60 protein-coding genes and 2 pseudogenes (2 of these 62 cut by a window edge) are annotated in these 57,671 nt (G+C 36.4%); 48 read left to right on the top strand and 14 right to left on the bottom strand.

Going from position 1 to position 57,671, the window contains the following annotated elements; translation table 11 throughout:
* From thiI to B5P40_RS14395, 5 genes are all read left to right on the top strand, one after another.
* Positions 1 to 792, top strand: the 3' portion of a protein-coding gene (thiI, locus tag B5P40_RS14415; RefSeq protein ID WP_002067574.1) for a tRNA uracil 4-sulfurtransferase ThiI. Its footprint begins 423 nt before the window's first position; the window shows 792 of its 1,215 coding nt (coding positions 424-1,215); its start codon lies beyond the left edge, outside the window; its stop codon occupies positions 790 to 792.
* A gap of 79 nt (positions 793 to 871) precedes the next feature.
* On the top strand, positions 872 to 1,066 hold the full coding sequence (locus B5P40_RS14410) for an alpha/beta-type small acid-soluble spore protein (protein WP_000168891.1): 195 nt from the start codon (positions 872 to 874) through the stop codon (positions 1,064 to 1,066).
* A gap of 212 nt (positions 1,067 to 1,278) precedes the next feature.
* A complete protein-coding gene (gene mbcS / locus B5P40_RS14405) occupies positions 1,279 to 2,865 on the top strand; it encodes an acyl-CoA synthetase MbcS (protein ID WP_002167572.1) in 1,587 nt (528 codons plus the stop codon).
* A gap of 102 nt (positions 2,866 to 2,967) precedes the next feature.
* The gene (locus tag B5P40_RS14400) at positions 2,968 to 3,399 is read left to right on the top strand and encodes a VOC family protein (RefSeq protein ID WP_002190882.1); all 432 of its coding nucleotides are present in this window, start codon (positions 2,968 to 2,970) and stop codon (positions 3,397 to 3,399) included.
* Between the two features lie 88 nt (positions 3,400 to 3,487).
* The gene (locus tag B5P40_RS14395; RefSeq protein ID WP_002190881.1) at positions 3,488 to 5,056 is read left to right on the top strand and encodes an amidohydrolase; all 1,569 of its coding nucleotides are present in this window, start codon (positions 3,488 to 3,490) and stop codon (positions 5,054 to 5,056) included.
* A 261-nt stretch (positions 5,057 to 5,317) separates the two neighbouring features.
* On the opposite strand, the gene B5P40_RS14390 is transcribed toward B5P40_RS14395, so the two are convergent.
* Positions 5,318 to 6,121 (bottom strand): NAD kinase, encoded by an 804-nt coding sequence (locus B5P40_RS14390; protein WP_002015552.1) that lies wholly within the window; start codon positions 6,119 to 6,121, stop codon positions 5,318 to 5,320.
* A 205-nt stretch (positions 6,122 to 6,326) separates the two neighbouring features.
* Between B5P40_RS14390 and B5P40_RS14385 the strand changes: the two genes are divergently transcribed.
* The 5 genes from B5P40_RS14385 to ackA all read left to right on the top strand — a co-directional run bounded on the left by B5P40_RS14385 (position 6,327) and on the right by ackA (position 10,700).
* Positions 6,327 to 6,965 carry a DUF2953 domain-containing protein gene (locus B5P40_RS14385; RefSeq protein ID WP_113709347.1) on the top strand — a complete coding sequence of 213 codons (639 nt, stop codon included), beginning with the start codon at positions 6,327 to 6,329 and terminating at the stop codon, positions 6,963 to 6,965.
* A 12-nt stretch (positions 6,966 to 6,977) separates the two neighbouring features.
* Positions 6,978 to 7,373 (top strand): GerW family sporulation protein, encoded by a 396-nt coding sequence (gene ytfJ / locus B5P40_RS14380; RefSeq protein WP_000350005.1) that lies wholly within the window; start codon positions 6,978 to 6,980, stop codon positions 7,371 to 7,373.
* A gap of 135 nt (positions 7,374 to 7,508) precedes the next feature.
* Positions 7,509 to 8,009, top strand: a complete 501-nt coding sequence (tpx, locus tag B5P40_RS14375) for a thiol peroxidase (RefSeq protein ID WP_002015549.1) — start codon at positions 7,509 to 7,511, stop codon at positions 8,007 to 8,009.
* 211 nt (positions 8,010 to 8,220) lie between these two features.
* On the top strand, positions 8,221 to 9,207 hold the full coding sequence (locus tag B5P40_RS14370) for a class I SAM-dependent methyltransferase (RefSeq protein ID WP_002088985.1): 987 nt from the start codon (positions 8,221 to 8,223) through the stop codon (positions 9,205 to 9,207).
* Positions 9,208 to 9,506: 299 nt separating this feature from the next.
* Positions 9,507 to 10,700 (top strand): acetate kinase, encoded by a 1,194-nt coding sequence (ackA, locus tag B5P40_RS14365; protein WP_002129402.1) that lies wholly within the window; start codon positions 9,507 to 9,509, stop codon positions 10,698 to 10,700.
* Positions 10,701 to 10,728: 28 nt separating this feature from the next.
* Here ackA and B5P40_RS14360 read toward each other — a convergent pair whose 3' ends face one another.
* Both B5P40_RS14360 and B5P40_RS14355 read right to left on the bottom strand, forming a co-directional pair.
* Positions 10,729 to 11,163 carry an NUDIX hydrolase gene (locus B5P40_RS14360; RefSeq protein ID WP_002190878.1) on the bottom strand — a complete coding sequence of 145 codons (435 nt, stop codon included), beginning with the start codon at positions 11,161 to 11,163 and terminating at the stop codon, positions 10,729 to 10,731.
* Between the two features lie 71 nt (positions 11,164 to 11,234).
* The gene (locus tag B5P40_RS14355; protein WP_002129398.1) at positions 11,235 to 11,870 is read right to left on the bottom strand and encodes a DUF1796 family putative cysteine peptidase; all 636 of its coding nucleotides are present in this window, start codon (positions 11,868 to 11,870) and stop codon (positions 11,235 to 11,237) included.
* Positions 11,871 to 12,007: 137 nt separating this feature from the next.
* Here B5P40_RS14355 and B5P40_RS14350 point away from each other — a divergent pair, with 137 nt between their 5' ends.
* Positions 12,008 to 12,841, top strand: coding sequence for an EcsC family protein (locus B5P40_RS14350; RefSeq protein ID WP_002129397.1), 834 nt, complete (start codon positions 12,008 to 12,010; stop codon positions 12,839 to 12,841).
* 31 nt (positions 12,842 to 12,872) lie between these two features.
* On the opposite strand, the gene B5P40_RS14345 is transcribed toward B5P40_RS14350, so the two are convergent.
* Positions 12,873 to 13,535, bottom strand: coding sequence for a YitT family protein (locus B5P40_RS14345; protein ID WP_002015542.1), 663 nt, complete (start codon positions 13,533 to 13,535; stop codon positions 12,873 to 12,875).
* Positions 13,536 to 14,391: 856 nt separating this feature from the next.
* Here B5P40_RS14345 and B5P40_RS14340 point away from each other — a divergent pair.
* Positions 14,392 to 14,586, top strand: a complete 195-nt coding sequence (locus tag B5P40_RS14340; RefSeq protein WP_002034321.1) for a hypothetical protein — start codon at positions 14,392 to 14,394, stop codon at positions 14,584 to 14,586.
* Positions 14,587 to 14,614: 28 nt separating this feature from the next.
* Here the strand turns inward: B5P40_RS14340 and B5P40_RS14335 are convergent, their stop codons facing one another.
* Positions 14,615 to 14,932, bottom strand: a complete 318-nt coding sequence (locus B5P40_RS14335; RefSeq protein ID WP_002129395.1) for a hypothetical protein — start codon at positions 14,930 to 14,932, stop codon at positions 14,615 to 14,617.
* A gap of 167 nt (positions 14,933 to 15,099) precedes the next feature.
* Between B5P40_RS14335 and B5P40_RS14330 the strand changes: the two genes are divergently transcribed.
* From B5P40_RS14330 to B5P40_RS14320, 3 genes are all read left to right on the top strand, one after another.
* Positions 15,100 to 16,305 (top strand): argininosuccinate synthase, encoded by a 1,206-nt coding sequence (locus B5P40_RS14330; protein WP_002088976.1) that lies wholly within the window; start codon positions 15,100 to 15,102, stop codon positions 16,303 to 16,305.
* A complete protein-coding gene (gene argH / locus B5P40_RS14325; protein ID WP_002190877.1) occupies positions 16,302 to 17,690 on the top strand; it encodes an argininosuccinate lyase in 1,389 nt (462 codons plus the stop codon). Before B5P40_RS14330 ends, argH begins: the two co-directional genes overlap by 4 nt.
* Positions 17,691 to 17,788: 98 nt before the next feature.
* Positions 17,789 to 18,142 carry a DUF3139 domain-containing protein gene (locus B5P40_RS14320; RefSeq protein WP_113709346.1) on the top strand — a complete coding sequence of 118 codons (354 nt, stop codon included), beginning with the start codon at positions 17,789 to 17,791 and terminating at the stop codon, positions 18,140 to 18,142.
* A gap of 37 nt (positions 18,143 to 18,179) precedes the next feature.
* Here B5P40_RS14320 and B5P40_RS14315 read toward each other — a convergent pair whose 3' ends face one another.
* Together B5P40_RS14315 and B5P40_RS14310 are read right to left on the bottom strand one after the other, a co-directional pair.
* Positions 18,180 to 18,746 (bottom strand): DinB family protein, encoded by a 567-nt coding sequence (locus B5P40_RS14315; protein ID WP_002138616.1) that lies wholly within the window; start codon positions 18,744 to 18,746, stop codon positions 18,180 to 18,182.
* 97 nt (positions 18,747 to 18,843) lie between these two features.
* Positions 18,844 to 19,023 carry a hypothetical protein gene (locus B5P40_RS14310; protein ID WP_002129390.1) on the bottom strand — a complete coding sequence of 60 codons (180 nt, stop codon included), beginning with the start codon at positions 19,021 to 19,023 and terminating at the stop codon, positions 18,844 to 18,846.
* Between the two features lie 225 nt (positions 19,024 to 19,248).
* Here B5P40_RS14310 and B5P40_RS14305 point away from each other — a divergent pair.
* Positions 19,249 to 19,940: pseudogene (locus B5P40_RS14305) on the top strand (hypothetical protein).
* A 43-nt stretch (positions 19,941 to 19,983) separates the two neighbouring features.
* Here B5P40_RS14305 and B5P40_RS14300 read toward each other — a convergent pair.
* Positions 19,984 to 20,442: a universal stress protein gene (locus B5P40_RS14300; RefSeq protein ID WP_001066676.1), complete on the bottom strand. Its 459-nt coding sequence runs from the start codon at positions 20,440 to 20,442 to the stop codon at positions 19,984 to 19,986.
* A 147-nt stretch (positions 20,443 to 20,589) separates the two neighbouring features.
* Here B5P40_RS14300 and B5P40_RS14295 point away from each other — a divergent pair, with 147 nt between their 5' ends.
* The 9 genes and pseudogenes from B5P40_RS14295 (at position 20,590) to B5P40_RS14255 (ending at position 26,002) form a co-directional block, all read left to right on the top strand.
* Entirely contained in the window at positions 20,590 to 21,381 is a 792-nt protein-coding gene (locus tag B5P40_RS14295; protein WP_002034312.1) for an SDR family oxidoreductase, read from the top strand.
* Positions 21,382 to 21,595: 214 nt separating this feature from the next.
* Positions 21,596 to 22,729, top strand: a complete 1,134-nt coding sequence (gene ald, locus B5P40_RS14290) for an alanine dehydrogenase (protein WP_002015529.1) — start codon at positions 21,596 to 21,598, stop codon at positions 22,727 to 22,729.
* A gap of 142 nt (positions 22,730 to 22,871) precedes the next feature.
* A complete protein-coding gene (locus B5P40_RS14285; protein WP_002190867.1) occupies positions 22,872 to 23,297 on the top strand; it encodes a hypothetical protein in 426 nt (141 codons plus the stop codon).
* Positions 23,298 to 23,341: 44 nt separating this feature from the next.
* On the top strand, positions 23,342 to 23,674 hold the full coding sequence (locus tag B5P40_RS14280) for a cupin domain-containing protein (protein WP_002190866.1): 333 nt from the start codon (positions 23,342 to 23,344) through the stop codon (positions 23,672 to 23,674).
* Entirely contained in the window at positions 23,671 to 24,471 is an 801-nt protein-coding gene (locus B5P40_RS14275) for a GNAT family N-acetyltransferase (protein WP_002190865.1), read from the top strand. Before B5P40_RS14280 ends, B5P40_RS14275 begins: the two co-directional genes overlap by 4 nt.
* Positions 24,468 to 24,812 carry a DUF6176 family protein gene (locus B5P40_RS14270; protein ID WP_002190864.1) on the top strand — a complete coding sequence of 115 codons (345 nt, stop codon included), beginning with the start codon at positions 24,468 to 24,470 and terminating at the stop codon, positions 24,810 to 24,812. Before B5P40_RS14275 ends, B5P40_RS14270 begins: the two co-directional genes overlap by 4 nt.
* Before the next feature lie 71 nt (positions 24,813 to 24,883).
* A complete protein-coding gene (locus B5P40_RS14265) occupies positions 24,884 to 25,339 on the top strand; it encodes a GNAT family N-acetyltransferase (RefSeq protein ID WP_002190862.1) in 456 nt (151 codons plus the stop codon).
* Between the two features lie 102 nt (positions 25,340 to 25,441).
* Positions 25,442 to 25,732: pseudogene (locus tag B5P40_RS14260) on the top strand (anti sigma factor C-terminal domain-containing protein); the annotation flags it as partial.
* A 63-nt stretch (positions 25,733 to 25,795) separates the two neighbouring features.
* Positions 25,796 to 26,002: a hypothetical protein gene (locus tag B5P40_RS14255; RefSeq protein WP_002088956.1), complete on the top strand. Its 207-nt coding sequence runs from the start codon at positions 25,796 to 25,798 to the stop codon at positions 26,000 to 26,002.
* Positions 26,003 to 26,047: 45 nt separating this feature from the next.
* Here B5P40_RS14255 and pepQ read toward each other — a convergent pair whose 3' ends face one another.
* Positions 26,048 to 27,145 (bottom strand): Xaa-Pro dipeptidase, encoded by a 1,098-nt coding sequence (gene pepQ / locus B5P40_RS14250; RefSeq protein WP_113709345.1) that lies wholly within the window; start codon positions 27,143 to 27,145, stop codon positions 26,048 to 26,050.
* 149 nt (positions 27,146 to 27,294) lie between these two features.
* Here pepQ and B5P40_RS14245 point away from each other — a divergent pair, with 149 nt between their 5' ends.
* Positions 27,295 to 27,978, top strand: a complete 684-nt coding sequence (locus B5P40_RS14245) for a metal-dependent hydrolase (RefSeq protein WP_002088954.1) — start codon at positions 27,295 to 27,297, stop codon at positions 27,976 to 27,978.
* A gap of 40 nt (positions 27,979 to 28,018) precedes the next feature.
* On the opposite strand, the gene B5P40_RS32780 is transcribed toward B5P40_RS14245, so the two are convergent.
* Positions 28,019 to 28,177, bottom strand: coding sequence for a hypothetical protein (locus B5P40_RS32780; protein ID WP_002190858.1), 159 nt, complete (start codon positions 28,175 to 28,177; stop codon positions 28,019 to 28,021).
* 247 nt (positions 28,178 to 28,424) lie between these two features.
* Here B5P40_RS32780 and B5P40_RS14240 point away from each other — a divergent pair, with 247 nt between their 5' ends.
* A complete protein-coding gene (locus tag B5P40_RS14240; RefSeq protein ID WP_002034295.1) occupies positions 28,425 to 29,738 on the top strand; it encodes a DRTGG domain-containing protein in 1,314 nt (437 codons plus the stop codon).
* A 213-nt stretch (positions 29,739 to 29,951) separates the two neighbouring features.
* Positions 29,952 to 30,215, top strand: a complete 264-nt coding sequence (locus B5P40_RS14235) for a DUF3949 domain-containing protein (protein WP_002190856.1) — start codon at positions 29,952 to 29,954, stop codon at positions 30,213 to 30,215.
* An 8-nt stretch (positions 30,216 to 30,223) separates the two neighbouring features.
* Here B5P40_RS14235 and B5P40_RS14230 read toward each other — a convergent pair whose 3' ends face one another.
* Entirely contained in the window at positions 30,224 to 30,529 is a 306-nt protein-coding gene (locus B5P40_RS14230) for a YtpI family protein (RefSeq protein WP_002129367.1), read from the bottom strand.
* 315 nt (positions 30,530 to 30,844) lie between these two features.
* Between B5P40_RS14230 and B5P40_RS14220 the strand changes: the two genes are divergently transcribed.
* Complete coding sequence (locus tag B5P40_RS14220) at positions 30,845 to 31,777, top strand: DHH family phosphoesterase (RefSeq protein ID WP_002167586.1); 933 nt, start codon at positions 30,845 to 30,847, stop codon at positions 31,775 to 31,777.
* Between the two features lie 51 nt (positions 31,778 to 31,828).
* Here the strand turns inward: B5P40_RS14220 and ytrI are convergent, their stop codons facing one another.
* Positions 31,829 to 32,332 (bottom strand): sporulation membrane protein YtrI, encoded by a 504-nt coding sequence (gene ytrI, locus B5P40_RS14215; RefSeq protein ID WP_002190855.1) that lies wholly within the window; start codon positions 32,330 to 32,332, stop codon positions 31,829 to 31,831.
* The gene (locus tag B5P40_RS14210) at positions 32,329 to 32,742 is read right to left on the bottom strand and encodes a YtrH family sporulation protein (RefSeq protein WP_002015507.1); all 414 of its coding nucleotides are present in this window, start codon (positions 32,740 to 32,742) and stop codon (positions 32,329 to 32,331) included. Before B5P40_RS14210 ends, ytrI begins: the two co-directional genes overlap by 4 nt.
* Positions 32,743 to 32,784: 42 nt before the next feature.
* On the opposite strand from B5P40_RS14210, the gene dnaE reads away from it, so the two are divergent.
* The 8 genes from dnaE to B5P40_RS14170 all read left to right on the top strand — a co-directional run bounded on the left by dnaE (position 32,785) and on the right by B5P40_RS14170 (position 43,666).
* Complete coding sequence (gene dnaE, locus B5P40_RS14205) at positions 32,785 to 36,117, top strand: DNA polymerase III subunit alpha (RefSeq protein WP_113709344.1); 3,333 nt, start codon at positions 32,785 to 32,787, stop codon at positions 36,115 to 36,117.
* Positions 36,118 to 36,250: 133 nt separating this feature from the next.
* Positions 36,251 to 37,459 (top strand): NADP-dependent malic enzyme, encoded by a 1,209-nt coding sequence (gene ystJ / locus B5P40_RS14200; protein WP_161793975.1) that lies wholly within the window; start codon positions 36,251 to 36,253, stop codon positions 37,457 to 37,459.
* Positions 37,460 to 37,473: 14 nt separating this feature from the next.
* Positions 37,474 to 38,118, top strand: a complete 645-nt coding sequence (locus B5P40_RS14195; RefSeq protein WP_002015502.1) for a FadR/GntR family transcriptional regulator — start codon at positions 37,474 to 37,476, stop codon at positions 38,116 to 38,118.
* Between the two features lie 185 nt (positions 38,119 to 38,303).
* Positions 38,304 to 39,173 (top strand): acetyl-CoA carboxylase, carboxyltransferase subunit beta, encoded by an 870-nt coding sequence (gene accD, locus B5P40_RS14190; protein WP_002015500.1) that lies wholly within the window; start codon positions 38,304 to 38,306, stop codon positions 39,171 to 39,173.
* Positions 39,161 to 40,135: an acetyl-CoA carboxylase carboxyl transferase subunit alpha gene (gene accA, locus B5P40_RS14185; RefSeq protein WP_000818787.1), complete on the top strand. Its 975-nt coding sequence runs from the start codon at positions 39,161 to 39,163 to the stop codon at positions 40,133 to 40,135. Before accD ends, accA begins: the two co-directional genes overlap by 13 nt.
* A 128-nt stretch (positions 40,136 to 40,263) precedes the next feature.
* Positions 40,264 to 41,223: a 6-phosphofructokinase gene (gene pfkA, locus B5P40_RS14180; RefSeq protein ID WP_002034288.1), complete on the top strand. Its 960-nt coding sequence runs from the start codon at positions 40,264 to 40,266 to the stop codon at positions 41,221 to 41,223.
* A 53-nt stretch (positions 41,224 to 41,276) separates the two neighbouring features.
* Positions 41,277 to 43,034: a pyruvate kinase gene (gene pyk / locus B5P40_RS14175; protein WP_002015497.1), complete on the top strand. Its 1,758-nt coding sequence runs from the start codon at positions 41,277 to 41,279 to the stop codon at positions 43,032 to 43,034.
* Positions 43,035 to 43,276: 242 nt separating this feature from the next.
* Positions 43,277 to 43,666 carry an FxsA family protein gene (locus B5P40_RS14170; RefSeq protein WP_113709343.1) on the top strand — a complete coding sequence of 130 codons (390 nt, stop codon included), beginning with the start codon at positions 43,277 to 43,279 and terminating at the stop codon, positions 43,664 to 43,666.
* Between the two features lie 474 nt (positions 43,667 to 44,140).
* On the opposite strand, the gene ytvI is transcribed toward B5P40_RS14170, so the two are convergent.
* Complete coding sequence (gene ytvI / locus B5P40_RS14165) at positions 44,141 to 45,259, bottom strand: sporulation integral membrane protein YtvI (RefSeq protein ID WP_002129361.1); 1,119 nt, start codon at positions 45,257 to 45,259, stop codon at positions 44,141 to 44,143.
* A 420-nt stretch (positions 45,260 to 45,679) separates the two neighbouring features.
* Between ytvI and B5P40_RS14160 the strand changes: the two genes are divergently transcribed.
* The 11 genes from B5P40_RS14160 to ytaF form a co-directional block, all read left to right on the top strand.
* Positions 45,680 to 46,141: a DUF441 domain-containing protein gene (locus B5P40_RS14160; RefSeq protein ID WP_000625507.1), complete on the top strand. Its 462-nt coding sequence runs from the start codon at positions 45,680 to 45,682 to the stop codon at positions 46,139 to 46,141.
* Positions 46,142 to 46,560: 419 nt separating this feature from the next.
* Entirely contained in the window at positions 46,561 to 47,676 is a 1,116-nt protein-coding gene (gene citZ / locus B5P40_RS14150; protein ID WP_431184000.1) for a citrate synthase, read from the top strand.
* Positions 47,677 to 47,836: 160 nt separating this feature from the next.
* A complete protein-coding gene (gene icd / locus B5P40_RS14145; RefSeq protein WP_002088934.1) occupies positions 47,837 to 49,129 on the top strand; it encodes an NADP-dependent isocitrate dehydrogenase in 1,293 nt (430 codons plus the stop codon).
* A gap of 19 nt (positions 49,130 to 49,148) precedes the next feature.
* Positions 49,149 to 50,087, top strand: coding sequence for a malate dehydrogenase (gene mdh / locus B5P40_RS14140; RefSeq protein WP_002034284.1), 939 nt, complete (start codon positions 49,149 to 49,151; stop codon positions 50,085 to 50,087).
* 216 nt (positions 50,088 to 50,303) lie between these two features.
* Positions 50,304 to 50,777: a MaoC/PaaZ C-terminal domain-containing protein gene (locus B5P40_RS14135; protein WP_002015489.1), complete on the top strand. Its 474-nt coding sequence runs from the start codon at positions 50,304 to 50,306 to the stop codon at positions 50,775 to 50,777.
* 95 nt (positions 50,778 to 50,872) lie between these two features.
* Entirely contained in the window at positions 50,873 to 51,109 is a 237-nt protein-coding gene (locus tag B5P40_RS14130; protein WP_002190853.1) for a hypothetical protein, read from the top strand.
* Between the two features lie 164 nt (positions 51,110 to 51,273).
* The gene (phoP, locus tag B5P40_RS14125; protein ID WP_002015484.1) at positions 51,274 to 51,993 is read left to right on the top strand and encodes a two-component system response regulator PhoP; all 720 of its coding nucleotides are present in this window, start codon (positions 51,274 to 51,276) and stop codon (positions 51,991 to 51,993) included.
* Positions 51,986 to 53,749 (top strand): sensory box histidine kinase PhoR, encoded by a 1,764-nt coding sequence (gene phoR / locus B5P40_RS14120; protein WP_002167588.1) that lies wholly within the window; start codon positions 51,986 to 51,988, stop codon positions 53,747 to 53,749. Before phoP ends, phoR begins: the two co-directional genes overlap by 8 nt.
* A 285-nt stretch (positions 53,750 to 54,034) precedes the next feature.
* Positions 54,035 to 56,668 (top strand): DNA polymerase I, encoded by a 2,634-nt coding sequence (gene polA / locus B5P40_RS14115; RefSeq protein WP_002190850.1) that lies wholly within the window; start codon positions 54,035 to 54,037, stop codon positions 56,666 to 56,668.
* Positions 56,669 to 56,680: 12 nt separating this feature from the next.
* Positions 56,681 to 57,511, top strand: a complete 831-nt coding sequence (gene mutM, locus B5P40_RS14110; protein WP_113709341.1) for a DNA-formamidopyrimidine glycosylase — start codon at positions 56,681 to 56,683, stop codon at positions 57,509 to 57,511.
* A gap of 72 nt (positions 57,512 to 57,583) precedes the next feature.
* A protein-coding gene (gene ytaF / locus B5P40_RS14105; protein ID WP_002190849.1) for a sporulation membrane protein YtaF crosses the window boundary here: on the top strand, positions 57,584 to 57,671 show its 5' end (the start). Its footprint extends 545 nt past the window's final position; the window shows 88 of its 633 coding nt (coding positions 1-88); it begins with the start codon at positions 57,584 to 57,586; its stop codon lies beyond the right edge, outside the window.

Genomic DNA, 57,671 nt, shown 5'->3' with positions numbered 1-57,671 from the left:
GTAGATGTTCATAATCCAGATGTGAATGTACGTATAGAAATTCGCAGTGGTTACAGCTATATTATGTGTGGTGAGCACATGGGAGCTGGCGGTTTACCAGTTGGTGTTGGCGGAAAAGTAATGGTACTTCTTTCTGGTGGTATCGATAGCCCGGTAGCAACTTACTTAACGATGAAACGCGGCGTATCTGTGGAAGCAGTTCACTTCCATAGTCCACCTTTCACAAGCGAGCGCGCGAAACAAAAAGTAATCGATTTAGCACAAGAGTTAACGAAATACTGTAAACGTGTAACACTTCACCTTGTTCCATTTACTGAAGTGCAAAAAACGATTAATAAAGAAATTCCATCTAGCTATTCTATGACAGTTATGCGTCGTATGATGATGCGTATTACAGAGCGTATTGCAGAGGAGCGTAATGCACTTGCAATTACGACTGGTGAAAGTCTTGGACAAGTAGCGAGCCAAACGTTAGATAGTATGCATACGATTAACGAAGTGACAAACTATCCTGTTATTCGTCCGCTTATTACGATGGATAAATTAGAAATTATTAAAATTGCAAAAGAAATTGGAACGTATGATATTTCAATTCGTCCATATGAAGACTGCTGTACAGTATTTACACCAGCAAGTCCATCGACGAAACCGAAGCGTGAGAAAGCAAATCGTTTTGAAGCGAAGTACGATTTCGCGCCGTTAATTGAAGAGGCTGTAGCGAACAAAGAAACAATGGTATTACAAACAGTAGAAGTAGTGGCTGAAGAAGAAAAATTCGAAGAACTTTTCTAAACCCATAAATTACCACATTCAAATGTGCATGAAGTCATGTTGTTTATCACACTCTATACTCACAAGGAGGTGATACAACATGGCAAGCACAAATAAATTAGCAGTATCTGGTGCTCAAGCAGCATTAGATCAAATGAAATACGAAATCGCTCAAGAGTTTGGTGTTCAACTTGGAGCTGATGCAACATCTCGCGCTAACGGATCTGTTGGTGGCGAAATTACTAAACGTCTAGTTTCACTAGCTGAGCAACAATTAGGCGGTTACCAAAAATAATCCCATATACGATGGCTTAGAAAGAGCGGGTTCTCCCGCTCTTTCTTTTTGTCGTTATTTGCCGGTGAATCGTTATGTTAAAAACATCGTCGCTATACATTCATACATCATTTCGACATAAATATAAAAAAATTGTCAAAAGAAGAGGGTTCAAAATTTACTGAAAATTCTTTATTATATAAGGGAGGCATAGAAATAAAGGAGGATGTTATATGAAGAGAGAAGAATTGTTAGCGCCGCCGTCTTATAATTTAGTTTCGGAAATAGAGAAATATACGAGTGATAAAGAGAAGCTTGCTTTAATTTGGCAAGATGATAAAGGGAATAGACGAGAGATTACATATTTTGAATTAATGCAAGGTGCGAATAAAATTGGAAATGCTTTTATAAAAAGTGGCTTACAAAAAGGGGACAAGCTCCTTATTATGATGCCGCGCTTAATTGAAGCTTACATGACGTATATTGCTGCGATTAAAGCAGGATTTGTCGTTATTCCAAGCTCAGAAATGTTGCGTAAAAAAGATATTGAGTACCGTATTGGGCACGGAGAAGTGAAAGCAATTGTAAGTTACGAACCGTATATTGGACAATTCGACGGCGTAGAAGCGGTGGAATCTCTTCAAAAATTCGTTTTGAGCGAGCGTTCAGTAGATGGATGGACGAATTTAAAAACAGCATTAGAAACGGAAAGTGATACGTTAGAAATGGCGAAGACGGATAAAGAAGATATGGTCTTTTTATCTTATACGTCAGGGACGACAGGAAATCCAAAAGGAGTTGTTCATACGCATGCATGGGCATACGCTCATTTACGTACAAGCGCCCCGAACTGGCTCGGAATCGAAGAAGAAGATGTTGTATGGGCAACGGCTAGTCCAGGTTGGCAAAAATGGATTTGGAGCCCGTTTGTAGCGACTCTCGGTTCAGGTGCAACAGGATTTGTATACAATGGTAAGTTTGAACCAAAAACGTATTTAAATTTATTAGGCGATAATAAGGTGAATGTGCTTTGTTGTACGCCGACTGAGTATAGATTAATGGCAAAGGTAGAAAATTTAAGTGAGTACAATTTAGAAGCGTTACATAGCGCTGTATCAGCTGGTGAGCCGTTAAACAGGGAAGTTATTGAAACGTTCCAAAGGCATTTTGATATTACGGTAAGAGACGGTTATGGGCAAACGGAAAACACATTACTCGTTGGAATAATGAAAGGGATGGACATTAGACCAGGATCAATGGGAAAACCGACGCCAGGAAATCATGTTGATATCGTAAATGAAGAAGGAACTCCTGTACAGGTAGGAGAAGTTGGTGATATTGCAGTTCACATTGAAACACCAGCACTCTTTAAACAATATTATAAAGACGATGAGCGCACAGCGATGCAATTCCGCGGTGATTATTATATTACCGGTGATAAAGCGAAAAAAGATGAAGAAGGCTATTTTTGGTTTGAAGGTCGCGGTGATGATATTATTATTAGCTCTGGTTATACAATCGGACCGTTTGAAGTCGAAGATGCACTTGTAAAACATCCATATGTAAGAGAATGTGCGGTTGTTGCAAGCCCTGATGAAATTCGCGGAAGTGTCGTGAAGGCATTTATCGTATTAAGAGAGAATATAGACAAGAACGAAGAAACATTAATTCCAGTGCTCCAACAACACGTCAAAGAATTGACTGCACCATATAAATACCCTCGCAAAATTGAATTTGTAGATGAACTACCAAAAACGATTTCCGGAAAAATTCGCCGTATTGAACTTAGAAAACAAGAAATGGAGCTTCCTTCAAAATAATTTTGAAAATAGGGAAGTAAATAGTTGAATGAAATGTAAAACGATGATATTATAAAAACGAACATAAGTTCGATTTTATAAACTAAAAAAAGAGGTGTCCGTATGATTTTAGGTATTAATCCGTACTTAGTTTTAGATGGTAGTGGGCAAGAAGCTGTACAGTTTTACAAAGAGGCGTTAGACGCAAAAGTAGAAGTAATGCAAACTTTTGGTGACATGCCTGAAAATCCAGAATACCCAATTCCAGCTGAAGCGAAAGAGCGCGTTTTACATGCTACTTTAAAAGTTGGTAATACGGACCTTATGATTTCTGATACATTCCCAGGTCAAGGGCACGCAATCGGATCTCAAGTAACAATCGCAATTCAAATTAATAATGCAGAAAAAGCGAAAGAAGTATTTGATAAGTTACAAGAAGGTGGAGAAGTTATTATGCCACTTCAAGAAACTTTCTGGAGCCCAGCTTACGGACAAGTAAAAGATAAATTTAGCATTGAATGGCAAATTACAACGAATCCTACTGAACAAAATTAATTTTTGGAAAAGTACCATTTTTAATCGAAATGGTGCTTTTTTTATACGAATGAATTTCGTAGACTAAAGGGAAAAGGGGGATGAGTATATGGGAGAAATTTGGTATGGCGGCACCATTTACACTATGCGAGAAGAGAATGAAAAAGTAGAAGCTATTTACGTTGAAAATGGCGTCATTGTTGATATAGGGAATAAAGAAGAGTTAGAAAACCGATATTCAGAAGTGAAGTTATATGACTTAAAAGGGAAAACGATGATTCCAGGGCTGGTTGATAGCCATATGCATCTTATTGGGCATGGGGAGAGGTTGCTTCGTCTAGATCTATCAAATTGCAAATCTTATAGCGAAGTACTTACTCTTGTTCAGAAGCGCGTAGAAGAAGCGCCAAAAGGATCTTGGATTATCGGAGAAGGATGGAATGAAAATAATTTTACAGATACAAAACAAGTTCATGTACGTGATTTAGATGAAATCTCTAAAGAACATCCGATTTTATTAAAGCGTGTTTGTCGTCACGTGACATGGGTGAATTCATACATATTGCAAGAAGCGAACATAACAGAAGCGACGCAAGATCCAAAGGGCGGGAAAATTGGCCGTGATGCGTCAAATAATTTAACAGGACTTTTATATGAGCAAGGACAAGAGTTAATTAAACATGTTCAGCCCGAAATAGATGGAGTGTATTTGCAAAGTGCTCTGCAAACAGCGATTTCAGACTGCTGGCAATACGGACTCGTTGGCGGACATACGGAAGACTTAAATTATTATGGCGGCTTTCAAAAAACGTACAATGCGTTTTCACACGTTATAAAAGAAATGCGGTTTAAAGCGCATTTACTCGTTCACCATGAAGTAGCGAATGAACGAAAAGAATATGAAAATGAGCACTATATTGAATTTGGTGCGATGAAAATTTTTTCTGACGGCTCTTTTGGCGGAAGAACAGCTTTATTAAGTGAACCGTATGAAGATGCGAAGGAAACAAATGGAGTTGCCATTTTCTCACGTGAAGAGCTTGCAGGTTTAGTGAAAAAAGCACGAGATTTACATATGCCAGTTGCGATTCATACAATTGGTGATTTATCGCTTGAATATGTCATTGATGCGCTTGAATTACATCCACCAGCAGAAGGATTACGTGACCGTATTATTCATTGTCAGCTAGCTCGTGAAGAGTTGATTGAAAGAATGAAACAATTGCCAGCTATTATTGATATTCAGCCAGTCTTTGTTTCATCGGATTTTCCATCAGTGATTGAAAAACTAGGAGACCATCGTCTTCGTTATGCGTATGCTTGGAAGACGTTACTGGATGCAGGATTACACTGTAATGGAGGCTCTGATGCTCCAATTGAACAAGTGAATCCGTTTTTAGGTATATATAGTGCTGTTACACGTAGAAGTTTTATTGATGGTGTATGTTATATGCCAGAAGAAAGATTAACGGTATATGAGGCTGTTTCTTTATTTACAACAGGAAGTGCGTATGCAATTGGAAAAGAAGGAAAGCGAGGACAAATTACAAAAGGATATGAAGCAGACTTTACGATATTAGACCGCAATATTTTTGAAATTGAGGCGGAAGAAATAAAAGAAGTACAGGCAGAAATGACCGTCATTGATGGGAAGATTGTTTATAGAAAAGACGTCTAAAAATTTGAGGGAGCGGCTCCGAAAATACATGTTGGTGATGCTTCCTCTTTTTAGATAGGCTGATGATGTCGTAAATTGATATTTTGGGTAAAATCGTTGATATATTTTGACTTGTGATAGATACATTCGAAAAATCGTTGATATAATTTCATATACTGTTGTCCTGTTCCAAAATGTTTTGTGAAACAGCATCAAGTTGCATTTGATAAATAAAAAACCCTCGAATTATGGAAATCCCATAATTCGAGGGTTTTTTGATTACTATAAAAATGTTCTCTGTACTTTTTCCCAGAAAGAGTTGTTTTTTAATTTAACAGTTTTAATTTGTTTATCGCTTAAACGAACAACGGCTTTTTCCACTTGTTTAATGCTAAGTGCTTCGTTATCCATTCCGATAACAGGATAATCATTTCCATCTGGTTTAAGTGTTAAAGTTAACGTACGCTCGTGATTTAAAAGGAACGGTGACCCGAGTGTACGGTATGTGTTGTTATTTAAAGATGCTAGTTCGCTTACTTGGAAACATGGGATAAGTGGATCGACAACTGCACCATGTAATGATTTATTGTAAGCGGTACTTCCTGTTGGTGTGGAGATAACTAATCCATCACCTCTAAAGGTTTCGAAATGTAAATTGTCGACGTGTACATCTACGACAAATGTTTTAATGATACTAGAGCGTAATGTGAATTCATTTAAACAATGGAAAGATGTACCGTGATCTACATCTACTTTAATTGTTGGATATTTTCGCACTTCAATTTCGTTTTTTGTAATTTCTTGAAGGGCTGTATCAACGTGATCGATGTGGAAATCGCAGTAGAAAGAAATTTCATCTTTCGTAGAAATACCTGCGTATAAGCAATCTTCTCTAAAGCCGGTTTTACGAACGGCTTGTAAGAAAGTCCCATCATCTCCAACGCTGACGATAGCGTTTGCATTTTTTGGATGATCTAATATGGTAAATCCATTCTCCTCTAAAATACGATATACTGGTTTCATTTTTTCAACGAGCGTTACTTTGTCATCACCATAAAAGAAAAATAAATTGCGACGATTTGCCATTATGTATCCCTCCACTGCAGTTAAATTTTCTAGTCTTAGTGCTACATATCGTCAGAGTATGTTTCTGGATGATATGTTCAAATAGTATATTTCGATATAAATTGTCAAAATTCCTTTTTATTTTTAGAAAAATTTTTATATTCAATTTTATCAAAGTCTGTTTAATGATGAATAAACTTGTCGATAATGGGTATGGAGTGAAAGGATGGTACGAATGAAGTGGCTCGTAATTGGAATGATAATTCTTCTACTTTTTATTTTGCTTATACTATTATCGAAAATATCGCTTAAGGTGACGTTTTTATATTCAGAAATGGAAAAACATTGTTTGTTTCAAGTGAAAATATGGATGATTCGATATACGTTTGATGTATTGGAAAGAATTGAAAAACAGCAGAAGAAGACAGGACAAAAAATTAAAAAAGCTGAAGAGGACGGCGGAATAGATAATAAAATTATGGCACAACTCGATAGTATAGGGGAACTGATAAAAAAGCTTCAAGACGTTCATACTATTGTTAAAGATTTTCTCAAAAGAGTGAAAATCAATGGTTGGAAATGGCATACGCAAATTGGAGCAGGCGACGCGGCTAGTACTGGAATTGTCACTGGATATGCATGGGGGACAAAAGGAATGGCTGCTGGAGTTGTAGGACAATATATGCATATTGTCGACGTACCAGAATTTGAAATTACTCCTGTTTTTCAAGGAAAGGGATTTGCATCAAGATGCGAGTTAACAGCATCTTTTCGTATATTCCGTACTGTAAAAACAGCGATAAAATTACTCATGTTTATGAGAAAGCAAAAATCTGGTATGACAGAAAAATCTGTTCAAGCATAGGGGGGATATAGAATGGACCATCCAATTCAAGGTTTAATGACAACCGCAATGCAGCATTTAAAACAAATGACTGATGTAAATACAATTGTTGGTGACCCAATTAAAGCGGCAGATGGAAGTGTAATTCTTACAGTTTCGAAAGTCAGTTTTGGATTTGCTGCTGGTGGAAGTGAATTTGGTAAAGTAGAACATTCAGGCCGTCATCCATTTGGCGGGGGAAGTGGTGGAGGAGTTTCTATTAATCCTGTTGCCTTTCTTGTTATAAATGGAGAAGGTGTGAAAGTATTACACTTAGATAAGCAAACACACGTCATCGATAAAATAATTGAATTAGCGCCACAAGCTGTTGATAAAGTGAAAGAAATGATGGATAAACGAAAAGAAGATGATCCTGAATTTCAAATTTAACGAATAAAGAAGCTGATCAGTGGATTAGCTTCTTTAATTTTTTTGTAAATAAAGCGATTTTATTTGCATTATCGATAGGGACAAACTATCATTTACATTGTACATATTTTGTTTAAAATAAGGGAGGATTTTTAAGTGGCAAATGTAACTTTTAAAGGTAACCCAATGACTTTAGTTGGAACAGAAGTTAAAGTTGGCGATCAAGCGCCTAACTTCCAAGTATTAGCAAATGACTTATCTCCAGTAAGTTTAGAAACATACAAAGGTGAAGTGAAATTAATTAGTGTTGTACCTTCAATCGACACAGGTGTATGTGATGCACAAACTCGTCGTTTTAATGAAGATGCAGCAGGTATTGAAAACGCGAAAGTATTAACAATTAGCGCTGATTTACCATTCGCTCAAAAACGCTGGTGTGCAGCAAACGGTTTAGAAAATGTTGTAACACTTTCTGATCACCGTGACCTTTCATTCGGTGAAGCTTACGGCTTAGTAATGAAAGAACTTCGTTTACTTGCTCGTGCAGTATTCGTAGTAGATAGCAATGACAAAGTAGTTTACGCAGAATACGTAGGCGAAGGTACAAGCCATCCAAACTATGAAGCAGCATTAGAAGCAGCTAAATCTGCGAAGTAATGTAAATGAAGACGACCTCTCATTAAAGTTTTACTTTAGAAGAGGTCGTCTTTTCTCATGTATTGTTAACTGAACCAATACATGAGAAAAGACGTTACATCATAAACAACTTGAAGGGGAGCTCTTTGCAAGAGGTCGCTTTTTCTTTTGGGAAAAATTTAGATTATGGTATGATATAAGTTATGTGTAAAAGAGAGAAGGAGGAATGTACGTGAGTCAGGCAGTAGAAACATTATTTTCTATTTTTGATTCTTCTACGGTAGTTTTACGTAAAGAATTAGATGTAACATATTTAGAGGCGCTTGTAGAAACAGGTGATAACTTGTTTGAAGGAGCGATTTTACAAGAGGAATTATCCGAATCAACAATTGAAAGGTTGAATCGTGAATATAGTACGTTTAATGAAGAAACATATAAAGGGGAAGAAATTCGTAAAGCATTTCAGCTAGCCATTTTAAAAGGAATGAAAGAGGGCGTACAAGCGAATCACGAAATGACGCCAGATGCAGTTGGAATGTTCATGAGCTACTTATTCCATAAATTTATGCAAGGTCAAAAAGAAATTACTGTTTTAGACCCTGCAATTGGAACTGGTAACTTAATGACTACATTGTTTAATAGCGCCAAAGAAGAACTAACAATGAGTGGATTTGGTGTAGAAGTGGATGAGGTGTTAATTAAACTTGCTTTAGTAAATGCAAATTTACAAAAGCATGCAATCGAATTCTTCCACCAAGATGGACTAGCACCACTTTATATTGATCCAGTTGATGCAGTCGTTTCAGATTTACCAATTGGTTATTATCCAAATGAAATTGTTGCAAGTGAATATACATTAAAAGCAGATGAAGGAATGTCATATGCACATCACTTATTTATTGAACAAAGTGTGAAACATACGAAAGAAGGCGGGTATTTATTCTTCTTAGTACCAAACTTCATTTTTGAAAGTGATCAAGCGCCAAAGCTACATGCATTCATTAAAGAGACATGCTTTATTCAAGGATTATTACAGCTTCCTGTTTCCATGTTTAAAAACGAGAAAAATGCAAAAAGTATATTTGTTCTCCAAAAGAAAGGCCAAGGTGTAACAATGCCGAAACAGGCACTACTAGTGGAATTACCTAAATTCTCTAACATGAAGGCTATGGAGAACATTATGGATCAATTGAATACTTGGTTTGCAACACATAAATAATACGATATATATGTAACAGGGTTAGTAATTAATGTAGTACAGTTTTATAGGATATGTAATGTTTTTTAATATATACAAGATTTAACTGAATTTTTTTGAAATCTGTAATATATTTTTTTTCTTGGTGTTATAATTTTTTCACTTGAAATATATGTCGGACGATGTTTAAATTAAAATCGTGAGTATAAAATTTACTAATGATGAAACGTTTTCATAATGAGTGAATTTAATTAGATAAAATCGAGCGGTTTGTGGAATGATCCACACAACTACCAAGAGAAAAAGGGGCGAAAGACTAGATGTCAAAAATCATCGCGATTAACGCAGGAAGCTCTTCCTTAAAGTTCCAATTATTTGAAATGCCAAGTGAAACAGTATTAACAAAAGGTTTAGTAGAACGTATCGGTTTAGAAGATAGTATCTTCACTATTACTGTAGATGGCGAAAAACAAAAAGAAATTACAAACATCCCAGATCATGCAGTAGCAGTTAACATGCTTCTTAAGAAATTAACTGAAAACGGAATCGTAAAATCTCTTGATGAGATTGGCGGTATCGGTCACCGTGTTGTACACGGCGGCGAAAAATTTGCTGATTCTGTTTTAATTGATGCTGAAGTATTAGCTGATATCGAAGAATTAAGCGATTTAGCACCACTTCACAACCCAGCAAACCTTGTTGGTATTAAAGCATTCCAAGAAGTACTACCAAACGTACCAGCAGTAGCAGTATTTGATACAGCATTCCACCAAACAATGCCGGAATCTGCATTCCTATACAGCTTACCATATGAATACTATGAGAAATTTGGCATCCGTAAATACGGTTTCCACGGAACTTCTCATAAATACGTAACAGAGCGTGCGGCTGAATTATTAGGTCGTCCACTTGAAAGCTTAAGCCTACTTTCTTGTCACTTAGGTAACGGTGCAAGTATCGCAGCAGTAGAAGGTGGTAAGTCTATCGATACTTCTATGGGCTTCACTCCACTTGCTGGTGTAACAATGGGTACACGTTCTGGTAACATTGACCCTGCGTTAATTCCATACATCATGGAAAAAACAGGCCAAACTGTAGAAGAAGTAGTTAGCGTATTAAACAAGAAGAGTGGTATGTTAGGTCTTACTGGTTACTCTAGTGACCTACGTGACATCATTGCGAAAGAAGAAGAAGGCGACCACCGTGCGAAAGTAGCACTTGACGTGTTCGTGAGCCGTATCCATAAATACATCGGTTCTTACACAGCTCGTATGAAAGGCGTTGACGCTATCATCTTTACAGCTGGTGTAGGTGAAAACAGTGCAATTATTCGTGAGCGCGTATTAGAAGGCCTTGAGTACATGGGCGTATACTTCGACGTAAAACGCAATAACGTATTCGGTGAAGAAGCATTCATCAGCTTCCCACACTCTCCAGTAAAAATTATCGTAATTCCAACTGACGAAGAAGTTATGATTGCTCGTGACGTATTACGTCTTGGAGATATTGGTTAATATACTATATGAAAAAAAAGACGAGATCCTATAGGATCTCGTCTTTTTTCTTTTGGATATATTTCAAAATTTCATCCGGATATAGTAATTTTTCTTTTTGAATGAATGCAGTGAGGGAAATCCATTTTGCATATGACAGTGTTTGTTCATCTGATATATTCAGTATTTCCATTTCATATAGTGACATGTCTAATAAGCGTAAAGAATATAGCTGAATGATTTCATGACCAATTTCTCCATCTAGATGAAAGATGTTTTCTAAGCAGCCTAAATAATTGGTGATTTCCACTTCTGTGTGAAGCTCTTCTTGAAATTCGCGAATAACAGTATGTGCTGATTTTTCACCAAGTTCAATTGATCCGCCAAGAGGTCGGTAATATGTTTCATCGCCTGTATGATATTCTTGTACGAGAAGGCGACCGTGATGTATAGCGATGCCAAAAGCTTTTGCACGTGGATACATATATAATCACTCCTTATTTATTTTGTATAAGGATGATTATAAGGCAGGGTGTGATAAAAGGTGACGTGTATTTAAGCGTTTGGCCGAATTGTGATGCCATTAAATAAGTCATTCCAAAATGCTTCATTGTACTGGTATATATCCATCACTGGGCATTTTATAACACAAATATTTTGTAATCCCCAATCTTCTTGGGCGATAGTTGGTACATCTTCAGGAATGAGTAATAGGACAGAGAATGTATGTTTAACTATTTGAGATAAAATTTGTTCCAAGGAACGTGCTTCTTCGTATGTTCCTCCCGTTCGAATAAACAATGTGGATTCTGCCGTTTCGATTGTAGTTAGAAAACGATTAATTCGATGCTCATAGTTTAACTTAATTTCTGTATAAGAAGGCCAGGATGTTGGTGTGTTTACATCTGTTTTAAAGTCGTGACAGGAGTCGATTTCATATAGGTTGTCACGGAGTCTTAATTTCGCATCATCATCCCAAAATGAGATGAAGGATAAGTTTTCGAACTGTAAAAAACGGTCAAATCGATTTTGTAATAATAAATTCACTTTTTCTAATGAAGGGCTTAGCATAAAATCGATAACACCAAAAAATGGTGATAATTCGAATTGATATAAAGCCCAAGCAGGCCAGCAGTTTTGTCCTAAGCTGAATACTGCATTATATTCTTTTTTTATATTGGATAGATTCATGTGATTCATCTCATCCTTTTTGCTAATATTTTATGTCACTAAAAAATGGTATGTGAATAAAGATAGACAAGCATATTTGCAAAGAAGAAGCAGAAATATGTTACAATAGAAAAAAATCGAACGAGGTGGTTGTTACGATGCGATCGAAGCGAGAACAAGCCATTTTAGACAATATAAAAGAGTGGGAAGGGCAATTAGTAGAGCAAGAAGCGACCGATTTTCAAAAGATGTTTGATAAGTGGTTGCATACGACAATTGCGAAACTGCCTGAGAAAAAACGAAAAGACTTTTTTACGAAAGCAGATGGATGGCTCTTTCATTTGCATGCGCTTATTCAAAGTTCACAATCACAGCTAGATGCACGTAATCGTATTTTAGGAACGTCGAGATTATTTGATGAATCGATTGAGCAACTTGAAGATTTGAAGGCGTTATCTATTGATCAATTAACATACATAGCAGAGCAGCAAACAGCACGTCATCGTCTATATTCATTCGTACAAGGCGGAGCAACAGGTGCTGGTGGTTTATTATTATTAACGGCTGATTTTCCGGTTATGATTGCGTTAAATGTGAAGGCTGTCCAACTTGTTGCGACATCATTTGGGCATGATGTGAACAAGCCGTATGAAATGATGCTTGCGTTAAAGGTATTCCATGCAGCATTATTGCCGGCGAGACTTCAGCAATATGCATGGTACAATTTACTGAGAGAACTCGAACAAGAGGATTCATTCTTCTATGAAGGAGACGAAGCAGTATTAAAGCCAGCTTCTACTGAGGTTGTGTTAAAACAAATTTTGAAGACGTTTTCGATTTATGCTCTCCGTCGTAAAGTATTCCAAGGCATTCCTGTACTTGGAATGGCAATTGGCTCTACAGTGAACTATCGCTTAACGAGGAATGTTACTGAATTTGCAAATAAGTTTTATCAAGTACGCTACATATTAGAAAAAGAAAAGAGAGCATGAAAAAAAGCGAGAGGCCGAAGCCTTTCGCTTTTTAGTTTGTCGCATGTTTTTTGGATATTGGAATAGAAACGGGTTGCTTTGCTGCTTTCTTTTCTGTTTTTGGATAGTAAATTAAATCCAATGTTTTTGCCTGTACGGCAATCGAAAGAATAGTAAAAGCAATTTCTGTCCAATTTAAATAATATAATGAAAGCGCAAGAACAATCGCGTCAAAGACGAAGAAAATTTGCCCAATTGTAAACCGAGTTCGTTTACTTAATATAATTGTTAAAATATCGTCTCCACCGGTTGCACCGCCAAATCGCAATATAAAACCGAGTCCAATACCAGCTAACGCACCGCCAACTACTGCAGCTACAAATAAATTATTTGATAAATCTACCGTAAAAGGAGAATAATTTTCCATAAGGGAATAAAATACTCCAAATGAAAGTGAACCTAAGAATGAATAGCCAACCATTTTTCTACCTAAAAATGAAGCACATAGTAAAATAATAGGGATATCCATTACTACAGTTGAAATAGATGGTGAAATATCATAAAAATTTTGGATAAATAGTGCAATACCTACAAAGCCACCTTCTGTTAAGTGGTTTTGGAAGTGAATGTGATATAGCGCTGCTGCTAATATAAATGAACCGATTAAAACCATAAAAACTTCTTTAATAATTTGTCGACTTTGGATGTTCCTCATCGTTATTCCTTCTTTCCGCAGTTAGTAGTCCTTTTGGTGTTGTAAACTAACTACGAGCTCACATGTAGCTTTCAGTTAGTTTACGAAAAAAACTAACTACGCTATATGTCGCTGAAGAAATAACGAATAATCCTCTCGTCCATCAATTCTCCCTACCTTCGTTTTAGTTTAAGTCTTAAAGCGACTAAACAAAACGGGGAGTAGGATTCTTCATTTAGCAATCCTGCTCTTCTTTGTTTTGTTTAGCTAGTAACAATTAAGTCCTAAACAAAACGCTATGTGTAAGAAGAGTCTTTTTTTTGCCAAATTATCCTTCGGGCAATCATAATTTCCCCACTCTCGTATTTTTTTCGCTAGACTAAAGTATCTGAGCTGAAAAATACGCTACGTGTATGATTCGTCAATACGATGCCACATGCTCCTTCGAGCGATCATGATATCAAAATCCCTTCCTTCAAGATTTATATTATTATATCATACTTTCAAAAAATACATGCGGATGGAAACCGACAATAACCGGAGGGAATCTACAAAAAATGTTATGTTTAAATATTTTTGTAGAAAAGCCTAAGTGATTTTGCAGGATTGGGCAGTTTTTAGAAGTTTGTCCAATAAGTAAGAAAAGAAGGGTTTTTATTCAATTGTATTGTTCTCATCACTTTTATCTTTAAAAAATGCATCCCAGCTAATGATACTTAAAAAAGTTAAAGCGATAATAATGAAAGCTCGCATAAGTTTGAGACCTCCTTTTGTACATAGTATATGAATAATTTGTTTCGGAATGTGTCATTTTTTTACAAGCTCTAACTATTATGAGAGTATATTAATATAGATAGATGAGGGGGAGAATGGAGATATGCTAAAAGACATGTTTAAAAGAAAAGAATTAAAATGTGTTTCATGTCAGAAAAAGATTCAATATGAAGAAGAGCTAGTTGCTTTTGTAAAGTTGCCGAAAGAAAGAAGTATATTAGTAGGCCCGTTTGATGTATGTTTAGCAAAAACGGCGCAAGAAATATATTGCAAAGCTTGTTACGACAAAAAAGCATGACCCAAATTAATTGAGGGGCATGCTTTTTTCATTGGTGTGCTTTTCCCTCAGATACGTTTTGGGTTAGACGATACCAAAGCCAAAGATCGTTAATAATTGAAGCAAGATCGGCAATTTCTGAATTTAGCTTGCAAGAAATTCCAAAGTCTTCTTCGTTATTTAAGTGGTGTTGTTTAGCGTTAATATGGTGCTCAAGTTCCTTTATGCGATCAGGTATTTTTCCGCGAACTTGCTCCCATTTTAATAAAATAGAATGCTGCGCTTGTTCAGAGATGTCTTCCCATTTTTCTTGTATGTTCGGTACTTCAATTCCTAGATGTTCATTGTATATAAAATACTTTTTCATGGACACCCCTCCATTTTCCTTCCTCTATTTTACATAAAAAAAGAAAGAAGTTCGACGAAATTGTTTGAAAAAATTTTATAAATTCCCCTTGATTCATTTTATGAAAGGTGATAAAGTTTGGATTATTATAAGAAAATATGAATATTTATTCTTTAGGGGGATGCAAAATGGAGAAGAAAAAAGTTGTATTAGCATATTCCGGAGGTCTTGATACTTCCGTTGCAATTAAATGGTTACAAGAGAAAAATTATGATATTATCGCGCTTTGCTTAGATCTAGGGGAAGGTAAAGACTTAGCGTTTGTAAAAGAAAAAGCACTTTCAGTAGGTGCAATTAAATCATATATGATTGATGTTCAAGAAGAATATGCGAATGAATATGCATTGATAGCGATGCAAGCTCACACGTTATACGAAGGGAAATATCCTCTTGTCTCTGCATTATCTCGTCCGCTTATTGCAAAAAAATTAGTAGAAATTGCAGAGCAGGAAGGCGCAAGTGCAGTTGCACATGGATGTACAGGAAAAGGGAATGACCAAGTTCGTTTTGAAGTTTCTATTCAAGCGTTGAATCCATATTTAGAAGTTATTGCGCCCGTACGTGAATGGAAATGGTCACGTGAAGAAGAAATTGCATATGCAAAAGAAAATGATATACCGATTCCAATTAATTTAGATAGCCCGTTTTCAATCGATCAAAACTTATGGGGACGCAGCAACGAATGTGGAATTTTAGAAGATCCATGGGCAGCGCCGCCAGAAGACGCATACGAGATGACGTTGGCATTAGAAGATACACCGAATAAACCAGAGTTTGTAGAAATCGGATTTGAAGCAGGGGTACCGACGACTTTAAACGGCACTGCATACCCACTCTCAGAACTAATTAAAACGTTAAATGCACTTGCTGGAAAACATGGCGTGGGACGTATCGACCATGTAGAAAATCGCCTTGTCGGTATTAAATCTCGTGAAGTATATGAATGCCCAGCAGCAATGACATTAATAACAGCGCATAAAGAACTTGAAGATTTAACACTTGTGAAAGAGGTCGCTCATTTCAAACCGATGATTGAGCAAAAACTAACAGAATTAATTTATAACGGTTTATGGTTCTCACCTTTAAAACAAGCGCTCAATGCTTTCTTACAAGAAACGCAAAAAAATGTAACAGGTACAGTACGTGTGAAATTATTTAAAGGTCATGCGATTGTAGAAGGGCGTAAATCTGAGTACTCTTTATACGATGAAAAATTAGCAACGTATACTGCCCAGGATGAATTTAATCATGATGCAGCAGTTGGATTCATTTCATTATTCGGTTTACCTACGAAAGTATACAGCCAAGTGAATCAAAAGAAGGTGGAAGCGTGAGCAAACTTTGGGGCGGACGTTTTACAGAAGAAGCGGAAGCGTGGGTTGAAGAGTTTGGAGCATCCATCTCCTTTGATCAACAATTAGTAAATCAAGATATAAAAGGGAGTATCGCACACGTAACGATGTTAGCAAAGCAAGGCATTGTTACGAAAGAAGAAGCAGAGAAAATAAAGATAGGGCTTCAATATTTACTAGAGGAAGCGAAAGAAAATAAATTGAATTTCTCAGTTGAGGCTGAGGACATTCATTTAAACATTGAAAAGATGTTAATTGAAAGAATCGGTGAAGTAGGAGGGAAACTTCATACAGGCCGAAGCCGTAACGATCAAGTAGCGACAGATATGCATTTGTATTTAAAAGAAAAAGTAGAAGATATTATAAAAGCTACAAAACAATTGCAAACTGTTCTTGTTCATCAAGCGGAAAATAACATTGAAACAATTATGCCCGGCTATACGCACTTGCAACGTGCACAGCCGATTTCATTTGCGCATCATATTCTTGCTTACTTTTGGATGTTAGAGCGCGATGTGAATCGTTATGAAGATTCGTTAAAGCGTATTAACATTTCACCATTAGGAGCAGGAGCACTAGCTGGTACAACATTCCCGATTGACCGAGAATATAGTGCGGAGCTTCTTGGATTTAATGGAATCTATGAAAATAGTTTAGATGCGGTAAGTGATCGTGATTTCATACTGGAGTTTTTAAGTAACTCATCTATGCTTATGATGCACTTATCACGCTTTTGCGAAGAACTTATTTTATGGAGTAGTCAAGAATTTCAATTTATTGAAATGAGCGATCAATACGCAACAGGAAGCAGTATTATGCCGCAGAAGAAAAATCCGGATATGGCGGAACTTATTCGTGGTAAAACTGGCAGAGTATACGGTAATTTATTCAGTTTACTTACAGTAATGAAAGGATTGCCGCTCGCTTACAATAAAGACTTACAAGAAGATAAAGAAGGAATGTTTGATACAGTGAAAACAGTAGAAGGATGCCTTCATATTATGGCAGGCATGCTTGAAACGATGACTGTAAACAAAGAAAAAATGGGGCAAGCTGTGACGCAAGACTTCTCTAACGCAACAGAAATTGCCGACTATTTAGCAAGCAAGGGACTGCCGTTCCGTCAAGCTCATGAAATTGTCGGGAAACTAGTTCTTCATTGTACGCAAAAAGGAATCTATTTATTAGATGTACCACTTGAAACGTATAAAGAAATGAGTCCGTTATTTGAAGAAGATTTATATGAAGTTCTTTCACCTTATGCAGCTGTAAAGCGCCGTAACAGTGCTGGCGGGACAGGATTTGAGCAGATTGAAAAGGCTTTGGAGAAGGCGAAGGGGTTAACTAAAGAAGTTATTAGGAATTGAGTTGGAAAGTACGCCAGTCTGTGAAAGTCTGGCGTACTTTCTTTTTTACTAGTGTGTAAGTTATAGTATAGTGAAAAAACACAATTTAGGGGAAATTTATGAAAAAAATAGTATTTATCATTTTACTGTTAATTAGCTTAATTGCAAACGTGAAAGTATTTCTTTTGGACAAATATATGTTTGTTGGTGAACAAGAAAAGCGAGAAGAAGCGATTATCGCAACGATGTGGCACTTGCAAGAGAAAGGATATAAAGAAAGTGATATTTCATACATAAAACCGGCCTTTTATAGTAAAATCGGTTCTTACGGTATGAATGTACAGTTTAAAGATGAACCAAATGAATCGTATACATATAGAGTTTCGAAAGATGCTAAAATAAATAAAATAACTGTACACCAAGATAGCAATGAGCCAGGTGGTATGGGTGGGAAGCATCAAGAGCTTAAATAGATATAGGAGACTGCTGATAAGTAATATGAGCAGTCTTTTATATTTTTAGAAGGGAGTCGAGCATTTTATAGTTGTTCTTCATAATGCTAAAATGATGCTTCTCATGAATCGCTAATAGTTGGATAGATTGAATAAGGTTAGGATAGTGAGCAATTGGATCTAAAAATACGATATGTCCTGCAATATCTTCTTCTATATTTTGAACTAGTTTTTTTATTTCATCTGTTTCACGTGAAAGTAATTCTTCTAATTCGTTTACATTCATAGAGTAATAGACTTTTTTTGAAGGGATTAAAATCCAAGGAGCTTTCATTCCTTTACCGTGTTTTTCTTTATATTCGGCATAAATGTCATGCATGTCAGTTGCAAATGGGGCGTTTTTTCTTAGTTTGGCATAAGGGATAAGAGTGAAAGAGAATTTAATCGCTACTTTTAGCATCCTTGCAATTAAATATAAGTGATAAAAGTGTTCACCAATAGACCATTTTCCGTCCTCTTTTCTATGCCATAGTTGTTCTTGTGAAAGTGAATGAAGCTCAGGAAGGAACTGGTTTCTTTGCACATGTAATGTGTGAAAATGTTTTGAGATATTTTCAGATTTCATATTCTGGTATCCTCTGCGTTTTTTCCTAATTATAACATTTTTCGTATAGATGTAATTAAGCCTAGAACAATATGTTCTAGGCTTAAAGCTTCATTGATTAATCATACTTGTGGCGATCTTCTGTAATTCGAATGTATTCAATATCCATTAAATCTCTAAGTAATGCACCGTGACTTAGTTCAACACCATGTTTTTCTTTAAAATGCTCGCGAATCATATCTAACATTTCGATTTCTTTCCCATTCACATCTAAAATAATGCGTTCATAATCATCCATGTAGCATCCTCCTTTTCTAAACACATATATTTTGTCCGTCTATTTCTAAAAAATGTATGTTAACCTAATGTTAGGAAATGAGAAAGGAATGGAAGATGAGACGTATTTATCCCGCATTAACGGGCAGTAAGACCCCCACCTCAAAATTCAGCGAAAGCAAAGAAGTTAGGTGGGGGATCAACTGCCCGTAAAAGCCCGATTGGTTCAACTAATAATCAGTGGGGGATGAACAAAACCCCACTGATTAAAGTTTCACTTTATTTTGTAGGGTTAATTTTGTACACGCTAATTGTATTACACGTTGCATTCCCAGAAGTATTTTCATTTGAGAATGTAACAACAATGCATATAGCAATCTTTATCTTTACTTTATTTGTAGTAGATTGCTGTATTTCTGTATGGCTTTCTAGAAAAAAGAAAGTACAAGAAGTAAAAGATAAAAAAGAAATAGAACGGAAAAAGAGAAAACGTTCATTTTGGATGATGACGTATTGTTTTTCTTTAGTGATTGCTGCTGCATTTTTTAGTGAGCATATTCCACTAGAAAGATTGGATATTGAATTTTGGGCAATTATATTTACATGTTATTTTTTCATGCACTTTCTTCCTTATATGAAAGAAAAGCGAGAGAACAAGAGAGTAAGAGAATAGAAGAAGACATAAAGAAACTTGGAGAACACAAGTGGTATTTAAAATCTAAAATCATATATGTTCTTTGTTTTATTACGCCGCCAATTGGTTATTTGTATGTTTTTTTACTTCGCAAAAAAATGACAGAAGATGCAAAACAAACGTACTTAACGGTTGCGACGTTAATGATGGCGTTATGGTCTTTGAAGTTCCTTCCGCCTTATGTGTTTGCAGTTGTCATTGTTGTTCTAGCTTGTCTCGTATTTGTAGTGAAATATGTGAAATGAAAAACACCAAGCCCATGTGGACTTGGTGTTTTTTTATTATAAATTAAAGATCACCTTGCTCCTCGTCACCACGAACAACAAGGACATCGCATTTCGCATAGCGAATAATATGTTCAGAGACGCTACCAATTAGGAAACGTTCTACAGCATTTAAACCAGTTGCACCACACATAATTAAATCCACTTTATGGTTTGGAGCGATTTCTTTTGAAATTTTAGATTTAGGATTACCAAATTCTAATACAGTTTCCACTTTTTCAAGACCAGCTTCAAGCGCAGTTTTTTTGTAGTCTTCTAATAAGTCTTCTGCAAATAGATTTGCACGTTCAGCAATTGCGCGGCTATAAGCCTCTACTGCTGAGTATGCTTTTACATCAACGATATGAGCAATTGTTAATGTTGCGTTGTTTCGTTTTGCAACTTGAATTGCTTTTTTAAAGGCTTTTTCTGCTTCTTTAGAACCGTCCACCGCAATTAAAATATTTGTATATGTATTATTCATAGTAAATTCCTCCCAATCATTTTTATTACCGTTTACAACTTTATTATAAAACAAATTTTGGTAATGTGCTTGTTGGAAACGTTACAGAATTTTGAAAACTTTGCCTTAATTCATTTTAGTTGTAATTGAAGCGAGAACTTGTTACATATGGAGTATAGCAATTTAAAAGGAGGCATGTTTGTGAGACACGCGCTCATTACAGCCGGTACGAAAGGTTTAGGAAAGCAAGTAACAGAAAAGTTATTGGCTAAAGGATATTCAGTAACAGTAACATATCATAGCGATACAAGTGCTATGGAAACAATGAAAGAAACATATAAAAATATGGAAGAACGTCTACAGTTCGTGCAAGCTGATGTCACGAAAAAGGAAGATTTACATAAAATAGTAGAAGAAGCGATGAGCCGTTTTGGCAAAATTGACTTCTTAATTAATAATGCTGGTCCTTACGTATTTGAAAGGAAAAAATTAGTCGATTACGAAGAAGACGAATGGAATGAAATGATCCAGGGTAATTTAACAGCGGTGTTTCATTTATTAAAACTTGTCGTACCGATTATGAGAAACCAGCAATTTGGCCGTATTATTAACTATGGATTTCAAGGGGCAGATAGCGCGCCTGGATGGATTTATCGTTCAGCCTTTGCAGCTGCGAAAGTCGGACTTGTTTCTTTAACGAAAACAGTCGCATACGAAGAAGCTGAATACGGTATTACTGCGAATATGGTATGTCCTGGTGATATAATTGGTGAAATGAAAGAGGCAACGATTGAAGAAGCACGAAATCTGAAAGGTAGTAACACACCAATTGGTAGATCTGGAACAGGGGAAGATATCGCAAGAACCATTTCGTTTTTATGTGAGGACGATTCTGATATGATTACTGGCACGATTATTGAAGTAACAGGCGCTGTTGATGTTATTCATAGACATCGATAGAATTAAATAAAGTGAAGTTTCGAATAATTGGACAGTTTATCCTTTATACTGAGAGGTACGGATAATACTGTCCTTTCATGTAAGATTAAATCTATCGGAAAACTTGTATTATTTTTTTGTCAAATATTGAGATATTATGTTAGAATATAAGAGTATAGAAAGCGCTTTAAAAAATGATTCAGGGGTCATTTCATAACTCAAGGGGGAACTAATAATGCGTATCGGTATTCCAACAGAAATTAAAAACAATGAAAACCGCGTGGCAATGACGCCAGCGGGAGCTGTACATTTAGTACAAAATGGTCATGAAGTTTTTGTTCAAAAAGGATCAGGTGTAGGATCAGGCTTTACAGATGAAGAATACGTACAAGCTGGTGCGAAACTTGTTGAAACTGCTGAAGAAGCATGGAATCAAGATATGGTTATGAAGGTAAAAGAGCCAGTTGAAAGTGAATACGGTTATTTCCGCGAAGGTTTAATTTTATTCACATACTTACACTTAGCTCCAGAGCCAGAATTAACGAAAGCATTAATTGATAACAAAGTGGTATCAATTGCATACGAAACAGTACAATTAGACAATCGTTCTTTACCATTACTTGCACCTATGAGTGAAGTAGCTGGTCGTATGTCTGCGCAAATCGGTGCACAGTTCCTTGAGAAAAACAAAGGTGGTAAAGGTATTTTACTTGCAGGTGTTCCAGGGGTGAAACGCGGTAAAGTAACAATTATCGGCGGTGGTCAAGCTGGTACAAACGCAGCGAAAATTGCAGTAGGTTTAGGTGCAGATGTAACAATCATCGACTTAAGTGCAGAACGTCTTCGTCAATTAGATGACATTTTTGGAAACCAAGTAAAAACGTTAATGTCTAACCCATACAACATTGCAGAAGCTGTAAGAGAATCTGATCTTGTAATCGGTGCAGTATTAATCCCAGGTGCAAAAGCGCCAAAACTTGTAACAGAAGAAATGATTCAATCAATGGAACCAGGTTCTGTCGTTGTAGATATCGCGATTGACCAAGGTGGTATTTTCGAAACAACTGACCGTATTACAACTCACGACAACCCAACTTATGAGAAACATGGTGTTGTTCATTATGCAGTTGCAAATATGCCAGGTGCGGTTCCACGTACATCAACTCTTGCATTAACAAACGTAACAGTACCATATGCAGTACAAATTGCTAACAAAGGCTACAAAGAAGCTTGCCTAGGCAACACTGCATTATTAAAAGGTATTAACACATTAGATGGCTACGTAACATTCGAAGCAGTTGCAGAAGCGCACAGCTTACAATATGCAGATGCAAAAGAGCTTCTTGAAAAAGCTCCTGCTTTATCATAATAGAGATACATTTGAGACCTTCCTTTATGAGGAGGGTCTTTTTTTATAAAATAAATTGTAAAAAATTGTCGTGTATCACTATTAATAAGTGGTAATTGTGATAATTTAGAATTATATATTTTTTTGGGAGGGAGGGATTAGATTGGGAAGAAAAAGTAAGCGGAGGAAGCACAAAAAACAAAGAGGAGTAATAAGGAGTAAACATGAGTTAGTAGTTACGAAAAAGAGACCTAGGTCTAAAATTGAAAGTGGTTTAATAGATGCTGCGAATGTTATGTATTTTATTGTCATGGGTATTATTTTTATTAACTTAATTAAGTTACCAGTTTCAAATTTATCTTTACATGTATTTGTACTTATTATTTTTTTTATGATAGCTATTTTAGTACATGTTTTAGTGTTTGGAACATTACTATCAACTAATAAGAATGGTGGAGAAAAAGTACAAAAAAAGAAAAGAAATTCGTCTTATTATGCAAGCTCATCAAGTGGATTCGGTGACTACAGTAGCAACGATTGTAGCAGCTCAAGTGATGGTGGAGGAGATTGCGGAGGTGGTGGAGACTAAGTTAGTTTTTCAGAAGAACGACTAATGAAAGGATGAGACAAAAGGTGGAAACTGCAAATTTATTAGAATTAACAAAGGACATTCAAGAACAACATAAAAACTTCGTCGTTTCAAATGTAAATAATCATTGTTTACGAATCGCCGTATTTACTGGTGAATATGATTGGCACTATCATTCTAATTCGGATGAATTATTTATTGTGCTAGAGGGAGAACTACTTATCGATTTTGAAGATGGAGAGACGGCGGTTTTAAAGCCAAATGATTCTATCTTAATTCCAGCATGCACGATCCATAGAACGAGAGCATTCAAGAGAACGGTAAATCTTTGTTTTGAAAATATAGAGGCGGATACGATTAAAGTGGAGCAATTATGAAAAAATTATCTGTAGCCCAGTATAGAAAAATCCTTCCGATTTTAGAAGGTCATACAAGGACAACAACCTTTGCTCATGCGGTATGTGATCAAATGATAGATGGTGAAGTTTTTGCAAACGAGAAGTTAACAGCAGGACTAATTCGTACAGCTAATGGTATCTATTATTTATTTGGTGATACGGATGATCAAAATTATAACGAATATTTATTTGCATATTTAAAAATGGCTATTCAAAAAACAGAGAAGAGATTTACATTGTTCACTTCGAGTGACGAGTGGGAAATGATGTTAGAAGAGCGTTTTAGTAATGCATTTCGGAACATCCCACGAATGACATTTCAATTTCAAAGAGAAGTTTTTGAAGATAGAAAAATAGAATTAAACAAAAATACATATGAAATTAAACGTATTGATAAAAGTGATATAGAACGAAGTAATGAATTTACAGAGGATTATTATAAAGAATATTGGGGATCAAAAGAAGTGTTTTTAAATAACGGCTTTGGTTTTTGTATAGAACAAGATGGGATGATTGTAGCCGAATGCGTCTCAATATTTAGAGGGAATGGTTTTGCTGAAATTGATATTGCAACACATGAAGCACATCAAGGGAAAGGGTTAGCTCAAGCTGTCGCAACACGTTTCATTGAACAGTGTATACAAAATCATATTACACCATGCTGGGATTGTAATGTAGATAATATTCCCTCGCAAAAATTAGCTAGTAAATTAAGCTTCCATAATCCAGTAGAATATGTTTTGTTTGTCCGCAAGAAATGGGGGAATAAAAGATGAACGTAGAATTAACAAGATTCAAAGTCAAGCCAGGTAAAAGTCATCGCGTAGATGAATGGATGCAGCTTCTTAATGATAATATGAAAGAAGTGCTTTTGACATTAAACGACGAAAAGATGTATGTAGAGACAATTTTCCGGGAAATAAGAGATGGAGAAGAGTACTTATATTGGTATTCTGTGCAAGGAGAAGGCGGGGCTCTTGTCGAAAATTCTCATCATGCAATTGATAAAAAGCACTTAGCGTTTTGGTATGAATGTATTGATGAAGAAGCACTGGCTGTCGATCTGAAGACGGAAGTCGTTATGATTCAAGATGTTGTGAAAGAAGCGATGAAATAATAGAGTAGTATTTTGTAAAGATAAACCATCCTCTTTTTTGGTGAAATATATATTATTGGAGATGCTGTAAGATGCGAATTAGTCATAAATATATCACTCTCGATGAAATAGAGATAATCAGAGACTCATTAGATAAATTGCATGAATATCATAACAGTAAATCAAAATATTTTTCTGGTGATTATCCAAGAATGACATTTGAGGAACGTATTGAAGATTATAAAAAAAATTCAAAGTACGGAGAATATAGAATTGAACTATTGATTGAGTTAGAAACAGATAATATATTAGGCTTTTGTATAGCGTATAGTAAAAGCGTAAGTGGGAAGATTGAAGTTTTATTTGTTGATGAAAAATATCGAAGAAACGGATTCGGTTTGAAATTAATGAATAGTGCAGTGGAATGGTTTAAAGAAAAGCAAGTAGATGACATTGAATTAATAGTAGTGTACGGAAATGAAGCTGTATCGTTTTATCAAAAGCTGGGATTTTATCCACGTTCAATTATTATGACAACTAAATCATAAAGATATTATGAGAATATATCTTTTAAATGAGTGGAAGTTTTTATTTCGAAAAAATTGATTTGTATGTTAAAAAATTAAAATATATGTGCTTTTTATTATGAAAATTTTTTTGGATTTGAAGGGAGTTATGCAAAAGTAACAGAAGGTGTGAAAAATGATTTAACAATAAACTCAAAAGAGTTTCTGTACCAAATGAAGTCTTTAGCAAAAAATAGTGAAGGTATACCAAGTGATTATTTTGAACAATATTATAAAGAAATAAAAAACACGAAACCAAAAGACATACCAATATAGGGAGTAGTCGTAACTGGAAAAACAGAGGATTTACAAGGTTTACAAGGAGCGCTATATATTAAAGCGGCTGTTAGAGGTGTAACAGTGGAGAAATATTAATTACAGTTAATTAATGTGAATAATCAGAAAATTTATGTTATAATATGGGAAAAGGAGGTTTATATGAGGCAAATACATGGAGCAATTTATATTTACATAACAATGTTTTTCGTGGCGATATCCTATGGATTAGGGCACGTGTATTCGCATCCTATACTAACTTTTTTAAGCGGAGCATGTATGGCGTTTGCGCTTCTTGTCCACCTTTTCTCAGTTTGGATCGTGAAATTTCAAATAAATATTAGTGAGATAGAAGAAGGCACTTTTTAAAGGGCCTTCTTTAATAAAAAGGTAGCGATCACGCTACCTTTTTTATTATTTCACAAATTGTAATTCTTTCGGGAATTTCGTTAAGATTTCTGATCCGTCTTTTGTGATGTAAATATCATCTTCAATACGAACGCCGCCTACGTTTGGTACGTAAATACCTGGCTCGATTGTGAAGACCATACCTTCTTTTAATAGAGACTCATTGCCTTCTTTTACATCTGGATATTCGTGTACGCTAATTCCAAGTCCGTGACCAAGGCGGTGAGGGAAGAAGTCTCCATAACCTGCATCTGTGATAACAGAGCGAGCGGCGTTGTCAATTGCACCAAATGTAACGCCTGGTTTACATGCTTCAACTGCTTGTAGTTGTCCAGCAAGTACAGTGTTGTAAATGCGAGTTTGTTCTTCAGAAAGTTCACCGAATGCTACTGTACGTGTAATGTCAGAGCAATAACCTTCAATGATTACACCTAAATCAAATAGTACGAAATCGCCGCGTTTCATTTTGTTTGCACCTGAAATACCGTGTGGAAGAGCAGAGTTTGCGCCTGCTAATACCATCGTATCGAATGACATTTTATGGATGCCTTTTGTTTTTAATTCATGCTCAATAATTGCTAATACTTCTAGCTCACTACGATTTTCTTTAATTGCATTTACACCAACTTCAACAGCATAATCTGCCATTTTAGCCGCTTCACGCAAAATAGAAAGTTCTTTTTCGTCTTTAATTAAGCGAAGTTCGCGAACTTTCTCTTCAGCTGATTTGAAAGCTGCATTTGGGAATAACTTTGTTAATTCTTCGTAACGTTCTACGTTTAAATGTTCTTTTTCAATTGCAACTGCATTTGCATCAATACCACGATCTTTAATTGCTTTTGCAATCATATCCCATGGTCTGTCCGTATCAGTAAATCCGATAATCTCATGTGCCCAGCCAGCGTTACGTGCTTGGCCTTCTTCCATTTTAGGACAAATTAAAATAGGCTCTTTTTCTTGGAATACAAACATACCAAGTAGTCTTTCATGTGGTTCACAGTGGAAGTTTGTCATGTAGAAGACGTTCGGTGTAGAAGTTAAGAACGCAGCTTCTACGTTTTTTTCTTTTAGCCATTGCATTAAATTTTCTAATCTAGCATTCATCGATTGGCACCCCCGAGATATTTAATTACAAATATAACTTTACATCGGAGGAAAGCGTTATGACAAGTAAATCGATGTTAGAAAAGACAGGGAATTGAGAAATCATGTAGAATAAAAAGTGAGAATGTGAATAGGGGAGGAATGTAATGATGAAAGTATCGTATCACGGGCATTCAGTTGTAAAGATTGAAACGAATGGAAAAGTTATTTTAATTGACCCATTTTTAACGGGAAATCCGAAAACAGATTTAAAGGCTGAAGATGTAAAAGTTGATGCGATTATTTTATCGCACGGACACGGTGATCATGTTGGGGATACAGTAGCGTTAGCAAAGAACAATAATGCGGTCGTTGTGGCACCGTTTGAATTAGCGACATTTTTAGGGTGGCAAGGTGTAAATACACATCCAATGCATATTGGTGGTTCACATGAATTTGACTTTGGAAAGGTGAAATTTACTCAAGCATTCCACGGCTCTAGTTATATTGATGAAGAAAATAAGACGATTACATATACAGGTATGCCAGCTGGTATTTTGTTTACAGCAGAGGAGAAAACGGTATATCATGCAGGAGATACTGCTTTATTCTCTGATATGAAGTTAATTGGAGAACTGAATAATATTGATTTAGCATTTTTACCAATTGGCGATAATTTCACAATGGGGCCAGAAGATGCTGTGTTAGCAGCAAAATGGATAGAGGCGAAAACAGTTGTACCGATGCATTACAATACGTTCCCAGTTATTGAACAAGATCCATATCAATTTGTAGGAAAGCTACAAAATTGTACAGGGAAAGTATTAGAAGCTGGAGAAAGTATTACACTATAAAAAAGAAACCCTTCATTTGAAATGACAAGTGAAGGGTTTTTTATGTGTGTAGTACAGTTTTTAAAGCCTGTATTTGTTTAGCTGATTCTTCTCGTTTTGTACGTGGCTGTTCGGGTGTTTCATTCAACCCCATTGCAACTTTTTTTCCATCTACGAAAGCTAAAAATACAGCACCTACAACCTCTAAAAATTTTTTCATAATGTATTCGCTCCTTTGTTTCATTTCTTGTCTTAATTGTATATTGAAGCGTCTGGACAAACTATCGAACGAGATGACAATACCATTACATTGTTGTAATAGAATGACTGGTGGAATGTAAGGGGTATTTTGTTATAAAAAAAATGGTACAGGCATATAAAGAGAGAGTGTAACAGTTTTGAAAATATAGTATACTGAAAATACAACACATGAAGAATTTAGGGAAAAGAAAGTATGGTGAAACCATTTGGCTACCAAACATAATCAAATTTTAGAACATATTAATAGCCTGCCGGTAGGGCATAAAATTTCTGTGAGGCAAATTGCGAAAGATTTGAGTGTAAGTGAAGGGACAGCTTACCGTGCAATTAAAGACGCAGAAAATAAAGGGTATGTTAGTACAATTGAACGTGTCGGAACAATTCGAATTGAACAAAAGAAGAAAGAGAATATCGAAAAACTGACATATGCAGAAGTCGTTAACATTGTCGATGGTCAAGTACTTGGAGGCAGAGAAGGACTACATAAAACATTAAATAAATTCGTAATCGGGGCTATGAAATTAGAAGCGATGATGCGCTATACAGAAGCAGGGAACTTACTTATTATCGGTAACCGTACGAACGCACATCAATTAGCATTAGAAACAGGGGCTGCTGTATTAATTACAGGTGGATTTGATACAGAAGAGCATGTGAAAAAGTTAGCAGATGAATTGAAATTGCCAATTATTTCGAGTAGTTATGATACATTTACGGTCGCAACGTTAATTAACCGTGCAATTTATGATCAACTTATTAAGAAAGAAATTGTACTAGTTGAAGATATTTTAACACCAATTGAAGAAACACTATATTTAAAGCCTAGTGACATAGTGCAGAAATGGCATGAGTACAATGAAGAGACGATGCATGGACGTTATCCAATTGTGGATGAAAATAAAAAGGTGTTAGGTATCGTAACTTCGAAAGATATGATTGGTGTTGCGAAAGAAACACCGATTGATAAAGTTATGACGAAACACCCTATTACGGTAAACGGAAAAATGTCTGTCGCAGCTGCAGCACGTATGATGGTGTGGGAAGGTATTGAATTACTTCCTGTTGTGGAGGATGGAAATAAATTGCAAGGTATCATTAGTCGTCAAGATGTACTTCAGGCCTTGCAGATGATTCAGCGTCAACCACAAGTTGGTGAAACGATTGATGACATTGTAACGAATCAATTTATGACGCCGAAAGAAGCAAAAAATGAGCATTTATATCAATTTTCAGTGACACCACAAATGACGAATTCAATCGGGACGTTATCTTACGGTGTATTCACAACAATTGTGACAGAAGCAACAAACCGCGTCATTCGTGCGCAGAAGAAGAGCGATTCAATTGTTGAGAACTTAACAATTTATTTCGTAAAACCGGTTCAAATTGATAATGTTGTATCGGTTCATCCGAAAGTATTAGAAATTGGCCGTAAATTTGGTAAGGTTGATGTAGAAGTACATCATGAAGGTAATGTTGTCGGGAAAGCATTACTTATGGTGCAGTTAATCGATAAATAAAAAGGTGGAACAAATCGCTTTGGTTTGTTCCATCTTTTTTGTTTTATTGGGTTTTGAAGCTGTTGCTAAAGATGTGGAGGAGTTTTAGCTGGAAATATATATATAAGGAGAGATGATTGTATAATTAGAAAAAACAGAATATTAATCCATTTAGAGTGTATACTATGATATAATTAGATTGTAAGATAATGGATGTTGGAAGGGGGATGCAATATGTCATCAGAAGTACTCTTTTTTGCTGGTATCGCACTATTTTACTTTCTTGTGATGATACCAATTCAATATTTATATTTACAAGGATTGCATGAAAAAAAGAAAAGAACAGGATTATCTCAGCAAGAATTATACAAACAGATGTCTTTTGAAGAAGAACAATTACATTTTCACGTGCAAGGTAATCTCTTTAATATCCCATCTGCGTTTGTTGCATATATGATTTTGAAAGTTAAGGGACGTAAAAAAGCATCACAATATTGATGCTTTTTTTACGTTGTTTTATAAGATTCGGCTTCTTTGACTGCTAATGGTAGAAAGTGTTTATATTGGCGGAATCCATTAAATGTACTCGCGCTGCCAAGTAACATAAACAAAACACCAACGATAATACGGGCAGTTGAAAGTTCTAAAAAGAATTGGTTTATCCCAAAGAATAGGACGAATAAGCCGAGTGCCATTGCGGATTTTCCTGAGAGCCAACCTTTCTCCATTGGACGGTTTGTACGAAAGAATTTTGTTTTGTAGAAGAGGTACAACACAAATGAGATGATAATACAAAAGACGAATACTGGCATAATACACGCTCCCATCGATTGGTATAAAAATAACAATTTAGAAAAAAGAAAAATCTAAACTTTCTAACTTTTATTATAAAGCAATTGTTCGCATGTATGAAATGTTTTCCGTTATAATGGGGGATAAAGTGAAACTTTAATTAGTGTGGGGAGATCCCACGTACTAATTATTAGCCCTCACCAATCGGGCTTTTACGTGCATCCAGGCTCCAAATTAATTTTGCCTCATTGTTTTTAATACTTTTGAGGTGGGAGTCTTACTACACGTTAATGCGGGATAAAATGAAGAAGTTGAATAAAAAGGAGATTATACATATGCATGAGCAAATTTTAGGAGCAATTAAAGAGTTTGATACAATTATTATTCATCGTCATGTACGTCCGGATCCAGATGCGTTAGGTTCTCAGTGCGGACTTGGTACAATTCTGCAAGAATCGTTTCCAGAGAAAAATATTTATATGGTTGGGTACAACGAGCCTTCTTTATCATTTTTACGAGTAATGGATGATATTGAAGATAGTGTATATGAAGATGCACTTGTTATCGTTTGTGATACAGCAAATCAAGAGCGTGTTTGTGATCAGCGTTATGCAAAAGGAAAGATGTTAATTAAAATTGATCATCATCCGAATGAAGACCCGTACGGAGATATTACATGGGTGGATACGACAGCAAGTTCTACAAGTGAAATGATTTATGAATTTTACAGTTATGGAAAAGATAAAGGATTAACGATTTCAAAGGAAGCAGCTCGCCTTATTTTAGCGGGTATTGTTGGAGATACAGGTCGTTTCTTATTCCCAAATACAACAGCGAAAACACTTCGTTACGTAAGTGAGCTCGTTGACATGGATGTAAAATTCACAGATTTATACAATGAAATGTATAAGACGAAAGAAAAAATTGCTCGTTTGAACGGTTATATTTTACAAAACTTTACGATGGTAGAAGAAGGTGCAGCGTACATTAAATTAACGAAAGAGGTACTAGAAGAGTTTGATGTACTTTCTACTGAAGCATCTGGTGTTGTCGGAGCACTTGGTAATATTGATGGATTAAAGGCATGGGTTCTATTTTTAGAGGAAGATGATGTTATTCGTGTTCGTCTTCGTTCAAAAGGACCAGTTATTAATAAATTAGCAATGCAATATAATGGCGGAGGACATCCGATGGCTTCTGGTGCAAAAGCATCTTCTTGGGAAGAAGCAGATCGCCTGTTTGCTGATTTACGTGAGCTGTGTAGATAAAAATTGTATGTTGAACGAAAGAGAAGGAGAGGCACTGAAGCCCTCCTTTTTTTATTTTTCTTTCTCTATATCAATACTAATTTCAAGTACGGTATCAAAAGAGACTGTGTCTACTTTAAAGCGGTATATACGATCGTAATGTTTGTACGTTTTATTTTCGATGACTTTTTTGAGCAGGTCTTTATTTTTTGCGATGCTTTGAATGTTTTTCGTTAAAAGATGCTGGAGATCATTATGGATAGAAGTGGTCATGTTTTCAAGTGTAAGATTGTCTAAATTATATTTTTTTCGATTTATAATTTTTATTTTGATTTCTTGAATTGTTAAGAGCCGTTTATTTTCTGTGTTCAATTTCTCTTGGTCTTCGAGAAGGACGTGGAGTTTTGCTTCTTGTTTTTCGATAATTTCTTTTTGTTCTGCTATTTTACTAGTTTGTTCTTCTTGAAAAACACCGTATATGTACAAAAAAACAAACCAGCTCAACACTCCTCCAACAGCAGCACCAGCTAAAACTAAATACCACCTTTTGGCTGTATTGGCGCTGGGTACTCTCATACATGTTCCTGTGTAAGCCATTTAATAATAATAAGACCAGTTTGCATACCGCCAGTTGCAAAAAAAATAAGGAGAATTTGTTTTACGATATCTTTCATATCTCCGCCAAAGAAGCTTCTTTCAAAGCTATAAAAGGTATCGAACGTTCCGCCAATTGCTGCAACGAGTGCCCAAATTCTTAAATTTTGGGCGAATTGATTAATATAAGTTAGAGTTGGTTTTCCGATGAGAAATGCACCAAATCCGCCAATTAATGAACCACCAAGTATAACTCCAAAGGCAATAAAATAACTAATAATAAGCAGAGAGAAAAAAGTATGTTCTCTTACATCCATCGTCATTCCCCTTTCTTCTTCATATATATGGACAAAGTATGAGAAGTATGTTTTGATTTCCGCTTTCCTCATCACCTATAATAAAAGTAGTCACATAGGTAAAGAGAGGGTACAACAGTGAAGTTTGTGCATTTACAATGTCAAACCGTTTTTAGTTTATTAAAAAGTGCTTGTAAAATTGATGAGCTTGTCATTCGGGCGAAAGAGCTTGGATTTTCATCGCTGGCCATTACAGATGAAAATGTTATGTATGGAGTTATTCCGTTTTATAAAGCATGCAAGAAAAATGGTATACAGCCTATTATCGGCTTAACAGCTTCTATTTTTAGTGAAGAAGAAGAAAGGTCTTATCCACTCGTCTTACTTGCTGAGAATGAAATAGGCTATCAAAATTTATTAAAGATCTCTAGCAGCATTATGACGAAGTCAAAAGAAGGTATCCCGAAGAAGTGGCTTGCTCATTATGCGAAAGGGTTAATTGCAATTTCACCAGGGAAAGACGGAGAGATTGAACAGCTATTATTAGAAGACAAAGAGAGTCAGGCTGAAGAAGTAGCTCATACGTATCAAAATATGTTCAGCAATTTTTATATAAGTTTGCAGCATCATGCAATTCAAGATGAACTGCTTTTACAAGAAAAACTGCCTGAATTTATTAATAAGGTAAACGTTCCAGTCGTTGCAACAAATGATGTTCGCTATATTAATCAAAGTGACGCACTTGTTCATGAATGTTTATTATCTGTTGAAGGCGGAACGAAAATGACTGATCCAGATAGACCGAGAATGAAAACGGATCAGTATTATTTAAAGTCATCGGATGAAATGGGAGCACTATTTTCTCATGCTGAGGAAGCGGTTCAAAATACAATAACAATCGCGGAACGTTGCCAATTAGAAATTCCTTTCCATGTAAATCAATTACCGAAATTTCCTGTTCCATCTAACGAGACGAATGATACGTATTTGCGCCGTGTTTGTGAAGAAGGCTTGCAGAAACGCTATGGTACGCCGAAAGAAGCGCATATAGGACGTTTGGATCATGAATTAAATGTTATTTCTCGTATGGGATTTAGCGATTATTTCCTCATCGTATGGGACTTTATGAAATATGCACATGAAAATCATATTTTAACTGGTCCAGGCCGTGGATCGGCAGCTGGTTCACTCGTTTCTTACGTATTGGAAATTACAGATATTGATCCGATTGAATATGAATTATTATTTGAAAGGTTTTTAAACCCTGAACGTGTGACACTTCCAGATATTGATATTGATTTTCCAGATATAAGACGTGATGAGATGATTCGATATGTGAAAGATAAATATGGTCAGCTTCGTGTTGCTCAAATTGTAACGTTCGGAACTCTTGCAGCGAAAGCCGCAATTAGAGACATTGCTCGTGTAATGGGGCTCCTGCCAAGAGATATTGACATATTTTCAAAACTTATCCCATCAAAGCTTGGTATAACGTTAAGAGATGCATATGAGGAATCGCAATCGCTCCGTGAGTTTATACAAGGGAATCTGTTACATGAGCGTGTGTTTGAAATTGCAAAACGTGTAGAGGGATTACCGCGTCATACGTCTATTCATGCAGCTGGCGTTATTATGAGCCAAGAACCGTTAACGGGAAGTGTAGCGATTCAAGAAGGGCATAACGATGTTTATGTTACGCAATATCCAGCTGATGCATTAGAAGAACTTGGATTGCTCAAGATGGACTTTTTAGGCTTACGTAATTTAACGTTACTTGAAAATATTATAAAATTTATTGTTGAAAAAACTGGGAAACAAATTGATATAAGAAATTTACCTCTGCAAGATGAAAAGACGTTTCAATTGTTAGGAAGAGGGGATACAACAGGTGTATTCCAGCTTGAATCAGGTGGTATGCGAAATGTACTTCGTGGGTTAAAACCGAATGAATTTGAAGACATAGTCGCTGTTAACTCGTTATACAGACCAGGACCGATGGAACAAATTCCAACCTTTATTGAATCGAAGCATGGGAAAAGACAAATTGAATATTTACATCCGGATTTAAAGCCGATTTTAGAAAGAACATACGGCGTAATTGTATACCAAGAACAAATTATGCAAATCGCATCGAAGTTAGCTGGATTTTCGCTTGGAGAAGCGGATTTGCTGCGCCGTGCAGTGAGTAAAAAGAATCGTGATATTTTAGATCAAGAACGTAAGCATTTTGTTCAAGGTTGTTTGGAAAACGGATACGATGAGACATCTTCAGAACAAATTTATGATTTAATTGTAAGATTTGCGAATTACGGTTTTAACCGAAGTCACGCTGTAGCTTACAGTATGATCGGATATCAGCTTGCATATTTAAAAGCAAATTATACGCTGGAATTTATGACTGCGTTATTATCAAGTGCAATTGGAAATGAAGATAAGATTGTGCAGTATGTACGAGAAACGAAGCGGAAAGGTTTTCACGTTTTACCGCCGTCTCTTCAGAGAAGTGGTTACAACTTCCAAATAGAAGGGAATGCGATTCGATATAGTTTACTTTCGATTCGGAATATCGGGATGGCTACCGTGACGGCATTACTCGAAGAACGAGAGGAAAAAATGTTCGAAGATTTATTTGAGTTTTGTCTTCGTATGCCATCAAAATTTGTAACAGAGCGAAATTTAGAAGCGTTTGTCTGGTCTGGTTGTTTTGACGGTTTTGGTGTTTCGAGGACGACGTTATGGAGAAGTCTTAAAGGAGCGTTGGAATATGCAAATCTTGCACGTGATTTTGATTTAGGGGATGCTGTTCCGAAATCAAAATACGTACAAGGAGAAGAGCTATCCTTTATTGAACAGTTAAATAAAGAGAAGGAAGCACTCGGTTTTTATTTATCTAGCTATCCGACAGCGCAGTATGCGGAGCTAGGAAAAGAATTAGAAATTCCCTCTCTTGCTCAGGCGATGCGACATAAGAAAAAAGTACAAAGAGCGATCGTATATATAACAAGTGTGAAAGTTATTCGTACGAAAAAGTTGCAAAAGATGGCGTTTATTACATTCTGTGATCAAAATGATGAAATGGAAGCCGTTATTTTTCCAGAAACGTATATACATTTTTCGGACAGGTTACAAGAAGGTGCAATCGTTTTAGTTGATGGTACGATCGAGCAAAGAAATCATAAGTTGCAATGGATCGTGAATGGACTATATCCGCTAGAAGAAATGGATGTTTATGAAGGAATGAAAGAAGCATCTGTTTACGTGAAATTGCCGTCTCAATATGAAAAAAAGCTTGTAAATCAAGTTACAAAAATATTGTTTGATTATTCAGGTTTTACGAAAGTACTAATTTATTATGAAAAGGAACATAAAATGGTACAATTATCTCGAAGTTTATCGATTCATCCAAGTGAAGAATGTCTAGGAGCACTTCGTGAAATTGTCGGTGACGAAAATGTCGTTGTGAAAATATAATGGACAATTTCCCTACACTTCGATTATTATAGTAGTAGTGTTCGTGGTCAGACCACTTGGAGAAATTGATATCAGCAAGCATAATTTGAGGAGAGTGGATAGTTTGTCAACACTTCGTGAAGAAGCACTTCACATGCATAAAGTGCATCAAGGAAAATTAGAAACTGTATCAAAAGTAAAAGTAGAAAATGCAAAAGATTTAAGTCTTGCATATTCTCCAGGGGTTGCAGAGCCTTGTAAAGAAATTTATGACGATAAAAGTAAGGTATATGAATATACAATGAAGGGAAATATGGTAGCAGTTGTGACAGATGGAACGGCTGTACTTGGTCTTGGTAACATTGGACCTGAAGCATCTCTTCCAGTAATGGAAGGTAAAGCTGTATTATTCAAGAGCTTTGCTGGTGTAGATGCATTCCCGATTGCCTTAAATACAAACGATGTAGATAAAATTGTTGAAACTGTAAAATTAATGGAGCCAACTTTTGGCGGTGTAAACTTAGAAGATATCGCAGCGCCAAACTGCTTCGTTATTGAAGAACGTTTGAAAAAAGAGACAAACATTCCAATATTCCATGATGATCAACACGGAACAGCTATCGTAACAGTAGCAGGCCTTGTGAACGCGCTGAAGTTAGTTGGAAAGAAAATGTCTGACATTAAAGTTGTCGCAAATGGTGCAGGTGCAGCAGGTATTGCAATCATTAAACTTTTATACCGCTATGGTGTACGTGACGTTATTATGTGTGACCGTAAAGGTGCAATCTATGAAGGTCGTCCTGTCGGTATGAATCCGGTGAAAGATGAAGTTGCCAAATATACAAATAAGAGTCGTATAGAAGGTTCTTTAGCTGACGTTTTACAAGGTGCGGACGTATTCATTGGTGTATCTGCAGCAGGTGCATTAACTGAAGAGATGGTTCGTACAATGAATGACGATGCAATTATTTTTGCAATGGCGAATCCGGTTCCAGAAATTATGCCAGAATTGGCAAAAGCAGCGGGCGCAGCTGTTGTTGGAACAGGTCGTTCTGACTTCCCGAACCAAGTAAATAATGTACTAGCGTTCCCAGGGATTTTCCGCGGTGCACTTGATGTACATGCGACACAAATTAATGAAGAAATGAAGATGGCAGCTGTACAGGCCATTGCAGAGCTTGTATCAGAGGATGAGTTGAATGCAGATCATATCATTCCAGCACCATTTGACGCGCGTGTAGCGCCTCAAGTAGCGGCTTACGTTGCGAAAGCAGCAATGGAGACAGGAGTAGCTCGCCGTCAAGTAGATCCAAATGAAGTCGCTGAGAAAACAAAACAATTAGCGCTGATTGGTAAAGAATAAGCGAGGAATTTCCATTGACATCATCAAATACAAAAGTATATCTCGAAATTGTAAAAAAAATCCGTTCCATTATGGAAGAGGATTGTTTAGTAGCGGGGGATCGTTTGCCATCTGAGCGTGAGTTAAGTTCACGCTTAAATGTTGGACGTTCCTCTGTAAGAGAAGCATTACGTGCGTTAGAGCTGGTAGGATTAATTGAAACGAGACGTGGTGAGGGAACGTTTATTCGAAACTTTTACGATAACGGTCTTGTACAATTAATTGCTCCGTTCTTGCTGCAAGATGAGAAAACAATTCGTGATTTATTACAAACAAAACGATTGCTTGAGAAAGATATGATTCGACTTGTATGTAATTTACCGAAAGAAACGTTTTCTGAAGTACTAAGTAAATTACACCAAGTGCTTGAAGAAAATGAAAGCTCAATTCCGGTGCTTCATCAAACGTTCTTTAAAACACTTATTGAACAATTCGATAATTATTTACTCTATCGCATTTGGATGATCGTAAATGATTACGTTGCAACTCTTTCTTGTGAAGTTTCAGGAGATTCTATCGAAATGTATAGAAAGCTTTATGCTACTTTGGAAGTGAAACAAGAAAATGATGCATTAAAAATTTACGATGAATTAGTAGAGAATATACAGTTTCACTCGTAATGTATAAAATTTGTCGAAATGACCATGACACGTTATGACAAACATTCTACCGCATAGCGGTTAAAGTTAAACGTAAAGAGAGAGGTTATTAGACAGATTGAGAAGATAAGGCTAACATCAAACATTGGTGTTAGCCCCATTTTCTTCTTACGCTAACCTTAGCTCTCAATGAAGGGGGTCAAATTGTGCTAAGAGATTTATTCGTGAAAAAGAAAAAGTACGCTGCAATACCTTCAGAACAAGTACGAAAAGATGTACCAGATGGCGTTATGACAAAATGTCCGAAATGCAAAAAAATCATGTATACGAAAGAGCTTCTTAAAAATTTAAAAGTATGCGTGAATTGTGGATATCATCATCCGATGAATGCATGGGAACGCCTTGATAGTATATTGGACGAAGGTTCATTTCGTGAGTATGACAAAGAGATGGTTTCACTAAATCCACTTGAGTTTCCGGGATATGAAGAGAAACTAGAAAACGATCGTAAGAAGACTAAATTGAATGAAGCGGTTGTAACTGGTGAAGGAACAATTGATGACATGCTTGTTGTTGTTGCAGTAATGGATTCTCGTTTTCGAATGGGCAGCATGGGCTCTGTTGTAGGAGAGAAAATTGCCCGTGCGGTTGAAAAGGCATACGACTTACAAGTTCCATTTATTATCTTTACTGCTTCGGGTGGTGCTCGTATGCAAGAAGGGATATTAAGTTTAATGCAAATGGCAAAAACAAGCGTAGCTTTGAAAAAGCATAGTAATGCAGGAGGGTTATTTATTTCTGTTATGACTCACCCAACGACGGGCGGGGTTTCAGCGAGTTTCGCTTCACTTGGTGATTACAATCTTGCAGAGCCAGGTGCACTTATCGGATTTGCTGGTAGACGCGTAATTGAACAAACAGTGCGTGAGAAACTACCGGAAGATTTCCAAACGGCAGAATTTTTACTAGAGCACGGTCAATTAGATGCGGTGGTGCATCGTGATGATATGAGAGAATCACTCCGTAAGATTTTAGAAGTTCATCAAGGGGGGGAAATGGCTGTATGGCAGAGCTAGAATTTGAAAAACCAGTTGTTGAGCTAAGAAATAAGATTCGTGAACTGAAAGACTATACGAAAAACAGCCAGATGGACTTCAGTGAGGAGATTCGTATTTTGGAAGACAAGCTAGAAAAACTAGAGGAAGATATATACGGCAATATGAAAGTATGGGACCGTGTTCAAATTGCTCGTCATGCAGAACGACCGACAACGCTCGATTATATTGAGCACTTATTTACTAATTTTTTTGAATGTCATGGAGATCGCCTATTTGGCGACGATGCAGCGATTGTCGGCGGCATTGCGAAATATAAGGGGATGCCCGTAACTGTAATTGGGCACCAACGCGGAAAAGATACGAAAGAAAATATTCGTCGTAATTTTGGGATGCCTCATCCAGAAGGATATCGAAAAGCACTGCGTCTAATGAAACAAGCGGAAAAGTTTAATCGTCCCATTATTTGTTTCATCGATACGAAGGGAGCTTATCCTGGTAAAGCAGCTGAAGAACGTGGACAAAGTGAGGCAATTGCCCGTAATTTATTTGAAATGGCGGGTTTAACTGTACCTGTTATTTGTATCGTTATCGGTGAAGGTGGTAGCGGTGGTGCGTTAGGTCTTGGAGTAGGAGATTACATTCATATGCTGGAAAATTCCACTTATTCTGTTATTACACCAGAGGGTGCGGCGGCGATTCTTTGGAAAGATGCTGGTAAAGCAAAAGAAGCTGCAGAAGCGATGAAAATTACAGCATTAGATTTGAAAGAATTAGGTGTAATTGACGAAATTATTCCAGAGGCAAAAGGCGGAGCACATCGTAATGTTTTGAAACAATCAGAAAATATAGATTTAATGCTTAAGAAAACTTTTGAACAATTAAGCGGAATTTCGAAAGATGAATTAATCGAAAAACGTTATGAAAAATATATGAAAATTGGGCAAGTTTCGTTTTCAAACGCTTCCATTGGGATAAAATAAGAAAAGCGTGCGTTCCTCTTCGCGAATGCACGTTTTTATTATGAAAAGACACATCTTCTCCATTGTGTTTTTGTATTTTTTCGTGTTATTTTATTATAAGGCAAATAATCTTTATGAGGTGAGTACAAATGAAACGTATTGGTGTATTAACAAGTGGTGGAGATTCACCTGGTATGAATGCTGCCATTCGTGCAGTTGTTCGTAAAGCGATTTTCCATGATATTGAAGTATATGGTATTTACCATGGATACGCTGGTTTAATTTCTGGTCATATTGAAAAATTAGAACTTGGTTCTGTTGGCGATATTATCCACCGTGGTGGTACAAAATTATATACAGCAAGATGTCCTGAGTTTAAAGACCCAGAAGTACGACTAAAAGGAATCGAGCAATTAAAGAAACATGGTATTGAAGGACTTGTCGTTATTGGTGGAGATGGTTCGTACCAAGGCGCAAAAAAATTAACTGAGCAAGGATTCCCATGTGTAGGTGTACCAGGTACAATCGACAATGATATCCCTGGAACAGACTTCACAATTGGTTTTGATACAGCTTTAAACACTGTTATTGATGCAATTGATAAAATCCGTGATACAGCTACATCTCATGAACGTACATATGTTATCGAAGTAATGGGACGTCACGCTGGAGATATCGCATTATGGGCTGGTTTAGCTGATGGTGCAGAAACTATCTTAATTCCAGAAGAAAAGTATGACATGGAAGATGTTATCGCTCGTCTGAAACGCGGTAGTGAACGTGGTAAAAAGCACAGTATTATCGTTGTAGCTGAAGGTGTTGGAAGTGCAATTGACATCGGTAAGCACATTGAAGAAGCAACAAGCTTTGATACTCGTGTAACTGTATTAGGTCACGTACAACGTGGTGGATCACCAAGTGCACAAGACCGTGTATTAGCTAGTCGTCTTGGCGCAAGAGCAGTTGAATTATTAATTGCTGGTAATGGCGGACGTTGTGTTGGTATTCAAAATAATAAACTTGTTGATCATGACATTATCGAAGCGTTAGCTCAAAAGCATACAATCGATAAAGATATGTATCAATTATCTAAAGAATTATCTATCTAATCGGCTTAATGCCTTGTATTTGGGAACGGTTTCATAATTTTCGGAGGTGCAATATGCGTAAAACTAAAATTGTATGTACTATAGGTCCTGCTAGTGAAAGTATTGAGAAATTAGAGCAATTAATGGAAGCGGGTATGAACGTTGCTCGTTTAAACTTCTCTCATGGTAGCCATGAAGAGCATGGAGCTCGTATTAAAAATATTCGTGAAGCTTCAAAGAAAACTGGTAAAACAGTTGGTATCTTACTTGATACAAAAGGTCCAGAAATCCGTACACATGACTTCGTAGACGGACAAGCTGAGCTTGTAACAGGTGCAGAAGTAATTCTTTCTACTGAACAAGTATTAGGAACTGCAGAGAAGTTCTCTGTATCTTATGCTGGTCTTTATGATGATGTTGATCCAGGCTCTCGTATTCTAATCGATGACGGTCTTATCGAACTAGAAGTAATCGAGAAAGCTGACGGAAACATCCGTACAAAAGTATTAAACAGCGGAACTGTAAAAAATAAAAAAGGTGTTAACGTACCAAACGTAAGCATTAAGCTTCCAGGTATCACTGAAAAAGACGTGCAAGATATCGTTTTCGGTATCGAGCAAAAAGTTGATTTCATCGCAGCATCTTTCGTACGTAAAGCATCTGATGTATTAGAAATTCGTGAATTATTAGAAGGGCATAACGCTCAATACATCCAAATCGTACCAAAAATCGAAAACCAAGAAGGTATCGACAACATCGATTCAATCTTAGAAGTTTCTGACGGTTTAATGGTTGCTCGTGGTGATATGGGTGTAGAAATTCCACCAGAAGAAGTACCATTAGTACAAAAACGTCTAATCAAAAAATGTAACGTATTAGGCAAACCAGTTATTACTGCAACACAAATGTTAGATTCTATGCAACGTAACCCACGTCCAACTCGTGCGGAAGCAAGTGACGTAGCAAACGCAATCTTCGATGGAACAGATGCAATCATGCTTTCAGGTGAAACTGCTGCGGGTCAATACCCTGTAGAAGCTGTAACAATGATGGCTAACATTGCGGTACGTGTTGAAAAATCATTACAATATGAAGATATGTTCAAAAAACGTATTAAAGAGTTCACACCAACAATTACAGATGCAATTAGCCAATCTGTTGCGCACACAGCACTTGCTCTTGATGTAGCTGCAATCGTAGCTCCAACAGAAAGTGGACATACTGCGAAAATGATCTCTAAATACCGTCCGAAATCTCCAATCGTAGCTGTAACATCTGACGAGCAAGTAGGACGTCGTCTTGCACTTGTTTGGGGTGTTCAAGCATTTATGTCTGAGAAACGTGCAGCTTCTACTGACGAAATGTTAGATACAGCAATTCAAACAGGTATGGATGCGGGTCTAATCGGACTTGGAGATACTGTAGTAATCACTGCTGGTGTTCCAGTTGCTGAAACTGGTACAACAAACTTAATGAAAATCCACGTTGTTGGTGAAAAAGTTGCTAAAGGGCAAGGAATCGGTCGTAAATCTGCAAAAGGTAAAGTAGTTGTAGCGAAAACAGCTGCTGAAGCTGTAGCGAACGTAAACAAAGGTGATATCCTTGTTACAACAAGCACAGATAAAGATATGATTCCTGCAATTGAAAAAGCTGCTGCTCTAGTTGTAGAAGAAGGCGGTCTAACAAGCCATGCAGCTGTTGTAGGTGTATCAATCGGTATTCCTGTTATCGTTGGTGTAAACGGCGTAACAACAACTTTAAAAAATGGCCAAGAAGTAACAGTTGATGCAGCACGCGGAATTGTTTATAATGGACATGCGGAAGTGCTATAAGAAGTAATACGGAGAGAAGGATCGGAGTCCTTCTCTTTTTTTTACACAAAAAAGGATAGGGATAGCTTTAAATGCCTGAAATTGCTTTGAAAAACGTTTATTATAATGTTTAGTGGGAGAGGGTTGTTTGTCCCTTGTGAAGCTTGTATGAGCGTTTTAAGGGGATTATAAGGGGCTTATAAGGGGTTTTGCAAGGGTGATGCTTTCAAACCTTTTAAATGAAATATGAAGGAGTGCGAGCTATGAAGTGGTTACTGTTCTTACTTATTTTAGTGCCGGCGATTGAGATTACGGTGTTAATAGGGTCGAGTCATGTAATAGGTTTATGGTCTACGTTCGCTATGATTGTATTTACGGGTATTGTGGGTGTATATTTGGCGAAACGACAAGGGTTTAAAGTACTTAGAGAGATTCAATTTAGGCTAAATAGAGGAGAAATGCCGGGTGATGCGGTTCTAGATGGTATTTTTATATTCGTAGGAGGTATTCTTTTAGTACTGCCTGGATATGTGACGGATATAATAGGTTTTATCTTTGTTGTTCCTATAACGAGGGCTTTATTGAAGCCGGCTGTTATGAAGTGGATTGATTGGGAATTTAGAAAGAGAACTACTATTATTGTTCAGAAATAACGCGTAGATTATAGCGATCTACGCGTTATTTTTTTATTTGCTACTTATAGTCAATTGTTAGCTTCCTGCTCGGGTTGGATTTTTGTTAGTTATTAAACGATAGGATGCAGAGGGTTCTTGTGAATGAAAAGTGTTACATTAGGATGATGTTTTTTGCTTGTAGTAAGATTCGACTAGTGAGCAGAAGTTAGACAGGAGAAGAAAAATTACTGATTAAAGGGTTCATCTGCCTTGTTTTGTATATTTATTCACTTACATAAAAAGTAATAAATGTAAGCAATAATTATAAAGTATATAGAATAAAAATGTATTTTTGTCCTAAAATATGCGTTTTTATGCAAAAAAATAAGAGGATTATCCTTTTTTAGGAAATTCTCTTGTAGATGTAGGTAGTACAAAAAAGTACAGTGAATAATCAGTGGGAAATTCCCACTGATTACAGTTGATTTTTTATTGTGTATGAATTAGGAAATATTATTTTGATGGTGAACCCTTAATGAATTTCCATAAGTCGTGGAATACATGAGCTTTGTGTAATGTATTAAGTAGTACTAATATGACTGGACCGATGATTAATCCTAAAAAACCAAAGAGCTTAAAGCCGACAAATAGAGCGATGAGTGTCGCTAATGGATCTAGTCCAATATTAGATGAAAGTACTTTTGGCTCCATGATTTGTCTTTGGACAATCACGACGATGTATAGGATGAGAAGACCGATGGCGAATGCAGTATCGCCTGTGAAAAATACGTATATAACCCAAGGAACGAAGACGGCTCCAGTTCCTAAATACGGGAGTAAATCGACAACCCCTGTAATAATCGCGATAGTAATTGCGTATGGCACGCGTAATATTAAAAGGCCGATTAGTACAATGATAGTTGTCATAGATACGAGTGTAAGTTGCGCTTTAACAAAACCAAACAAAGCTTTTCTTAAATCGACAAAAATAGTTTTTCCGTATCCATGCAAACGATTAGGTAGAAGTTTTCTTACTTTATGAGCAAGACGGTGCCAATCGTAACTAATGAAGAAGGTGGCTAATAAGACGAAGACAAGGACAGTTAAAGTTGTTGGTAATGCACTAATGAAATTTGTTAACCCACTTATAATGGCGGTTAAAAGTTCTTTCATTTGTGTCGTTGCTTCGGTGCCTAAGTTTTGAATGTTTTGTGTAATAGTGTATCGCTGTGGTTCTCCGAGATGATTAAATTTAGAGATTAAATCATCATAGAGAGGCATAATATGATTAAGTGCAAATTGTTGGGCGAATGCAACGATATCTGGAAACTTAACTGTAACAATTTGTAGTAAGTACGTTGTGGCAGATATTGCTTCAGTTACAAGGTATGTAACAAGTCCAACGATAGCTCCGAATACGAGAATTAAGCTAACGAGTACCGCTAATGCGCGAGGGAATTGTAGTTTTTGATTAAGGAAATTGACGACAGGATTAATCAAATAAGCGAATGCAAAAGCGATAATAAAAGGGTAGATAAGGCCTGACATGTACAGCAATGCATAGAACCCAACTACCGTTGCTACAATGACAAATATGAGTCGTAATATCATATATAGTAAGTTTCGGTTCAAAGATGTATACCTCCCATTCCAATTTGGATTATCCTAATTCGTTCAACTTATAACTAGTGAGATTCACTGATCAAAGTTTCACTTTATGTTATAGTGGAATGATGGATTTTTCCTGCTTTTTCAATAGATGAGTGACCGGAAAAGCTTGGTGTTGATGCTTCTACTATATGGTAAAAACTTCATTTTCTCTTCTTTTTATTTTACCTGTTTCTTAATAGAAAAGAAAGGAGAGACGACCGTTTTTAAAAATGTATACATGCTTAAATTTTTGATGGTTAGAGTTTCAGTTTGTCATTTTAAAATATGAAAAAAATGAAGTGGTTATTGTTGCATATACATCGATATAGCATGTATAACGATAGGTTTAAAGGTATTTTTGTTTGGAAGCGAGTTCATTATTTTCAGAAAGGAAGTGCAAACATGATTAGTCAGTCAACGTTATTTTTATTCATACTACTTATTATAGGACTTATTGCTAAAAACCAATCGCTTACTGTAGCTATTGGAGTGTTATTCTTATTGAAATTTACGTTTTTAGGAGATAAAGTCTTTCCTTATCTACAAACGAAAGGGATTAACCTTGGTGTAACAGTCATTACAATAGCAGTGCTCGTACCGATTGCGACAGGGGAAATAGGCTTTAAACAACTCGGAGAAGCAGCGAAATCGTATTATGCATGGATTGCTTTAGCCTCAGGTGTGGCGGTCGCTTTGTTAGCGAAAGGCGGCGTACAATTATTGACGACGGACCCACATATTACAACCGCACTTGTTTTTGGGACAATTATAGCTGTAGCTTTATTTAATGGAGTCGCTGTAGGTCCATTAATTGGGGCTGGAATTGCCTACGCAGTTATGAGTATTATACAGATGTTTAAATAAGGAATTTTATAGTAATATAAAATTTTTGAATTCTTTCTGTTCACAAAAGTCAGATAATTGTTTATAATAGGATTAGAAACTTTGAAAAGTTACATAACAGCAGAGACTTTACACCAGATAAAATAAAAACAACATAAAACAATTTTATAATGATATTGTTTTATGTTGTTTTTATCATAAACTCTTCGGAATTCATTTTCCTCACTAACTTGTTGTTCTGAGCGTGAGGATTCGGGGAGACATTCACGCTCATGCTTTCCATGTAAGCAATGGACAATAAGAGGGGAACATCGCAATAAATTTGCATGAACGTGCATTTTGCTTGCCTAAAGAGTGAACGAGCGTTCATAATTTATAAGGGGAGCAAATAGATATAAGGAGCAAGGTTGGGAGAATTTTCAGGAAAAGGAGAGAATGTCATGACTGTTATTCGAGGTTTAGAAGGGGTAGTAGCAACAACATCATCTGTGAGCTCTATTATTGATGATACATTAACTTATGTTGGGTATAATATTGATGATTTAGCTGAGAATGCTACGTTCGAAGAGGTAGTGTACTTATTATGGCACCGCAAGCTTCCTAACGAAAAAGAACTAGCGGAATTTAGTGGAACAGTATCTGAATACTATAAAGTACCAGGTGAGGTTTTAACATATTTGAAACAAGTAGATTTAAAAATCGCGCACCCGATGTCGGTTTTACGAACTGCGATTTCCATGCTATCATTATATGATGAGAGCGCTGAAATAATGGATGGAAAGTCTAATTATTTGAAAGCGGTTAAATTACAGGCTCAAGTCGGAACTTTAATTGCGGCTTATGCAAGAATTCGCAAAGGTTTAGATGTTGTTGAGCCAAGAAAAGATCTATCATTAGCTGCAAACTTCTTGTACATGTTAAATGATGGTGAGCCAAATGAAGTTGAAATTGAGGCTTTTGATAAGGCACTTGTACTTCATGCCGATCATGAGTTAAACGCTTCTACATTTACTGCACGTGTTTGCGTAGCTACACTTTCAGATGTGTATTCTGGTATTACGGCAGCAATCGGTGCATTAAAAGGTCCTCTTCACGGCGGGGCAAATGAAAATGTAATGAAGATGTTAACTGAAATTGGCGAAGAAGAAAATGTAGAATCATATATTCATAATGCTCTTCAAAATAAAGTGAAAATTATGGGATTTGGTCATCGCGTATATGAGCATGGTGATCCACGCGCGAAACACTTACGCGAAATGTCTAAGAGATTATGCGTGCTTTTAGGAGAAGACAAATGGTATAATATGTCTATCAAAATTGAAGACATTGTAACAAAAGAAAAAGGTCTTCCACCAAATGTTGATTTCTATTCAGCTTCTGTATACCATTGTTTAGGAATTGACCATGACTTATTTACACCTATCTTTGCAATTAGCCGTATGTCAGGCTGGTTAGCTCATATTCTAGAACAATATGAAAACAACCGTTTAATCCGTCCGCGTGCTGATTATGATGGACCGACACATCAAGTGTACGTTCCGCTAGCGCAACGATAAGCGAAAAACACTATTTTGATAGTGAAAATACGCTTTCAAAAGTCTGATTTTTTTGGGAAGATATAATGATTAGAATATTTAAATTTGAATAACGGTTTGAACTGAGGGGTTATTCCCTCAGTTTCATACATATGAAATTTCAAACATGGGGGTTATCACATTGACGACAGGTGAAAAAATTACTGTAACTAATGGTGTTATGAATGTACCAAACAATCCGATTATTCCATTTATCGAAGGAGATGGAATTGGTCCTGATATTTGGGCTGCAGCATCTCGCGTAATAGAAGCAGCAGTTGAAAAAGCTTATGATGGTGAGAAGAAAATCGTTTGGAAAGAAGTGCTTGCAGGGGAAAAAGCATTCAACCAAACAGGCGAGTGGTTACCAGAAGAGACTTTAAATTTAATTCGTGAATATTTAATCGCAATTAAAGGTCCACTTACAACTCCAGTTGGTGGTGGTATTCGTTCTCTAAACGTTGCGCTTCGTCAAGAATTAGATTTATATGTATGTCTACGTCCAGTTCGTTACTTTGAAGGTGTTCCTTCACCTGTAAAACGTCCGGAAGATACTGATATGGTTATTTTCCGTGAAAATACAGAAGACATTTACGCTGGAATTGAATATGCACAAGGTTCTCCAGAAGCAGAAAAAGTTCTTGCTTTCTTAAAAGAAGCAATGGGTGTTAATAAAATCCGCTTCCCAGAAACATCAGGGATTGGTATTAAACCAATTTCAGAGGAAGGGACAAAGCGTCTTGTTCGCGCTGCAATTCAATATGCAATTAACGAAAAACGCTCTTCTGTTACATTAGTTCATAAAGGAAACATTATGAAATTTACAGAAGGTGCTTTCAAAAACTGGGGTTACGAAGTAGCGGAACAAGAATTTGGCGACAAAGTATTTACTTGGGCTGAATATGATCGCATTGTTGAAAAAGATGGAAAAGATGCAGCGAATAAAGCGATGGCAGACGCTGAAGTGGCTGGGAAAATCATCGTAAAAGATTCTATTGCAGATATCTTCTTACAACAAATTTTAACTCGTCCACGTGAGTTTGATGTTGTTGCAACAATGAACTTAAACGGAGACTACATCTCTGATGCACTTGCTGCACAAGTAGGTGGAATTGGTATTGCACCTGGTGCAAACATTAACTATGTGACTGGACATGCTATCTTTGAAGCTACACATGGTACAGCTCCAAAATATGCAGGTTTAGATAAAGTAAATCCATCTTCAGTTCTTCTTTCAGGTGTATTATTATTAGAGCACTTAGGATGGAACGAAGCTGCGAATTTAGTAACTGATTCAGTTGAGAAAACAATTGAATCAAAAGTAGTAACTTATGATTTCGCGCGCTTAATGGAAGGTGCAACAGAAGTAAAATGTTCTGAGTTTGCTAATGAACTTATTAAAAACATGGATGTAGCGATAATCAAAAACGCATAATTAAAGCGGGGGGTAAATTATGACAATCAAACGCAAGAAAGTTTCAGTCATCGGTGCAGGATTTACAGGAGCAACAACAGCATTCTTATTAGCGCAAAAAGAACTTGCAGATGTTGTATTAGTGGACATTCCACAGCTGGAAAATCCAACAAAAGGGAAAGCGTTAGATATGTTAGAAGCGAGCCCAGTACAAGGTTTTGATGCTAACATTATTGGTACATCTGATTACGCAGATACTGCTGATTCTGACGTTGTCGTTATTACAGCAGGTATTGCGCGTAAGCCTGGTATGAGCCGTGATGACTTAGTAGCAACAAACTCTAAAATTATGAAAAGTATTACGCGCGACATTGCGAAACATTCACCAAATGCGATTATTCTTGTATTAACAAATCCAGTTGATGCAATGACATATTCTGTATTTAAAGAAGCAGGATTCCCGAAAGAGCGTGTTATCGGTCAATCGGGTGTATTAGATACAGCTCGTTTCCGTACATTTATTTCACAAGAGTTAAACCTTTCTGTGAAAGACATTACAGGATTTGTTCTTGGTGGACATGGTGACGATATGGTACCTCTTGTACGCTATTCCTATGCAGGTGGCATTCCGTTAGAAACATTAATTCCAAAAGAGCGTTTAGAAGCAATCGTAGAACGTACACGTAAAGGTGGCGGTGAGATTGTAGGCTTATTAGGAAACGGTAGTGCATATTACGCACCAGCAGCTTCTTTAGTTGAAATGACAGAAGCGATCTTGAAAGATCAACGCCGTGTATTACCAGCTATTGCGTACCTTGAAGGTGAATATGGTTATAGTGACCTTTACTTAGGGGTACCAGTAATTCTAGGTGGTAACGGAATTGAAAAAATTATTGAATTAGAACTTCTTGCAGATGAGAAAGAAGCGTTAGATCGCTCTGTAGAATCTGTACGTAACGTTATGAAAGTTCTTGTTTAATAATTAAATATAAGTGGAAAAAGATTCGGGGCCCCGAATCTTTTTCTACTATATATTGAAATGTTTTTTTGAAATAATATGAAAACGCTATCATTTGGTGTATCCTATAATGAAACTATAGACTTATACTATACATTGCCCTCATCACAGTAAATTTCGGATAAGGTATCGCTTTTAGTAGGATAATAAGGTGAAAAAATCGGAGGGGGTTGTAACATGTTAAAGAAAAAAGTTCAAATTGGTCGTAGAATGGATGAAATTACAGTAGGAGAGAAATTATCTATCACTGAAAAAATTGAGGATAAAGATTTGTTATTGTACTTAGGGTTAACGAATGATGCCAATCCATTATATATTCAGCATGATTACGCATCCCAAACTCCGTATGAAAAGCCGATTGTCCCAAGCATTATGCTAACGGGACTGATTACAACGGCGGTTACGAAATATTTACCAGGTCCAGGTAGTCATATTACTAGGAAGGACCTTACGTTCGTGAAACATGTTCACCATTATGAAACGTTACAAATCCACTTTGAAGTTGTGGCTGTTTCAGAGGAGGAACATACAATTGATATGCTTGTATTTGCTCATGATGAAAAAGGAGAAACTGTTGTAAAAGGTTCATTAACAGTAACACCACCTTTTAAATCTGTTTCCATTATGGAAAAAGCATTAGATAATTTTTAAAAAATGAAAGTTAGAATGATATAAAAGTAGCGTTAGTCATATTCTTATTAAGGGTATGCTAGCGCTACTTTTTGTTTGGAAAGGGTGATATAACTGTGAAATGGGAGAGGGAAGACATTATTTTTGAAACGATAAGAGAAGCTGAAGTATGGGCCGATTCAATCGCGAATGAAATGTATGGGAAAGTATTTGATGGATATGAAACAACAGATTATAAAATAGCGTATGCTCTTTCGTTTTTCCTAGCGCAAAATCGAGAGTTTATAGTTCATACGGAAGAAGAGTTTAAAAAAGATAGATTCATCTATAAAGTTTGGATAGCGACCGGATAGAGGGAATGAAGTTACGATTGCTTTTATTTTCCGAAACTCTAGTACAAACGAGCTCCATGAATAGACAATTATATTGAGGGAGACCTTGTTTTCTAGTATGATGAGAATAACGGGGAAAATACTAGGATGAAGAAGGTTTCAAGTCTATAACTTGGAGGAAAAGAATGAACAATCGTATTTTAGTAGTTGATGATGAGGAATTTATCTTAACTTTAATTGAATTTAATTTACAACAAGCTGGGTTTGAAGTTATTACAGCAATGGATGGAGAAATGGCGCTTCAAAAAGCGACTACAGAACGCCCAGATTTAATTATATTAGATTTAATGCTTCCAAAAATGGATGGTATGGAAGTTTGTAAAGAATTACGATTGCAGCGTATTATGACGCCGATTTTAATGTTAACAGCAAAAGATGATGAATTTGATAAGGTGCTAGGTCTTGAGCTTGGGGCTGATGATTATATGACGAAGCCATTTAGTCCAAGGGAAGTTGTTGCTCGTGTGAAGGCGATTTTGCGCCGTACGAAATTACAGCAGGAAGAACAAGTTTCAGAATCGCCAGATGAAGAGAGCATCAAAATTGCAGAGCTTAAAATTTTACCGGAGTTTTATGAAGCGTACTTCCAAGGAAGGAAACTGGAATTAACACCGAAAGAATTTGAGTTACTTGTTTATCTTGCGAAAAATAAAAGTCGTGTATTAACTCGTGACCAATTATTAAGTGCTGTATGGAATTATGATTTTGCCGGTGATACAAGAATTGTTGATGTCCATATTAGCCATTTGCGCGATAAAATTGAACAAAATACGAAAAAACCGACGTACATTAAAACGATACGTGGTTTAGGTTATAAATTAGAGGAGCCAAAAGTGGATGAATAAGTTTCGTTCCAGGCTTCTTTTTACATTTGTTTCTCTTATCGTTTTTATTTTAGTTGGACTAGGTGTATTATTAGAAACTGTATTTGAAAACTACTATATAGATCATGCTAAAGAGAGAATGATAAAAGAGACACAGTATGTTGCGGTATTAGCAGAAGAGCAAGGGTTTGATGCTGTTTTAAAAAAGCCTTATGTATTTGAAAAGTTAGAAGAAAAAATACCAGCTTCTATTATATTTGTTGATGAAAAAAAGAAAGTTCAATATAGCGGAGGGCAACCATCTGCATTTAATCAAGAGATGATTAAAGAACTTTCTTCTGAAGCAGCAAAACAACGAAGTAAAGTGATTACGCAAGAAACAGATCAAAAGAATGAATTTTATCATGCGGTGTTCGTTCAAGATCTAGCAGGAAAACAAGGATATATTTTGGTGAAAAGTACAATTGAGCCATTGAAAGACGTACATCAAAAAACGTGGGGATTATTAATTATAGGATTTGTTATCGCTTGTCTCGTAGTCGTATTTTTAGGTATGAAAATTACGGGGCAATATATTAGGCCGATTGAATCAGTTACGAAAGTTGCCATTGAATTAGCGAAGGGAAATTATAAAGCACGCGCTTATGAAAGTCATTCGGATGAAACAGGGATGCTGAGTAAAGCGATTAATATTTTAGCTCGTAATTTACAAGAGATGACTCTTGAGCAGGAAATGCAACAGGATCGTCTGCATACGTTAATTGAAAATATGGGAAGTGGAATGATTTTAATTGATAGCCGCGGTTATATAAACCTTGTAAACCGTTCTTATAAGGAAACTTTCCACGTAACAGATGAAGAATATTTAGATCGCTTATATTATGAATCATTTCACCATACAGAAATTATTGAGCTTGTGGAAGAAATCTTTATGACAGAAGTGAAAGTGCGTAAACAAATGTTATTGCCGCTTGGAATTGAGCGAAAGCACTTTGAAGTATATGGAGCGCCGATTATCGGGACGAACCATGAATGGAAAGGTATTGTTCTTGTGTTCCATGACATAACAGAGTTAAAGAAATTAGAACAAATGAGAAAAGACTTTTTAGCGAATGTTTCTCATGAACTAAAGACGCCAATTACTTCTATTAAAGGTTTTTCAGAAACGCTCTTGGATGGGGCTATGGATAATAAAAAATTCTGCGAACATTTCTTACATATTATTTTAAAAGAAAGTGAACGCATGCAAGGATTAATTGAAGATTTATTAGACTTGTCAAAGATTGAGCAACAAGGGTTTAAACTAAATATGGGGACCGTTGATATGAAGGAACTTCTTGAAGATATTCATATGGTGCTTGATAATAAAGCGGGAGAAAAAGAAATCTCTTTACAAGTGAATGCATTGAAACGAGTTTCCGTTATTGGAGATCCAGGCCGCTTGAAACAAATCTTTATTAATTTAATTAATAACGCGATTGTATATACACCGGCTGGAGGCGTTGTTTCTGTTGAATTGGCAGAAGATAAATATAATGCTTATATAAAAGTATCTGATACTGGAATTGGTATTAGTAAAGAGGAAATCCCACGTATTTTTGAACGCTTTTACCGAGTGGATAAAGCAAGAAGTAGAAATACGGGTGGAACGGGTCTTGGTTTATCAATCGTAAAACATTTAGTTGAAGCGCATCAAGGTACGATTACAGTGGATAGTGAGGTTGGGGAAGGAACAACATTTACAGTTGTTTTACCAAAATCAGCTACTGAAAAATAGGATGAAGGATATTTACAATATATTAACAATGGCTTAATTAAATATTAATAAAGCTCTGTTAATATAATATATGAAAACCCCTTCATCCAAGGAGTAATTTTGGACGAGAGTAGTTATGCTATTCTCGTCACTTCCCTTTATGCCAATGTAAGTCTGTTTATATATGATAGAAAAAAACCGTTATTTTTCTTCTCTCTATTAGTCATGTTAATATAGAGAGAGGACAGGAACGGTTTTTTTTCTGTGGAAAAAACCGTTTCAAATATGTATGGGGAGGTTTGTAGTTTGGAAAAAAAAGTCGTATTAGTAGATGGTAATAATATCGCGTATCGTGCTTTCTTTGCACTACCGCTTTTAAATAACGACAAAGGTATACATACGAACGCAATTTATGGTTTTACAATGATGTTAATGAGGATACTAGAGGAAGAAAAACCGACGCATATGCTTGTGGCGTTTGATGCGGGGAAAACAACATTCCGTCATAAAACGTATAGTGATTACAAGGGAGGGCGTCAAAAGACTCCACCTGAGTTATCAGAGCAATTCCCGTTTATTCGTGAGGTGCTTGATGCATTCAATGTACCGCGTTATGAGCTGGAAAATTATGAAGCGGATGACATTATGGGAACGTTAGCGAAAGAAGCGAGTGAGCAAGGGTTTCATGTTAAAGTTATTTCAGGAGATAAAGATTTACTGCAACTTGTTTCAGATAATACACTCGTATGTATTCCTCGCAAAGGTATTACGGAAGTAGATGAATATACGAAAGAAGCTTTATTTGAGAAATATAGCTTATCACCAAAGCAAATTATCGATATGAAAGGTTTAATGGGAGACCAATCGGATAACATTCCAGGTGTACCAGGTGTTGGTGAGAAGACAGCCATTAAATTATTAACGCAATTTGAAACGGTAGAAGCAGTATATGAAAACTTAGATCAAGTGAGTGGAAAGAAATTAAAAGAAAAGTTAGAAGCGAATAAAGAACAAGCTCTTATGAGTAAAGAACTTGCGACTATTATTACAGACGCACCGATTACTGTGCATGTAGATGATATGGAATATAAAGGGTATGAACCAAACGATTTGATTCCAATGTTCGAGAATTTAGGATTTACATCCCTTTTAAATAAGTTAGGTGTTACGCCGGAGGAAACGGCTCCAGCTGAATTAGATGATATTACATTTGATATTGTAGAAGAAGTTGCAGAAGAAATGCTTCAGCAAGATAGTGCGCTTATTGTTGAAGTGCAAGAAGATAATTATCATAAAGCCGATATTCAAGGTTTTGGTATTCAAAATGAAAATGGTTGTTACTTCATTCCAGCCGATGTTGCTCTTAAATCGGATGCTTTTAAAGAGTGGCTTGCAAATGGAGAAATGAGAAAACATACATTTGATGCGAAGCGTGCTATCGTTGCTCTCAAGTGGAAAGGTGTAGATATTCAAGGGATTGACTTTGATTTATTAATTGCCGCTTATTTACTTGATCCAGCCGATACAGATAAAGATTTCCGTACTGTAGCGAAAATGAAAGAAACGCATGCCGTAAAATCTGACGAAGAAGTTTACGGGAAAGGTGCGAAGCGTGCTGTTCCGGGGCTAGAGGTAGTAGCGGAGCATGTAGCTCGTAAAGTGCATGTATTATATGATGTAAAGCAAACGTTCTTAGAAGAATTAAAAAAGAACGAGCAATATGAATTATTTACGGAATTAGAATTACCACTTGCACGTGTATTAGCTGATATGGAAGTGAAAGGTGTAAAAGTTGATACGGATCGTCTTCGTAATATGGGAGAAGAACTTGCAGGTAGATTAAAGGAAATGGAACAGGAAATTTATAAGCTTGCGGGAACAGAATTTAATATTAATTCACCGAAGCAACTTGGGGTTATTCTGTTTGAGAATTTAAACTTACCAGTTATTAAAAAGACGAAAACAGGTTATTCTACGTCGGCGGATGTATTAGATAAACTTATGGATCGTCATGAAATTATTCCAAATATTTTACATTACCGTCAATTAGGAAAGCTAAATTCAACTTACATTGAAGGTTTATTGAAAGTTGTACATGAAGATTCATCTAAAATCCATACTCGTTTTAATCAAGTGTTAACGCAAACAGGTCGATTAAGTTCAACAGATCCGAACTTACAAAATATCCCGATTCGCTTAGAAGAAGGAAGAAAGATTCGTCAGGCATTCGTTCCATCAGAAGAAGGATGGATCATGTACGCGGCTGATTATTCACAAATCGAACTTCGTGTGCTTGCTCACATTGCAAAAGATCCAGGGTTAGTTGAAGCGTTCCAACATGACATGGATATTCATACGAAAACAGCTATGGATGTATTTGGTGTTGGGAAAGATGAAGTAACATCTAACATGAGACGACAAGCAAAAGCTGTTAACTTCGGAATTGTGTATGGTATTAGTGATTATGGTCTTTCGCAAAACTTAGGAATTACAAGAAAAGCAGCAGCGGAATTTATTGAAAAGTATTTAGAAAGTTTCCCTGGTGTACAAGAATACATGGATGAAATCGTAAAAGATGCGAAACAAAAAGGATATGTGGTTACATTATTAAATCGTCGCCGTTATATTCCGGAAATTACGAGTCGTAATTTCAATTTACGTAGCTTTGCTGAGCGTACAGCTATGAATACACCAATTCAAGGTAGTGCGGCTGATATTATTAAAAAAGCGATGATTATTATGGCAGATCGTCTAGAAGAAGAAGGATTACAAGCGCGTCTTCTTCTGCAAGTACACGATGAATTGATATTTGAAGCACCAAAAGAAGAAATTGAAAAATTAGAGAAGCTTGTACCTGAAGTAATGGAGCATGCAATTGAACTAGCCGTTCCATTGAAAGTTGATTATTCTTACGGTCCAACTTGGTACGATGCGAAATAAGGACGTGATGAAATGCCGGAATTACCAGAGGTTGAAAACGTTAGACGGACGCTTGAAAATCTTGTAACAGGAAAAACGATTGAAGATGTCGTTATTACTTATCCCAAAATAGTAAAACGACCGGATGATGCAGAAATTTTTAAAGAAATGCTAAGAGGCGAGACAATTGAAAATATAAAGCGAAGAGGTAAGTTTTTGCTTTTGTATGTAACGAACTATGTAATTGTTTCACATTTGCGCATGGAAGGTAAGTTTTTACTTCATCAAGAGGATGAGCCGATTGATAAACATACGCACGTCCGTTTCTTATTTACAGATGGAACTGAATTACATTATAAAGATGTGAGAAAGTTTGGTACGATGCATCTCTTTAAGAAAGGTGAAGAGTTGAATCAAATGCCTCTTGCAGATTTAGGACCAGAGCCATTTGATGCTGAATTGACACCGCAGTACTTACAAGAAAGATTGCAAAAGACAAATCGCAAAATAAAAGTCGTATTATTAGATCAGCGTCTTTTAGTAGGGCTTGGAAATATATATGTAGATGAAGTATTATTCCGTTCGCAAATTCATCCAGAACGAGAAGCCGCATCTTTAGCAGAAGAAGAAATAGAAAGAATTTACGAGGCGATTGTTACAACGCTGGGCGAAGCTGTTAAGCGAGGCGGAAGTACAATTAGAACGTATATTAATTCACAAGGACAAATTGGTTCGTTCCAGGAACTTCTAAATGTATATGGGAAAAAAGGAGAACCGTGTGTGACTTGCGGTACGCTATTAGAAAAAACAGTTGTTGGCGGAAGGGGAACACATTACTGCCCAATTTGCCAACCTAGAATATAGAAAAGGGATAACATCGGATAGGCATTTGTCATATACATAGAGCAGAGCTATGTATAAGGGAGGAGCTTACCGATGTACCTTTATTTATCTCTTATTTTATTAGCTTTTACATTAAGCTTAGATAGCTGTAGTGTAGGGCTAACATACGGGTTAAGGAGCG

Origin of the sequence: Bacillus sp. SRB_8 (genome assembly GCF_003264205.1) — a bacterium.
Classification (GTDB): domain Bacteria; phylum Bacillota; class Bacilli; order Bacillales; family Bacillaceae_G; genus Bacillus_A; species Bacillus_A mycoides.
Note: the sequence above shows the minus strand (reverse complement) of the source record. Positions and strands in the feature narration are given on the sequence as shown.

What these genes read in the sequence shown, in the direction of transcription:
- B5P40_RS14350 (WP_002129397.1), top strand. Translation starts at nt 12,008, where the DNA reads ATGCGATCGAAGCGAGAACAAGCCATTTTAGACAATATAAAAGAGTGG.
- B5P40_RS14385 (WP_113709347.1), top strand. Translation starts at nt 6,327, where the DNA reads ATGGTACGAATGAAGTGGCTCGTAATTGGAATGATAATTCTTCTACTT.
- pepQ (WP_113709345.1), bottom strand. Translation starts at nt 27,145, where the DNA reads ATGAATGCTAGATTAGAAAATTTAATGCAATGGCTAAAAGAAAAAAAC.
- B5P40_RS14390 (WP_002015552.1), bottom strand. Translation starts at nt 6,121, where the DNA reads ATGGCAAATCGTCGCAATTTATTTTTCTTTTATGGTGATGACAAAGTA.
- B5P40_RS14235 (WP_002190856.1), top strand. Translation starts at nt 29,952, where the DNA reads ATGTCATCAGAAGTACTCTTTTTTGCTGGTATCGCACTATTTTACTTT.
- B5P40_RS14220 (WP_002167586.1), top strand. Translation starts at nt 30,845, where the DNA reads ATGCATGAGCAAATTTTAGGAGCAATTAAAGAGTTTGATACAATTATT.
- accA (WP_000818787.1), top strand. Translation starts at nt 39,161, where the DNA reads ATGGCAGAGCTAGAATTTGAAAAACCAGTTGTTGAGCTAAGAAATAAG.
- B5P40_RS14160 (WP_000625507.1), top strand. Translation starts at nt 45,680, where the DNA reads ATGATTAGTCAGTCAACGTTATTTTTATTCATACTACTTATTATAGGA.
- B5P40_RS14255 (WP_002088956.1), top strand. Translation starts at nt 25,796, where the DNA reads ATGAGGCAAATACATGGAGCAATTTATATTTACATAACAATGTTTTTC.
- B5P40_RS14275 (WP_002190865.1), top strand. Translation starts at nt 23,671, where the DNA reads ATGAAAAAATTATCTGTAGCCCAGTATAGAAAAATCCTTCCGATTTTA.
- ald (WP_002015529.1), top strand. Translation starts at nt 21,596, where the DNA reads ATGCGTATCGGTATTCCAACAGAAATTAAAAACAATGAAAACCGCGTG.
- B5P40_RS14330 (WP_002088976.1), top strand. Translation starts at nt 15,100, where the DNA reads ATGGAGAAGAAAAAAGTTGTATTAGCATATTCCGGAGGTCTTGATACT.
- B5P40_RS14310 (WP_002129390.1), bottom strand. Translation starts at nt 19,023, where the DNA reads ATGGATGATTATGAACGCATTATTTTAGATGTGAATGGGAAAGAAATC.
- ystJ (WP_161793975.1), top strand. Translation starts at nt 36,251, where the DNA reads ATGCATAAAGTGCATCAAGGAAAATTAGAAACTGTATCAAAAGTAAAA.
- B5P40_RS14300 (WP_001066676.1), bottom strand. Translation starts at nt 20,442, where the DNA reads ATGAATAATACATATACAAATATTTTAATTGCGGTGGACGGTTCTAAA.
- B5P40_RS14345 (WP_002015542.1), bottom strand. Translation starts at nt 13,535, where the DNA reads ATGAGGAACATCCAAAGTCGACAAATTATTAAAGAAGTTTTTATGGTT.
- citZ (WP_431184000.1), top strand. Translation starts at nt 46,561, where the DNA reads ATGACTGTTATTCGAGGTTTAGAAGGGGTAGTAGCAACAACATCATCT.
- ackA (WP_002129402.1), top strand. Translation starts at nt 9,507, where the DNA reads ATGTCAAAAATCATCGCGATTAACGCAGGAAGCTCTTCCTTAAAGTTC.
- B5P40_RS14230 (WP_002129367.1), bottom strand. Translation starts at nt 30,529, where the DNA reads ATGCCAGTATTCGTCTTTTGTATTATCATCTCATTTGTGTTGTACCTC.
- B5P40_RS14315 (WP_002138616.1), bottom strand. Translation starts at nt 18,746, where the DNA reads ATGAAATCTGAAAATATCTCAAAACATTTTCACACATTACATGTGCAA.
- B5P40_RS14360 (WP_002190878.1), bottom strand. Translation starts at nt 11,163, where the DNA reads ATGTATCCACGTGCAAAAGCTTTTGGCATCGCTATACATCACGGTCGC.
- B5P40_RS14270 (WP_002190864.1), top strand. Translation starts at nt 24,468, where the DNA reads ATGAACGTAGAATTAACAAGATTCAAAGTCAAGCCAGGTAAAAGTCAT.
- B5P40_RS14340 (WP_002034321.1), top strand. Translation starts at nt 14,392, where the DNA reads ATGCTAAAAGACATGTTTAAAAGAAAAGAATTAAAATGTGTTTCATGT.
- B5P40_RS14265 (WP_002190862.1), top strand. Translation starts at nt 24,884, where the DNA reads ATGCGAATTAGTCATAAATATATCACTCTCGATGAAATAGAGATAATC.
- mbcS (WP_002167572.1), top strand. Translation starts at nt 1,279, where the DNA reads ATGAAGAGAGAAGAATTGTTAGCGCCGCCGTCTTATAATTTAGTTTCG.
- B5P40_RS14135 (WP_002015489.1), top strand. Translation starts at nt 50,304, where the DNA reads ATGTTAAAGAAAAAAGTTCAAATTGGTCGTAGAATGGATGAAATTACA.
- ytrI (WP_002190855.1), bottom strand. Translation starts at nt 32,332, where the DNA reads ATGAGAGTACCCAGCGCCAATACAGCCAAAAGGTGGTATTTAGTTTTA.
- B5P40_RS14355 (WP_002129398.1), bottom strand. Translation starts at nt 11,870, where the DNA reads ATGAATCTATCCAATATAAAAAAAGAATATAATGCAGTATTCAGCTTA.
- B5P40_RS14245 (WP_002088954.1), top strand. Translation starts at nt 27,295, where the DNA reads ATGAAAGTATCGTATCACGGGCATTCAGTTGTAAAGATTGAAACGAAT.
- B5P40_RS14335 (WP_002129395.1), bottom strand. Translation starts at nt 14,932, where the DNA reads ATGAAAAAGTATTTTATATACAATGAACATCTAGGAATTGAAGTACCG.
- B5P40_RS14320 (WP_113709346.1), top strand. Translation starts at nt 17,789, where the DNA reads ATGAAAAAAATAGTATTTATCATTTTACTGTTAATTAGCTTAATTGCA.
- B5P40_RS14395 (WP_002190881.1), top strand. Translation starts at nt 3,488, where the DNA reads ATGGGAGAAATTTGGTATGGCGGCACCATTTACACTATGCGAGAAGAG.
- B5P40_RS14295 (WP_002034312.1), top strand. Translation starts at nt 20,590, where the DNA reads ATGGAGTATAGCAATTTAAAAGGAGGCATGTTTGTGAGACACGCGCTC.
- mdh (WP_002034284.1), top strand. Translation starts at nt 49,149, where the DNA reads ATGACAATCAAACGCAAGAAAGTTTCAGTCATCGGTGCAGGATTTACA.
- pfkA (WP_002034288.1), top strand. Translation starts at nt 40,264, where the DNA reads ATGAAACGTATTGGTGTATTAACAAGTGGTGGAGATTCACCTGGTATG.
- mutM (WP_113709341.1), top strand. Translation starts at nt 56,681, where the DNA reads ATGCCGGAATTACCAGAGGTTGAAAACGTTAGACGGACGCTTGAAAAT.
- ytfJ (WP_000350005.1), top strand. Translation starts at nt 6,978, where the DNA reads ATGGACCATCCAATTCAAGGTTTAATGACAACCGCAATGCAGCATTTA.
- B5P40_RS14170 (WP_113709343.1), top strand. Translation starts at nt 43,277, where the DNA reads ATGAAGTGGTTACTGTTCTTACTTATTTTAGTGCCGGCGATTGAGATT.
- phoR (WP_002167588.1), top strand. Translation starts at nt 51,986, where the DNA reads ATGAATAAGTTTCGTTCCAGGCTTCTTTTTACATTTGTTTCTCTTATC.
- phoP (WP_002015484.1), top strand. Translation starts at nt 51,274, where the DNA reads ATGAACAATCGTATTTTAGTAGTTGATGATGAGGAATTTATCTTAACT.
- B5P40_RS32780 (WP_002190858.1), bottom strand. Translation starts at nt 28,177, where the DNA reads ATGAAAAAATTTTTAGAGGTTGTAGGTGCTGTATTTTTAGCTTTCGTA.
- B5P40_RS14410 (WP_000168891.1), top strand. Translation starts at nt 872, where the DNA reads ATGGCAAGCACAAATAAATTAGCAGTATCTGGTGCTCAAGCAGCATTA.
- B5P40_RS14400 (WP_002190882.1), top strand. Translation starts at nt 2,968, where the DNA reads ATGATTTTAGGTATTAATCCGTACTTAGTTTTAGATGGTAGTGGGCAA.
- pyk (WP_002015497.1), top strand. Translation starts at nt 41,277, where the DNA reads ATGCGTAAAACTAAAATTGTATGTACTATAGGTCCTGCTAGTGAAAGT.